The sequence below is a fragment of the Actinomadura montaniterrae genome, assembly GCF_008923365.1.
Classification (GTDB): Bacteria; Actinomycetota; Actinomycetes; order Streptosporangiales; family Streptosporangiaceae; genus Spirillospora; species Spirillospora montaniterrae.
This window is the reverse complement of record NZ_WBMR01000067.1, coordinates 1-44,740: the sequence shown is the minus strand read 5'-3', so window position 1 is coordinate 44,740 and position 44,740 is coordinate 1. Positions and strand designations below refer to the sequence as shown.

The window sequence follows — 44,740 nt, the reverse complement described above, 5'->3', positions numbered from 1 at the left end:
CGGAGGGCCGAAGGCCGCGGCGGTCGCGGGACGCGCCGCCGACGGCGTCATCTGCGGCGCCGGCCGCGACCCGCTGACGCTGCGCGCCCTGGCCGGCGCCGCCGCGGCGGAGGCGAGGCACCGGCCCGCGGCCTGGGCATCGGTGCGGCTCGCCGTCGCTGAGACGCCCGATCAAGTGGCGGAGCTGCGGCGCCGGATGCTGCCGCGCGCGATCAGCGCCGCCCGGTTCAACTTCGGCCGCAGCCTCGCGGGCAAGAACGTCCCGGACGCCTTCCACGGCGTGCTCACCGAACGCTTCGCCTCCTACGACTTCGCCTGGCACGGGCGTTCCGGCGCGACGCCCACGGCCGGGATGTTCGCCGACCGCCCCGACATCGAGGACTACCTGCTCGACCGGTTCGCGGTCGTCGGCACCCCGGCGCACTGTCGCGAACGGCTCATCGAGCTGCATCGCGAGGTGGACGGGATCTTCCTCTCCCTCCTCTTCGAGGACGTCCTGCACCAGGCCGGCCTGGTCGCGGACCTCTTCGGCACGGACGAACTGGAACCCCAGGGCCCCTGGGCGAGGAGTGAGGCGGGCGCCCGATGATGCTGAACCCCACCGACGAGCAGCTCGCCTACAAGGCCGAGGTGCGACGCTATCTGGAACGGTCCTGCCCGCTGTCGCGCACCCGCGCGCGCCTGGAGGGGCCGCCGGACCACGACCCGGACGCCTGGGCCGGCCTCGCCCGTCTCGGCGCGCCGGGCCTGCTCGTCCCCGCCGAGTTCGGCGGCGCGGGAGCCGGGATCACCGAGGCCGCCTTCGTGAGCGAGGAACTGGGCCGCGTCCTGCTGCCCTCGCCCTACCTGTCCAGCGCCGTGCTCGCGGCGCGCCTGCTCGTCCTGCTCGGTGACAAGGAGGCGAACGCCGCGCACCTGCCCGGCATCGCCTCGGGCGACACCGTCGCCACCGTGGCGTTCCTGGACGAGCACGGCCGCTGGGACCCGTCGCACGTGCCGGTGCGGGCGCGACGCACCGGTGACGGCTGGCGGCTGGACGGCACGGTCCCGTTCGTCACCGACGCCACCGCGGCGCTCCTCCTCGTCCCGGCGGTGACCGCTGACGGGCTCGGTGTCTTCGCCGTCGACGGCGCGCACGCGCACACCGAACCGCTCGACAACCTGGACCTGACGCAGCCGCTCGCCCGCGTCGGGCTGCGGGACGCCCCCGGCAAGGAGATCCGCGCGGCCGGCGACCCGCGGGACGCCATGGCGGAAACGGTGCGGGCCGCGCTCGCCTGCGTGACGGCGGCCCAGCTCGGGGGCGCCGAACGCTGCCTGGAGATGACGGTCGAGTACGCCAAGACCCGGGTGCAGTTCGGCAGGCCGATCGGCGCGTACCAGGCCATCAAGCACAAGTGCGCCGAGATGTACACCCGGGTCCAGTCCGCCCGGTCGGCGGTCCACCACCTCCTCGACGCCCTGGAGACCGGGTCGCCCGAGGCAGCCGAGGCCGCGCACCTGGCCAAGGCGTACTGCTCGCAGGCCTGCTTCGCCTGCGCGTCCGACACCATCCAGGTTCACGGCGGCATCGGCTTCACCTGGGAGCACGACGCCCACCTCTACTTCAAGCGGGCCAAGGCGTCGGCCCACCTGCTCGGCGACTCCACCCACCACCGCGCGCAGCTGGCACGCCGCCTGGCCCTCTGAGGCGCTGTCTCCGGACGGGAGATCGACATGAGAAGCTTCACCGGCTACGCGCGCAGCGCGCCCTCGCGGATCGCGGTCGTCGACAGGGACGGCCGGCGGATCGGCTACGGCGAACTGTCGGAGCGGGCGAACCGGCTGGCACGCGCCGTCGCCGCATCCGTCGACCGCGAAGGGGCGACCGTCGCGGCGCTGCTGCCCAACTCCGGGCTGGTGCTGCTGGCCGAGCGAGCGGTCACGCAACTCCCGCTCTACTTCACCCCGATCAACTGGCATCTCACCGCGGCTGAGGCCGGCTACATCCTCGCGGACTCGGGTGCGCGGCTCCTGCTGACCGCGGTTGAGTTCGCCGGGACGGCGCTGGAGGCGGCGGACCGCGCCGGGATGCCGCGCGAGCGGGTCATCGTGATGGACGGCGACGGCCGGGACGGCTGCACCGCCCTGGCCGACTTCATCGCCGATCAGCCCGCCGACCCGCCCGAGGGACGGGCGGCCGGTCAGCGCATGCTCTACACGTCCGGGACCACCGGACGTCCCAAGGGCGTGCGGCGCCCACTCACCGGCCTGTCGCCGGAGCGCGCGGCCGCAGCGGTCCTGAAACGGGCCGAGCTCTACGGCGCCGACCATGAGGAGGGGCGCTACCTGTCGGTGGCGCCTCTGTATCACGCCGCGCCGCTCGCCTACGCGGTGCAAGCGCTCGAAGCGGGCCACACCGTGGTCATCCTGCCTCGCTGGGAGCCCGTCGCGGCGCTGCGGGCGATCGAAGAGCACACCATCACCTGGACCTACATGGTGCCGATGATGTTCGCGGACCTGCTGGGCCTTCCTCCGGAGGTCCGCGCGGGCCATGAGACCGGTTCGCTGCGCTCGGTCGTCCACACCGCCGCGCCGTGCCCGGTGCACGTGAAGAAGGCGGTGATCGACTGGCTGGGGCCGATCCTCGCCGAGATCTACGGCGGCACGGAGGGCGGCGTCACCTTCATCGACTCCGCGCAGTGGCTGGCGCACCCCGGCAGCGTCGGCCGCGCCCGGGCGGGGGTCCGCATCCGGATACTGGACGAGTCGGGCCGCGAAGTCGGGCCCGGGGAGGTCGGCCGCGTCCACTTCTCCGGCACCGGGACGTTCGAGTACTGGAACGACCCCGCCAAGACCGCGGCGAGCCGGGTCGGCGGCATGACGACCCTGGGGGACGTCGGCCGCCTCGACCAGGACGGCTACCTGTACCTCAGCGACCGGGCCGCCGACCTCATCATCTCCGGCGGCGTCAACATCTACCCCGCCGAGATCGAGAGCGCCCTCCTGGAGCACCCCGGCGTCCGGGACGCCGGCGTGGTGGGCGTTCCGGACGACCGGTGGGGGGAACGGGTCGTCGCGGTCGTCGTCCCTGCCGCCGGAACGGCCCCGTCGGACGCCCTGGCCGCGTCGATCCGGGACTTCGCCCGGGAACGGATCGCGGGGTTCAAAGTGCCGAAGGACATCGAGTTCCGGGCCGAGGTGCCCCGCTCCGATGTCGGCAAGCTGCTGCGCCGCGAGCTGCGCGCCTCCCTGCGGGCGGCGACGGGGACCGGCCGTGAGCACTGAACGCCTGGAACTCGCCGCCAACGTCCCGCTGACCGCGCCCGGCGCCGAGCTCCGGACCTACCTGCGCGACATCGAGTCCGCCGGGGCGGACATGCTCTGGGTGCCCGAGGCCTACGGTAGGGACGCGGCTACCGTGCTCGGCTACTGCGCCGCCCTGACCGGGATGCGCCTGGCCAGCGGGGTGATGAACGTCTTCAGCCGGTCACCCGCGCTGCTGGCGCAGACGGCCGCGGCGCTCGACGAGCTGACCGGCGGCCGCTTCGAGCTTGGGCTCGGCGCGTCCGGCCCGCAGGTGGTCGAGGGCTGGCACGGCACACCGTTCGACCGGCCGCTGCGCCGCACGCGCGAGGTGGTGGAGATGTGCCGGATGATCTGGCGCCGGGAGCACCTCCGCTACGCGGGGGAGACCGTCAGCGCACCCCTCGACGGCTCGACCGGTGCCGGGCTCGGCAAGGCACTGAAGCTCATGACCCGCCCGCCGCGGCCGGACATCCCCGTCTGGCTCGCTGGCATGGGGCCCCGCAACGTCCGCCTCGCCGCCGAGATCGCGCACGGCTGGCTGCCCTCGCTGTACATCCCCGAACGCGCGGCCCGGATCTGGGGCACCTGCCTGGACGAGGGCCGGGCCGTCCGGGACGCTGGGCTGCCGCCGCTGCGCATCTGCGCCGGCGCGGCCGTCGAGGTGACCGGCGGCGGCGCGGCGGCGGCGACCGCCGCGCGCGACAAGGCCCGTCCAGCCCTCGCGCACTACATCGGCGGCATGGGGGCGTCGACGGCGAACTATTACAACGACCTCGTCCGCCGCTACGGGTTCGCCGCCGACGCCGACCTCGTCCAGCGCCTCTACCTCGCGGGCCGGCGAACGGAGGCCGCGGCGGCGCTCTCCGAAGAACTGGTCGAGGCGCTCACCCTCTGCGGACCGCCCTCCTACGTCCGCGACCGGCTGGCCGCCTACCGCGAGGCGGGCGTCACCGTCTTCCGGGTCAACGTCAACGCGGGCTGCGACGCGGTCCGCGCCGTCGAGCGCCTCCGGGACCTGACCGCCTGACGCGGGACCGGCACCGCCGTACCGACCTACGAACAAAGGACCGAGCAATGGAACGCGGCATCTACGCGCCCGAGCACATCGACCTCGCCGACACGCTGCGGGCATTCCTCGCCGAGAACGTCGTGCCCAACATGGAGGACTGGGAGGAGGACGGGCTCGTCCCGAGGGACCTGTACCGCCGGGTCGCTGACCTCGGCGTCCTCGGCATCCAGGTGCCCGCCGAGTACGGCGGCGCCGGGGAGTCCTCCTTCCTGTTCAACTGCGTGGTGACCGAGCAGATCGCCTACAGCCGCGCGACGCTCGGCTCGCTGCGCGTGCACACCGACGTCGTCATGCCTTACGTGATGAAGTACGCGACGGAGGAGCAGCGCCGACGCTGGCTGCCGGGCATGGCGAGCGCGGACGTCATGACGGCGATCGCGATGACCGAGCCGGGCACCGGCTCCGATCTCGCCGGGATGGCGACGGCGGCCCGCCGCACGGACGGCGGCTGGCTGCTGAACGGCGCGAAGACCTTCATCACCGGCGGGGCCCAGGCCGACCTGGTCATCGTCGTCGCCCGCACCTCCAGGCCGGAGAACAGGCGCGGCGGGCTGTCGCTGCTGGCCGTCGAGGACGGCGCGCCCGGCTTCACCCGCGGGCGCATGCTGAAGAAGCTCGGACTGCTCACCCAGGACACGTCCGAGCTGTTCTTCGACGACGTTTTCGTGCCCGACGCGAACCTGCTGGGGGAGGAGGGGCGCGCCTTCGAGTACCTGGCGGGCAACCTCGCGCAGGAACGGCTGTCGATCGCCGTCAACGCGCAGGCCCAGGCGGTGGCCGCGCTCGAGGTCACGACGCGGTACGTCCGCGAGCGGGAGGTGTTCGGCAAGAGCCTGTCGTCGTTCCAGAACACCAAGTTCGTGCTGGCCGACCTGGAGACGCAGATCTCCGCAGGCCAGGTCTTCGTGGACCGCGCGATCGCCGAGCACGAGCGGGACGCGCTGTCGGCCGCCGATGCCGCGAAGGCCAAGCTGTTCTGCACCGAGCTGCAGGGCCGGGTCGTCGACGCCTGCCTCCAACTGCACGGCGGCTACGGCTACACCCGCGAGTTCGACATCTGCCGACTGTACGCCGACGCGCGGGTGAGCCGGATCTACGGCGGGACGAGCGAGGTCATGAAGTCGATCATCGCCAAGTCGATGGGCCTGTAGCCGCTCACCGCTTCCCGGGCGCGGGGACCGTCCCGCCGAGCTGCTGGGTGAACCGGCGCGCGGCCTGCAGCACCGAGGCCGAGACGGCCCCCGCCCGCTCCGGCTCCCCCCGGCCCGGGATGGAGACGCCGACCGCGCCGATCGGCACGCCGCGATGGTCGAACACGGCCGACGCTGCGCCCCACACCCCGGGCCACCGGTCGCCGGACCCGCTGGCGACGCCGCGCTGGGCGACCTCGGCCAGCTCCCGGTACAGCTCCCGCCGGGCGCGCGCGTCGAACTCCGGCCTGGCCTGCGTCCGCACGATCGCGTCGATCTCCGCCTTGGGCAGCCACGCCATCACGGCGTGCCCGGTCGTGGTGTCGAGCGCGGCGTAGTGCCCGCCGAGCGGGACGTGCGCCCGGACGGGCTTGTCCGGTTCCACCTGCGCGAGGTAGGTCAGCCAGCCGTTCTCGAACGCGGCGAAGACCACGGTCTCCTCAATCTCGGCGACCAGCTCGCCGAGCGTCCGCCCGGCCAGCTCGTTGAGCCCGGTCGAGTCCTTAACGGCGCAGCCGAGCCGCCACATCTGCATCGTGGCCCGCCACTTGCGGTCCTCGTCCTGGGTCACGTAGCCCTCGTCGCGCATCAACCGCAGCGTGCGCAGGAGCGTGGGCGGAGTCAGCCCCGTCTTTGCGGACAGGACCGTGAGCGTCTGCGGCCCCGCCTCGCACACCGTGGCCAGCACGCGCAACGTCCGGTTGATCGCCCCGTCGCTCATGGTCCTCTGATTCCACTCAATGAAATACGATTCCACTGAGTATACAGCGAGGTGAAAACGAGGGTACGACGAACCGAACCACACTTCATCGGCGTTCGCGATCGCGTGCTTTACGAGGCATGGTCGAGGATCGAGCGGAGGGCTTTCACGATCGGTCCGATCAGAGGGGCGGCGGCCATCCGGTTGGTGACGTAGCCGAACCCGATGCCGTAGTCGGGATCCGCGAAACCCGCCTGGCCGCCGGCGCCGTCGTGCCCGAAGGAAGAGGGGCTCAACCAGGTCAGCGCCTCGGACGAGAGCTGCACGCCGGCGCCCCAGCGGTGGAACGGGCCGTCGGTCTCCGTGTCGGTGGCATTGGGGCCCGTGCTGCGCGGGACGGCGAGTCGCCGGACGGCATCGTCGGACAGGATGCGCACGCCGCGCGTCGGCGTGATCGTGGCGGACCAGATCCTCGCGAGGCCTGATGCCGTGCCGACTCCGGCGGCGCTGAGCAGGCCCGCTTTCAGTAGGCGCGGGTCGTTCAGGCCGGTGCCGTCCCCGACCAGGGTGAGCGGCAGGGCGCCACCGGCGGTCAGCATTCGGTGGGCCAGTTCACCCATCTGCGGGATGGTCTGTGAGGTCAGAAGTTCCGTTTCCGGTGCCGCGGTCGTGTACGCCAGGTGCCGGAGGTCGCGGTCGTCGGCCCGCAGGGTGACCGCGGCGTCCAGGGGAGCGGCGATCTCCCGGGCGAAGACGTCCGGTGCCTCCCGGCTCGTCGCGCGGCGGACGATCTCGCTGACCAGCGGTCCCCAGGTGAGTGCGTGGTAGAGGTGCGAGCAGGCGTCCGGCCACATCGGCCGCTGTGCCGCGAGGCGGTCGGCGAAGCCGCGCACGTCGGCGAGGTCGTCCGGGCTCATCGTGGTGTCGGGGGCGACGAGGCCGGCGCGGTGGGCGAGCACGTCGGTGATGGTGATGCGCTCCTTGCCGTGGGCGGCGAATTCCGGCCAGACGGAGGCGACGGGGGCGTCAAGGTCCAGCTTCAGCTCGTCGGCGAGCCGGGCGACAGCGACAGCACCGAGTCCCTTCGTCGCAGAGAAGAGCACCGCTCGGGTGGCGGCGTCCCACGGGCGTCCGGTCCTCGTGTCGGCGATCCCGGCATGCACGTCGACGACCTCCTCGCCGTCGTGCCAGATCGAGAGGGCGGCGCCTCCAGCGGCGGGATCCCCGATGCTCGATGCGAACGCTTCGACGACCGGTGCCATGCCCGGCGCGAACCGGCCTTTGACGGAGTCGGGGCGATGGTCGGCGAAAAGCACTCTGGGTCTCCCTGGGGGCCGGGGGTGGGACGGGCTGGGCCTGGCCCTCTCCAGGCCCAGCCCGCGCGGTGATCGGATCAGCCGGTGGCGGAGGTGAGTGCGGGCAGGTAGCCGAGGCGGTAGCCGTCGGCGTTGGGGTGGAGCGGTGCGGGGAGGGCTAGGGTGGCGTTGATCCAGGGGGTGCCGGAGCAGACGGCGTGCCCGGCGAAGTACGGCTGGGCGTCGACGAACCGGAAACCGGCCTTCGCGGCGCTCTGGGCGATGCCCTGGTCGAGCGCCCTGCCGAAGCGGTTGATCTCCTTGCGCTGGTACTGGTCGGGGGCGGGCCAGCTGCTGCAGCCGGCGGTCTCCTCGTAGAGGAGCGGGTAGCCGAGGACGTAGACGTCGGCGTGCGGGGCGGCCTGGCGGATCGCGGTGTAGGTGGTGTCGACCTTGGCCGTGACGGCGGGCAGCCCGGCGACGGCCTTGTCGATCGCGGTGGTGCAGGCGCTGTCGCCGGAGAGCAGGCAGGTCGACACCTGGTCTCCCCAGGCGGCGTCGTTCCCGCCGATGGTGATGGTGACGACGTCGGTCTGGGCGTTGAGCCCCGAGATCTGCTTGGCCAGCACGTCGTCGGTCACCGCGCCGCCGCAGGTGACGTCGGTGAACGTGCTGATGCCGTGGGCCTTGGCCCACAGCGTGGGGTAGCCCTGCGGGCTGCGGCCGCAGTCGAGGCTGGCGTTCGGCGCGCCGAGTCCGGAGGAGAAGGAGTCTCCCATCGCCACGTAGTGGGTGGACGAGTCGTAGGCGGGGGACGTGGCGCGAGCCGGGGTGGCGACCAGGCCGAGGGCGGCGGACAGGAGGAGGGGCGCGGCGAGGGCGCGGGCGCGTGGTCGGTGCACGGGAGTGCCTCCAGGGGTGGGACGGCTCGTCGGAGCCGGGCCGCAGCCGCGCGGTGCGGCCGGGGCGACAGAGGTTGACGCCGGGTAAAACTAATTCGACCTTTACCTCAAGTCAAGGTTTCCGGGGACGGGCGTCAGTCGTGATCCTCGATCCGCCATTCGTCGTGCCAGTCGAGGATCGGCATGTCGCCCTCGAACCGCACGGGCAGCCAGACGTAGTCGGCGATGGACGTGTCGACCTCGACCGCCGCCAGGTCCGTGCCGGGCTCGCCAGGCTCCCCGGCGAACATCCGCCGGAACGCATCGGGCGCCTGCTGGGCCAGCTCGGCGGGAACGTTCGGCAGCCATCGGTCGGCCAGGGCGATGTACAGGTCCTTCTTGGCCGGATGCTTGAAGACCGAGCTGATCTGCGACCGGAACGAGGTGCCCGTCGGGTCGGCGGGGTGCGGGTCGCCGAGGACGGTCCATGGTCCGTGGTAGGTCTCCGCCACCGCGACCTCCGAGCGGTTGGGGAAGTAGGCGGTGGTGCCGGACGTGAACAGGTAGTGCAGCCCGTCGCGGGTGAAGTGGGCGGGCGCCTCGCGGACGTCGGGCGGCCGGCGTCGCGGGAAATGGGTGGAGTAGTAGCCCGTCACGCCGGTGTAGTCCTCGGTGAGGTCCGCGCAGACCAGCTCGCTGTGGACCCGCTCGAAGTAGTAGTAGCCCTTGCCGTCGTCGGGTGCGACCACCAGGTCGAAGTCCCCGGCGTTCATTCCGAGCGGCCGCAGTCCGGTGCGCACGATCTCGTAGGGGCCGAGCAGATGGTCCGCGACGAGGACCGTCGAGGTCTGGACGTTTCCGGTGCCCATGATCTTCAGCCAGCACACGTACCTGCCCGCGCGCTCGTCGCGGACGATGTGCGGCCGGTCCATGAGCTGGGCGGGGTGGAGGGGCGACTCCGGGTCGTCCTCCACGGGCGCGATGATGAGGCCCTCGTCGGTCCAGTTGTAGAGGTCCGTGGAGGAGTAGCAGCGGACACCCCAGTGCCAGATCCCGCTACCCGGTTTCGATCTCTCCTTGTTCTCGCCGTACCAGTAGAACGTGCCGTCCACATGCAAGAGCGAGCCGCCGTGGGCCTGGATGCGTTCGCCGCCGGTGTCCAGCCACTCCTGTCCGGGGCGGATCGAGGTGTAGGTCATCGGTCACTTCCGGATGGCGCGGTCGTCCCGCGGACGACCAGGGACGGGGCGATCGCGTAGGTGACCGGGTTGAGGCGGCCGTCGATGCGTTCGCGCAGCAGCCGGGCGCTCGTCGAGCCGTTCAGCTTCCCGGCCGGGTCGATCGTGGTGAGGGAGATCTGCGGTAGGGCGCTGACCGGGATGTTGTCGGCGCCGACGACGGACAGGTCCTGCGGGACGCGCAGCCCGAGCTCGTGCGCCGCGCGCAGGACGCCCAGGGCGACCGTGTCGGTGCCCGCGAAGATCGCGGTCGCCGGCTCCCGGCGCCGCAGCGCGGTCAGGGCTCCGGCGTAGCCGCCCTCCTCGGTGAAATCGGTGGTGATGACGTCGGGTTCGAGGGCGTGGTCGCGCATCGCCGCGACGTACCCGTCCTCTCGGGCCGTCTGCGGCAGGACCGAGGGCCTGCGGAGCCTCCCCGTCGGCATGGTGATGTGGGAGATCCTCCTGTGCCCCAGTCCGGCCAGGTGCTCGACGGCCAGCCCGGCTCCGGCCGCGTCGTCGTCCATGACGCTGTCGAAGTGGCGCCCGCCGCCGTGGCGGCCGATGAGGACCGTCGGAATCGACTGCCCGAGGGTGTTGAGCGCGGTGTAGGGGAGGGTCGGCGCGATCAGGATCAGCCCTTCGACGTTCCGGTTGATCATGGTGTCGATGCTGGCGCGCTGGCGTTCGGGGGCGTCTCCGACCGGTGCGAGCAGGACGTCGAGGGAGGAGTCCCGCAGCCCTTCCTGGACGCCCTCGACGACCTGGGCCACGATCGGCGCGCGGATGTCGGCCACGACGCCGACGGTGTGCGACCGCCCGCGCATGGCGCGGGCGGTGACGTTCGGCCGGTACCCCAGCTCGGCGATCGCGTGCATGACCTTCTCGCGCATCGCCGCGCTGACGCCGTAACCGTCGTTGAGCACCTTGGACACGGCGGCCGGTGAGACGCCGGCCGCGCGCGCGACGTCCCGGATCGTGACGCGAGGGTCGTTCACGTGGTCTTCCTGTCGTGTCGGCGGGCGGTGGACGGCCGTAGCGCGCGGCGCGCGGTCGTGCCGTCATGGGCGGGGAGAGCTGTGGACCGTTTTACATTCTGCCTCCCCGTGGCGGCAAATGCCGCCGACGGCTGCGGGTCCCCCCGTTGTCAGGGATCGGTCAGGGGGAGGTTTCGGCAAGAAGATGCTTGACATGGCGCCAAGTCATGTATCTAAACTTCAGGTAAAGCTCATAAACCGTTCTACAACTCTCCGCGAAGCGTCGCCGATGTCGCCGGTCGACTTCGCCGAGGGACCGGTCGTGCGGCGCCACCCCCACCCCCGAGTCACCGATGCCCCCGTGCGGGGCCGGTCGCGGGACCCGATCGTGTCGAGGAGATCAGATGGCAACCAGAGGACGTCGCGGCCTCACCCGCGTCGCCGGCTGCGGCCTGCTGCTGGCGGCGCTCGCCGTCGGCGGCTGCACCAGCGGCGGCACGGACGGCGGAGCCGCGACCCGCAAGGACGACCTGGTGCTCGGGCTGGAGGCCGACATCCCCGGCTGGGACCCAGGCAAGATCCTTCCCGGCTCCGTGGCATGGGCGTCGTCCGCCGTCTACGACACGATCTTCAACTGCGACGAGTTCGGCAACGTCTCGCCGAACATCGCCCAGAGCTACCAGTTCACCGACGGCAACACGAAGCTGACCCTGCACCTGCGGCCAGGCATGAAGTTCAGCGACGGCACCCCGGTGGACGGTCCGGCCGTCAAGGCGGCGCTGGACTACCAGGTGAACGCGCCTGGCGGGAAGAGCTTCCTGCCCGGCGTCAAGGTGTCGTCCCCGGACGCCTCGACCGTGGTCATGACCACACCGAAGCCGAAGTCCTACCTCACCACCGTGATGTGCCTCGGCGCCGGGGCCATCGCCAGCCCCAAGTACCTCGCGTCGGGGAAGCTGGATCAGGCGCCGGTGGGCTCCGGTCCCTACCTCTACGACCGGGCCGCCTCGACGCCGGGCTCGGTGTACGTGCTCACCAAGAATCCGGCCAATTGGGACGCGGCCCGCTACCCCTACAAGAAGATCACCTTGAAGGTGCTCACCGACCGGACGGCGCGGGTGAACGCCCTCAAGACCGGGCAGATCTCCGGCGCGATCACCGACGCGTCGGCGCTCGGCCAGCTGAAGACCTCCGGGCTGACCGCGCTGGTGCAGCACGGCCAGTGGGCCGGCCTGCTCATCGAGGACCGCAAGGGCAAGGTCGTCCCGGCGCTGGGCGACGTCAGGGTCCGCCGCGCCATCAACATGGTCTTCGACAAGAACGCCATCGCCCAGAAGCTCTACCAGGGGCAGGCCGAGCCCACCGCGCAGATCTTCCGGAAGAACAGCCCGGCGTGGATCCCGGGCTTCCAGGACCCCTACCCCTACAACGTCGCGGCGGCCAGGAAGCTCATGGCCGACGCCGGCTACGCCAAGGGCTTCTCGGTGCAGATCCCCTACATCGCCGGCTTCGGTCTGGACGCCGCGATGCCGATCGTCATCCAGGGGCTGAAGGAACTCGGCATCAACGCCAAGCAGGTCACGCTGTCCGGGTCGAACGCCCTTCTCGACACGCTCAGCGGAAAGTACCCCATCATCTTCTGGCCGCTCGGCAACCACGGCGACTCGCGGCTCACCATCGACGGCGCGATCATCCCCACCGCGGTGTGGAACACCGAGAAGATCACCGATCCCACCATCGACCGGCTCTGGAGCACCGTCCTGTCCGGCCAGGGCAAGGAGGCGGCGACGGCGCAGCAGGAGCTGAACCGGCACGTCATCGACCAGGCGTGGTTCGCGCCGTGGGTGTACATGAACAGCTTCTTCGGCTACGACCCGAAGGCGGTCCGGCTGGAGAAGTCCACCGACCTCAACGCGCTCGCCCCCAAGCTGAGCGACTTCCGGTAGCCCACGGCCCCGAGGGATACCGATCATGCTCAAAGTCATCGCCGTCCGGCTGATCAGGACGGCCGCGGTCTTCTTCGTCGTCACGTTCGCGACCTTCGCGATCGTGTACGCCAAGCCGGCCGCCATCGCCCGCAACGTCGTCGGGATCAGCGCGAGCGACCAAGCGGTCCAGGCCGAGGTCGTCAAGCTCGGCCTGGACCGGCCGCTGCTGGAGCAGTACCGGCACTGGCTCGCCGGCCTGTTCCAGGGCGACCTCGGCCAGTCGTTCTTCACCGGTCAGCCGGTTCTCTCCACGCTCGGCATCCGGTTTCCCGTCACTCTCGCGCTGATGGTCCTCAGCCTCGTCCTCACCGTCGGCCTCAGCGTCCTGATCGGCGTCGTGTCCGCCGTCCGCGGCGGCTGGCCGGACCGGGTGCTCCAGATCCTGTCGGTGGTCGGCGGGGCCGTCCCGTCCTTCATCGTGGCGATCGGCCTGGTGTTCGCCTTCGCGATCGCGTTGCCGGTCTTCCCGGCCACGGGATATGTCTCCCCGGACGTCAGCCTCGGGCGCTGGGCGGCCTCGGTCGTGCTTCCGGTGGCGGCGATCCTCGTCGGGTCGGTCGCGAGCGCGGCGGCCCAGTTCCGCGGGGCCGTCAAGGAGGTGTTGGAGCGGGACTTCGTGCGGACGCTGCGCGCCAGGGGCATGTCCGAGCGAGCGGTCGTCTACCGGCACGTCCTGCGGAACGCGGGCGGGCCGGGGCTGACCGTGCTGTCGCTGCTGACCATCGGCCTGCTCGGCGGCGTCGTGATCATCGAGCAGGTGTTCGCGCTGCCCGGGATGGGGGTGCTCGTCGCGGGCGCGGCCTCGAAGGGCGATGTTCCTGTCGTCATGGGGTGCGTGGCCGTCACCGTGCTGCTCGTGTCGCTCGTGAACCTGGTGACCGACCTGCTCACCGCCGCGCTCGACCCGAAAGCGAGGGTGTCATGACAGCGCATCCAGTTGTGGCGCCCGAGGACGCGGTGGCGGCGCCCGCGGCCGGGCGCGGCCGGCGCGGCTGGGCGGGGCGCCTGCTCCGCAACCCGATGGCGGTCGCCTGCATCGTATTCCTCGGCGCCACGATCCTGTTCGGCCTGTCCAGCCCCTGGCTCGCACCGCACGCGCCGGGCGCGACCCAGCTCAACGCCGTGAACGCGCCGCCCTTCACTGCCGGGCACCTGCTCGGCGGCGACGGGTCGGGGCGCGACATCCTGTCCCGGCTGATGTGGGGCACGCAGCGGACGCTGTTCGCGTGCGTGGTCATCCTGGTCAGCGCTCTGCTCGCGGGCGTCCCGGCCGGCCTCGTTGCGGGGTACCGCCGCGGCGCGGCCGACCCGGTGCTCAACTGGGTCTCCGACGTGATCATGACGCTGCCCGGCATCGTCCTGCTGATCGCGCTGTACACGCTCATCGGCCCGAATCTGGTCGCGGCCATGGGGGTGTTCGGGGTCCTGGTGGCGCCGTCGTACTTCCGCCTCGTCCGCGGCGTGGTCCTCGGCGTGCGCAACGAGCTCTACGTCGACGCCGCCAAGGTCGCCGGCCTGTCGGAGGCCCGCATCATCGGACGGCACATCCTGTGGGCGGTACGGGCACCGGTCATCATCCAGAGCTCGTTCGTGCTCGGCGGCGGCATCGCCATCCAGGCGGCGGTGGACTTCCTCGGCCTCGGCGACCCGTCCAAGGCGTCCTGGGGAGGCATGCTGCAGGAGGCCTTCGCGAACATCTACAGCAACGGCTGGGCCGTGGTCTGGCCTGCGTCGCTGATCAGCCTGACAGGGCTGGCCACGGTCCTGCTCGGCAACGCGCTGCGCGACGCGCTCCAGGTCGGGGCGGCCCGGCGCTCACTGCCACGGCGCCGGCAGGAACTGATCTCTCGGGCCTTCGCCGCGAAGGCGGAGAACGACCTGCCGGACCGCTCAGCCACCGAGGAAGCGCTGCTGTCGGTCCGCGGCCTGAAGGTCGCCTACCCCCGCGAGGACGGTGGCGTCTCGCAGGTCGTGCGGGGCGTCGACCTCGCCGTCCGCAAGGGCGAGATCAGGGGGCTGGTCGGCGAGTCCGGGTCCGGGAAGACGCAGACCGCGTTCTCGGTGCTCGGCATCCTCAACACCGAGGCGCTGGTCGGCGGATCGGTCGTCTTCGACGGCGAGGACCTGATCGCGCATCCGGCATCGCGGGCCCATGCGCGAGGTCGCCGCATCGGCTACATCCCGCAGGAGCCGATGACGAACCTCGACCCCTGCTTCACCGTCGGCGCGCAGCTCGTGCACGGCCTGCGCGCCGTCCGGCGGACGAGCAGGCGCGCGGCCAGGCACGAGGTGCTGGCGTTGCTAGCGAGGGTCGGGATCAAGGACCCCGAGCACGTCTTCGGCCTCTACCCGCACCAGATCTCCGGCGGGATGGCGCAGCGCGTCCTCATCTGCGGCGCGGTCGCGGCCGACCCGGACCTGATCATCGCCGACGAGCCGACCACCGCCCTGGACGTGACGGTCCAGGCGGAGGTCCTGGACCTGCTGCGGGAACTGCGCGACGAGCGCGACCTCGGAATGGTCCTGGTGACCCACGACTTCGGCGTCGTCGCGGACCTGTGCGACACCGTCAGCGTGATGAAGGACGGGCGCATCGTCGACTCCGGGGACGTCCGGACGATCTTCCGCGAGCCGGGCCACGCCTACACCGAGGAACTGCTGTCCGCGGCTCGCGCCGTGGACTTGGACGAGGTGGGCACCGATGGATGAGTCCGGTTCCGCGAGCACGGCCGAGGCCGGGCTGGAGGTCAGGGACCTGCGCGTGGCCTACGGCAGGCGCCGGGGACGCGCCGAGGTCGTCAAGGGGGTCTCGTTCGGGATCGCGCCGGGCGAGACGCTGGGCCTGGTAGGCGAGTCAGGATCGGGGAAGACCACGATCGGTCGGGCGCTGCTGGGATTGGTGCCCGTGACCGGCGGCTCGATCACCTTCCGGGGGCACGACATCACCCGGCTGCCGCGCTCGCGGCGCCGCGCGGTCGCCCGCGACATCCAGGTGGTCTTCCAGGACCCGTACTCCTCGCTCAATCCGTCGATGACGATCGAGGACATCCTGGTCGAGCCGCTGCGGGTCGCTGGCGTGGCCGACGGCCGCTCCCGGGTCCGCGAGCTGCTGCGGCAGGTCGGCCTGCCCGACGACGCCGGGACGCGGTATCCCAGCGAGTTCTCCGGCGGGCAGCGGCAGCGGATCGCCATCGCCCGCGCCGTGGCCCAGCGTCCGGGCCTGGTCATCTGCGACGAGCCCACCAGCGCGCTGGACCTGACCACCCAGGCCCGGGCGCTCGGCCTGCTGCGCCGCATCCAGCGGGAGACCGGCGCCGCATACCTGTTCATCAGCCACGACCTCGGCGTGGTGCGGGAGGTCAGCGACCGCATCGCCGTGCTGCACGAGGGCGCGATCGTCGAGATGGGCGACAGCGAGCAGGTCTCGCTGCGCCCCTCCCACCCCTACACCCGGAGGCTGCAGTTGGCCACGCCCGTGCCCGACCCCGACGTCCAGGCGCGGCGCCGCCAGAGGCGCCGCGAGCTACTGAAGGCGGACGCATGACCGGCACCCCGCCGGGATCGGGCGAGGACGAGCGCTGGCTGGGGCACTGGATCGGAGCCGAGCCGGCGCCCGTCCCCGGGCTCGACGACGCGGTCACCGGGACGGCTTCGGGACGAGGGTTCTCCCGAGTGATGTTCCGCAAATCCTTCGACCTCGACGCGGTGCCGGAGACCGCGCCGCTGCGGCTGACGGCCGACGGCCGGTTCGTCGTCTGGGTGAACGGGCGGGAGGTCGGACGCGGACCGGTCCGGGCGCAGCCGCGCCGGTGGCGGTACGAGTCGTTCGACATAGCCCCGTTCCTGGAGCGCGGCACGAACGTCGTCGGCGTGCTGGTGACCTACTACGGCAGGGCCACCTCATGGTGGCATCCGGCGCCGCCGGAAGGCGGGATCAACGGGGACGCCTGCCTCGTGCTGGAGGCACGCCTGAGCGGGAGCGTCGTCGCCACCGACGCCTCCTGGCGCGTACACCGCTCCACCGCCTGGACCTCAATCGGCGCCTCCGGTGTCCCGTGCGAGGTGCTGGACGCCCGCGAGCTGCCCGTGGGATGGACGCGTCCCGGCTTCGACGACGCGCACTGGCCGACGGCGACGATCCTGACGGCTCGCCATTGGGGCGGGCTCGGACGCAGCCGTCCGCCGGTCAGCCCGTTCGGGAAGCTGCTGCCCCGGCCGGTGGCCGTGCTCGGGGGCGCCACCGTCCGGCCTGCGGCCGTACTGGACGCCCGGATCAGAGCGAGGCCCGCGTGGGCCAGTGACCACCCGGCGGCCCGAGCGGTGCAACAGCTGGAGTCCTCAGGGGAACCGGTCGATGGCGGGCTGCCGCTGTCGGTCACGGTCGGCGCCGACCGGACGCTCGACACCGTCCTCGACTTCGGCGCCGTGACCGCAGGCTTCGTGGAGCTGACCGTCGATGCTCCGGCGGGCACCGTCCTCGAGCTCGGTTACCGGGAGAAGCCGAAACGCGTCGGGATCGTCGAGACCACATCCGACTACGAGAGCGGTGCGCGGTACATCTGCCCCGGCGGCCGGGCGGACTACTCCGCTCTGGAGCCCGCGGGGCTGCGCTACCTGTACCTCAGGGCGCACGCGCCCGAGGCGGCCGAGGTGACGATCGTGGACGTCGCCGTCCGCGAGAACGTCTACCCGCACACCGGAGAGGCCTACTTCAGCAGCGACGACGAGGAGCTCGACCGGCTCTACCGCGCCGGTATCCGGACGGTGCAGCTCAACTCGTTTGACGCCTACACCGACTGCCCGACGCGCGAGCAGCGCTCCTGGGTCGGCGACGGGGTCGTCCACCAGATGGTGCACCTGGCCACCAACGAGGACTGGCGGCTGGCGGAGCACTATGTCGAGCTGGCGAACTCGCCGCGTTCCGACGGCATCCTTCCGCTCAGTGTGGCCGGCGACTTCGAGCAGTACGAGGGGTTCACGATTCCCGACTGGTCGCTGCACTGGGTCCACGGCGTGCACAACCTCTACCGCTACGTCGGTGACCGCGCCCGTCTGGCCGGCTACCTGCCCACCATCGAGCGGGTGCTGCGCTGGTACGAGCCCTACGTCGACGAACACGGGACGCTGAGCGACCTGCCCGAATGGAACCTGATCGATTGGTCGAGCGTCTTCACCACCGGCCGCACCTCGATCGTGTCGGCGCTGTGGGCCCGTGGCCTCGCCGAGTACGCCGAACTGTCCGACTGGGTGGGCAATGCCGGGTCCGCGGCCTGGGCACGGGAGCGTCACGCGGGTGTGGCGTCCTCGTTCGAGGACTTCTGGGACCCGCGGCGTGGCCTCTATGTCGACCACATCGTCGACGGGGAGCGCAGGCCGGCCGCCTCGCAGGCGGCGAACGCCGCCGCGATCGTCTCGGGCCTCGCACCGCCCGGAAGGTGGGAGGCGATCGCCGCGGCGATGATCGACCGCTCCACCGTCGTCACCCGGTCCTGGATCGGCGGCGACGGAGGCTACGACACCCGCAAGGAAGAGGAGCAGCGACGCGGCGTCCAGCGGATCGACTGGGACGCCGAGTGGGAGATCGTACGGGCGCAGCCGTTCTTCAGCTACGTCGTGCACGACGCCTTGGCCCGCGCCGGGCTCGCCGACCGGATCATCGACCTCCTGCGGGACTGGTCGGCGTTCCTGCACGACGGCTACGACACCTTCGGCGAGTGTTGGGGCTGGGGCACACCGGTGCACGGCTGGTCCAGCACCCCGGCCCGCGACCTGATCGTACACGTGCTGGGCATCTCTCCGGACCTGCCGGGGTCCGCGCGGGCGCGGATCGCCCCCCGGCCTGGCTTGCTGCGGAACGTCGCGGGCGCGGCCCCGACACCGCACGGGCTGGTCGAGGTCAGGATCGCGGGCGAGAACGTCCAGGTGGACAGCCCGGTGCCCGTCCGCTTCGTCGAGCCGGACGGCGCGAGCAGGGAGTTTCCCGCCGGGAGCCACCGGCTGACGATACGGCGCCCTGCGCTCACGACCGACGCGACCTCCGGGAGCCGGCGTGCTCGACTCCAGTGACATGATCACCGGGGACGCGGGCCCGTCGGCGGCCATCGTCCTCGTCCACTCTTTCCGGCTCGACCGCCCAGCGGACCAGGTGCGTTCCGCGCGATTTCGGGCGACCGCGCACGGCGTCTACGAAGCGCGCGTCAACGGTCGGCCTGTCTCGGACGCGGTCCTCTCCCCGGGATGGTCGGCCTACGAGTGGCGGCTGCCGGTGAGCGACGACCCCGTCGAGCACCTGCTAGCGGAGGAGAACATCATCGAGGTGCTCCTCGGCAACGGATGGTGGCGCGGCGGCCTCGGCTTCGAGGGCATGGACCTCGACTACGGCTCCGAACTCGGATTCATCGGCGAACTCGAAGTGGTGTACGCCGACGGCCGCGTCCAGCTGGTGACGACAGGCGACGGGTGGAGCGGGCGGATCAGCGACACCGTAGAGAACAGCCTCTACGACGGGCAATGCATCGACGCGCGGCAGCGTGGAACGCCGGACGCGGTGCCGGTGCGGCGGCTCGACGTCGACCGCGGCAGGTTCGTACCGCAGACCGGGTCCGCCGTGACCCGCCACGAGATCCTCAAACCGAGCCGCATCACCTCCTCGCCCTCGGGCGCGACGCTCGTCGACTTCGGGCAGAACCTGGTCGGCTGGGTGCGGATTCGTGCGCGCGGGCCGGCCGGCACGCGGATCGTCCTGCGGCACGCTGAGGCGCTGTCGGGCGGGACCTTGGCGACGCGGCCGCTCCGGTCGGCGAGGGCAACCGACACGTTCGTCCTGTCAGGCGGGGACGACGAGTTCGAGCCGACCCTCACCTTTCACGGCTTCCGCTTCGTCGAGGTGACGGGCTATCCGGGCGAGCTGACGGCGGACGACCTGGAGGCCGTCGTCGTGCACTCCGACCTCCGCCGTACCGGCCGCTTCTCCTGCTCCTCCGAACTCGTCAACCGGCTGGTCGAGAACTCCGTCTGGTCGCAGAAGGGCAACTTCCTCTCCCTGCCCACCGACTGCCCACAGCGCGACGAGCGGCTCGGATGGACCGGCGACATCGCGGTGTACGCACCCACCGCATGCTTCCAGTTCGACGTCGCGGACTTCCTGCACGGCTGGCTGCTCGACCTGAACGCCGAGACGCGGCACAACGAAGCCGGGGCCGTGCCCGCCGTCGTCCCCGACATCCTGAAGTACGCGCCCACATCGGAACCGGCTTCGCCGGTGCAGGGCATGGGCCCGACCGCGGTCTGGGGCGACGCGGCCGTCTGGGTCCCGCAAGCGCTCTGGCAGGCCTACGGCGACCGTGACCGGCTCGCCGAGCACTACCCGGGAATGGTCCTCCACCTCGAGTCGGTCGTTGCCAAGCTCTCTGGCACCGGACTGTGGGACCAGGGCTTCCAGTGGGGCGACTGGCTTGACCCGGACGCGCCGCCGGACCGGCCCGGGGCCGCGAAAGCCGATCCCGGCGTCGTCGCCACCGCATGCCTCGTCCGATCCGCGGCGTTCACCGCGGAGGCAGCGGAGGCGCTCGGGCACGCCGAGGACGCCCGCCGCTGGGCGGACCTCGCCGAACGCACCAAGGCGGCGTTTCTCCGGCATTACGTGGACCCGGACGGGCGGGTGCGGTCCGACTGCGCGACCGTGTACGCCCTGGCCATCTGCTTCGGGCTCCTGGACGGTCACCGCCGCCGCGCCGCGGGGGAGCGGCTGGCCGAGATCGTGCGCGCGCACGATCACCGCGTCACCACGGGCTTCGCCGGCACCCCCTACGTCACCTGGGCGCTGTCGGAAACGGGCCACGTCGAGGACGCGTACCGGCTGCTCCTGCAGACCAGGTGCCCGTCCTGGCTCTACCCGGTCACCATGGGCGCGACCACGATCTGGGAGCGCTGGGACTCGATGCTGCCCGACGGCACCGTCAATCCCGGCGAGATGACCAGCTTCAACCATTACGCCCTCGGTGCGGTCGCCGACTGGCTGTACCAGGTCGTCGCCGGCATCCGCCCGGCCGAGCCGGGCTATGCCCGAGTCAGGCTCGCCCCCACCCCAGGGCCGGGCCTGGAGTGGGCCGACGCGGCCCTGGACACACCGCGCGGAACCGTCGAGTGCCGATGGGAGCGCCGGGACACCCGGATCCACGTCACGGCGGTGGTCCCGGACGGGACGGAGGCCGAGGTGATCCTCATGGACGGTTCCGTACACCTCGTCAGCGGCGGCTCGCACGAATTCACCTACCTGGAGGAACGACGGTGACCACCGATCCGTACTTCCGGCGGCTCCTCGCCATGTCGGCCGCCCAGGAAGACCAGGACGTCGCGGGCGACCCCGAACGGGCCGCGGGCCTGGCACCTCAAAGGACCGACGGCTTCATCCCTCCCGACGTCCTCGTCACCGACGAGCACTCGCCAGGCCCGCACGGCCCGGTTCCGGTGCGCGTCTACCGGCCGCACAACGCCGAGGCCGAAGGGCCGGTCCTTGTGTGGTGCCACGGCGGCGCCTTCGCGTTCGGTGACATCGACATGCCCGAGGCCGACGTCACCGCGCGCGTCGTCGCCGCGCAGGCGGGCGCCGTCGTTGTATCGGTCGACTACCGGAGGGCGGCCGACGGCGTGCACTACCCGGTCCCGCTCGACGACGTGGTCGCCGCGTACGAATGGGCGATCCACCTGGCGGACGACTCCGGTACGGCCGGCCCCCGCGTGCACCTGGGCGGCGCAAGCGCGGGCGCCACCCTCGCCGCCGGGGCCTGCCTCCGGATCCGCGACACCGGCGGCCACCTGCCGTCCTCCCTGCTCCTGCTCTATCCGTGCATGCATCCGGTGCTGCCCGCCGCGTCGGCCGAACTGACCGCGAAGCTCACCGGATTCCCACCACAGATGAGATACGAGCCCGAAATGTTCGAAGCCCTCATCGAGAACTACCTGGGAGCGCCCGCCGCCACGGCCACGAGCTATGCGATGCCCGCCCTGGCGGACCTGCGCGGGCTGCCCCGCACCCTGCTGGTCAACTGCGAGCACGACGCGTTGAGAGCCTCCGGAGAGGCGTTCGCGGACTCCTTGCGGGAGGCCGGGGTGGACACCTGCTTGCGAACGGCGCCCGGCGTCGCGCACGGCCACCTCAACAGGCCGCACCTGGCCGAGGCCCAGCGGACCCTGGCCGACATGTCGCACTGGATCAAGGGGGAACCGACGTGCCGGTGACCGACGCGACCTGGGCGGAGCGCTTCATGGCGGGCGCGTTCACCGACCCCGCCGGCCGGATCTCCGGCCTCGGATACGAGAACCGGTCGGTAGGCGGCGAGCACGTCAGCGTCGTCACGCTCCGCTTCACCGCCGAGGACATGCGCGGCGAGGCGTACGAGGCGACCGCAGAGATCTTCCTCCCCGCCGTCCTCGCCGAGCGGCCGTCCGAGCGCGCACCCGTCTGGTTCAACTGCGGCTACGAACTCGCCGACGAGGCGGCCGCCGAGCGCGCCCGGCAGGGCTGGATCGTGGTGACGCCCTGCGAACCCGCCCCCGGCGAGGTGTTCCCCGGAGCGAACCCGCTCGTCCGGGGGCCGAACACCGAGTTCGTCCTCGCCCATCTCGTGCGCGGGCTCGCGTTCGCCGACCCGGCCGCGATCGTCTACTCCGGCGGCAGCGCCGGAGGATCCAGTGCGCTCCTGGTCGCCGCGGAGGCGTTCCCGGCGGCCGCCGCGGTGCCCGCCGTCCCGGTCGTCAACCTCGCCTACCAGGGCGCCTACCTCTTCGCGACCCTGCCGCTGCTCACGTCCGACCCGCCGCCGGACCACCCGGCGGTCCCCGCGCTGCTGCAAGTGACGGTCTCGATCGCCGAGGGGTGGCGGCTGGCCTACGGCGAGGACCTCTCGGGGCCCGGCTGGTGGGAGCACTCGCCGGTCGCCCACGTTCCTCGCATAACCTGCCGCGTTGCCGCGGTCTTCAGTTCGGCCGACTTCCTGATCCCGCTCGAACAGGTGGGCGCCGGCCTCGTGCCTGACGCACCCGCCGGGCTTGAGTTCGGCGCCGCCAGGGCCGCAGCCGACCTGACCGACGCCGAGCACGCCAGAATCCGCCTGCTGGATGTCCTCGGCGACGGGGCCGACGTCCAGGTGCTGCCCGTGCCGGCCGGGGCACCAGCCATGGAGGATCTCGACCTCACCCGTCCCGTGACGGAGACGCCGGTCCCGGTGCCCGACGTCCCGACCGGCGGCAAGCGCTGGCTGGTGGCCGTCGTCGATGAGGGACCGGCGCTTCTGGGCGGTCACTGGCGGCATGCGCTGGCGCCCGACTTCGAGCCGTTCGCAGCGCGGGCGATCGCGGACGGCATCGGTGTCGTCCAGCTGACGCGCGCGAAACTCGACCAGCTCCTCGACCGGTACCGCGGCGTGGAGTGGCTCGCGCCCGGGTTCCGCCATCTGGACCGGCCGCCGGCCGAGCAACTCGACGTCGAGCGTGGCCTGCGCGCCTACTGCGCGCTCTCGCCCGCCCACGCCCGGCGGTTCGCCGACCTCTATCCCGAAAGCGACGCGGAGAGGCGCGTCCTACCCGACGGCCTCGTACGCGACCTTCTCGGCCTCCTGCACTAGCCGGTCTTCGCGGCCCCAGCGCACCACGGGCGGCGCGCTGTCCCGTCCCCACCCCAAAGGAGAGTGTTCCATGTCGCTATCGATTCATCGCCGGACCTCGGCACGCGTCGGAGGCATAGGCGTATCGCTGCTGCTGGTGGCGCTGGCGTCGGCGATTCCCGCGCAGGCGTCCTTCGAGCACGCGCCGTCGCAGCCCGCGAGGCCGGGGACGGTCCCGGGTGCGCCGACGTGGGAGACCGTGCGCCTACAGAAGATCGCCCTGCCGGCGACGGTGAAGAACGCGGCCGCTCCGGCCTACAGCAAGGACGGCAGTCATCTGCTGTTCTTCGGCAACGTCGTCGCGGACCCCGCGCAGAACCCCGATCCGAACCGCGGGCCGCTGCACCTGTGGATCGTGGGCACCGACGGCAAAGGCGCGCACTGCATCTCCTGCGGGACCTCGGAACCGCTGGTCGGTGAGACCGAGCAGCCGGGCCTCATCGCGCCGTTCCCTGACGGCAAGCGGGTGTTCTACGGCCCGTACGGCGACCCGCGCGTGCTGCACTGCACGCCCAGCGTGCTGAACTGCAAGACCGCCACGACGTACAAGATCGACCAGTCGGGGGCCCGGCCCGCAGGCGGCCTGGTCCCGCCAGGAGGAACGGTGCCGACACCCTCGATCAACGCCGGAGGGGCCGCGTCGCCCAAGCTCTCGCCCGACGGCAACTACGTCGCCTGGTCGGACTACCGAACCGACAGCCTCGAAGCGATGGTGATCGCGAAGCTGTCGTTCGCCGGAGACAAGTACGTGGTCACCGAGCCGCGGGTGCTCAACCCGGCCGGCCCCGCGTCGCCGTCCGACCCCGATCCACGACCCTGGTCCGACAGCGCCGGACTGTTCGAGTTCAAATCGTTCGTGGACGGCGGGCGAGCGGTGACCTACGTCCAGGTCGGCGGCACCGCGTCCGGCAACCCGGACCTGTGGAAGCTCGACCTCAGGACCGGCAAGCGCACCCGCCTCACCAGCTACCCCGAGTGGGAGGAGGACATGGCGACCTCGCCGGACGGCAGGTCGATGTACCTCGGAATCAACTCGCAGGGACGGCACTACTTCGACTGGGCGGCCCTGATGCCCTTCCGCGGATTCTTCGACGCCGCATGGGTCGGAGCCGCCGCCATCACCCAGGTGTCCTCGGCCAAGCTGCGCTCGTGCGCCCAGTTCGCCTCGAGCCTGCTGCCCGCCGACGGCGACCGCGGCGGCCGCCTCGTGGGCCAGATCCTGGCCCCCTACGACGGCGGCGACGTACGCGAGACCGGGCAGCTCCACGGCTGGCCGATCTGGAGCCCCGACAGCACCTCGGTGGCGCTGAGCACGCAGAGCTTCACCACGCTGGGCGCCGCCCCGTACCTGCTCATCGCGCACTTCGACCGCGCGCCGAGCAGGCCGATGCCCGCCGTGAGCTCCGCGCCGGGCACATGGGCACCGACACCCGAGCAGTACCACGGCGCGCTCGGAGCCAAGACCACGGTGACGCTCAAGGGCCTGTCCTCGGGCACGGTGACCGTGAAGTACACCGCTCCGATCAGCGCCACATCACCGACCGAGTCGACGGCCACGTACAACGACTACTCCGACGACGGCAGGTCGTTCGTCAAGGGCACCCAGGTGATCAAGCGCGGCGGCACGACGGTCGAACTCATCAACGACCTCACGCTCCGCGGCGCGCACACCGGCTCGCTCAAGGGCGATATCACCATGGACCTGCAGGCCAGGCCCTTCAAGGTCACCGGAACGCAGACCGCGTCCTACGACGGCACCACCGTGACGGGCCCCAAGCCCGTCGACGAGCGGTGCGCGGACATTCGCAAGGAGCTGCCGCGTCCGACGGCACTCGACGTGAGCGCGAAGCGGTCCGGCAAGAACATCATCGTCAAGGTCACCTCCTCCTACGACGGGGCCGGAGCCAACGAGAGGGGCGTCGACCGCCGGCCCGTGCGCGGCGCGACGGTCAAGGTCGGCGGCGCCACGGCGACCACGAACAAGAACGGCGCGGCCGTCCTTCGGCCCAAGGGCAAGGCGGGCACCGTGACCGTCGACGCCGGCGCCTCGTTCCTGTCGGCCCGAGTCACGCTCTCCTGATCGCGTTTTCAGAACTGCCGTAGCAGTCGGCCTGAGGGCTCGGGCCAGTACCGCCGGTCCGAGCCCTCCGGTCCTATTTCTTCGTAGACTCATACGGTGTCCGAACGCGCAACTCGCAGCCTCAGCGGCCGCCGCTTCGAAGAGGGCCACCTTCTCGACGCGGCACGCGCCGTCTTCTATGCCGAGGGGTACGCCTCTGCGCAAGTCGCGGACATCGCCCGTCGCGCCGGGACGACCAAACCGACCCTCTACGCCCGGCTCGGCAACAAGGAGCAGATCTATCTGCACGTCGTCCAGCGCGAAGCAGAGGTCTTCTGGGAATGGGTCGCCGACGCCTACGAGAAAGGAAGCCTCCTGCCTCTCGCGGAACTGGCCGAGATCGGCATGGAGCCGCTGTTCCGCTTCGCGGCGGAACGCGCCGAAGGCTTCAACCTCCTCTTCCGGGGCGACAAGACCGGCGACCGTCCGGCGACGCTGCGGCGCGAGGTCGTCAACGGTGTGACCGACCAGCTCACCGCCCTCATCGAACGCCGTCAGAAGACCTTCGGGCCTGACCTCGGAATCAACGCCGACGCACTCGCTGCCGCCTGCGTCGGCGTCGCCCTCCAGGTCTGCGAGCACACCCTCGACCGCGGCGGCGACCTGAACGCCGCCCGGCACCTCGCGGCCCGCTTCGTCGAGAACGCCTTCCACAACCTCGACTTCGCCAACCTCACTCCCTGATCCGCCGCCCGCGCCGCAACGACCCCGGTGATGTCCCACGGAACGGGTGCGGCCGATCCGCCGAATTAAAGTCCACAAACTGTTGACGGCACTCAAAGAAGATGTATAACTTCACGGCCAGGCGCTCCAGGCGGCCACTCCCCTCGGTCGCCCCTGGTCATCGCCGTTCGCCCGGCGGCACTCGCGAGCGCACTCGTGCTCCGCGTGACTGACTGACGACGGACGGAGGTCCGTGATGGAACTGTTCGGCACGCCCGACACACGGGCGGAGCACCGCCCCGGCGGTTCGATCATCCTGACTTCCGGAACGCCGCTCGGTCCGGTCCCCGAGAACATGGCCGTGCCCTTCCGTGAAGGCGCGCGCGCTCACCCCGACCGGTTGCTGGTCGCCGAGCGTGGCGGCGACGCGTGGCGGCGCGTCACCTGGGGAGAAGCCCTCCGCCTTGTGGACGGGCTCGCGCAGGCGCTGATCGACCGGAATGCCGCGGGCCGCCCAGTGATGATCCTTTCGGGCAATTCGGTGGAGCATCTCCTGCTGACCCTGGCCTGCTTCACCGTGGGGTCGCCCGCGGTGCCGGTCAGCACCGCCTACTCGTTGCTCGACCCGGCCTTCGGCAAGCTGCGCGCCATGACCGCCCTGGTGAAACCGGCCGTGGTGTTCGCCGACGACCCCACGGCGTACGCGGATGCGCTGGACGTGGTCGGCGCGGAGGCGCTCACTGGCCGGGAGGAACTGCACGGGTGGGCCTCTACGACGCCCACCTCCGCAGTAGCGGAACGCACCGCTTCGGTCAGCTCCGACACCATAGCCAAGATTCTTTTCACTTCTGGGTCGACCGGCCTGCCCAAAGGCGTCGTGAACACGCATCGGATGCTGTGCTCGAACCAGACCATGCTGCGGCAGATCTGGCCGTTCCTCGCCGAGGAACCACCGGTGATGCTCGACTGGCTGCCCTGGAGCCACACCTTCGGCGGCAACCACAACCTCGGGCTGGTGCTCGCCAACGGCGGCAGCCTCTACATCGACGACGGCAGGCCGGGCCCGGACCCGGTGAAGCGCACCGTTCGCAACCTCGCCGAGGTCCGCCCGACCGTGTACTTCAACGTTCCGGCCGGGTACGCCTCACTGCTGCCCCACCTGGAATCTGATCGGGAGTTCGCCAAGGCGTTCTTCTCTCGCATGAGGTTCGTGTTCTTCGCCGCCGCCGCACTGCCCCAACGGGTATGGGACGGCACTGGAAAGGTCGCGGCCTCGGTCGGGGCGCAGGCCACGATGACCACGTCGTGGGGAGCGACCGAGACCGCGCCCGCAGCGACCTCGGCGTACTACCCGTCGGGACGCAGCGACTGCATCGGCGTACCGCTCCCCGGCGTCTCGATCAACCTCGCCCCGGTCGGGCCCAAGCTCGAGATCCGGGTGAAGGGCCCGTCCGTCACACCGGGCTACTTCGACAACCCTGACAAGACCCGCGAAGCATTCGACGACGACGGCTACTACCGCACCGGCGACGCCGTCCGGCTGGTCGACGAGAACGACCCCGGCAAGGGACTGGTGTTCGACGGCCGGATCAACGAGGACTTCAAGCTGTCCAGCGGCACCTGGGTGAGCGTGGGAACCCTTCGCTCAGCACTGCTGAGCGCCTGCGACGGACTCCTCGCCGACGCCGTCCTCACCGGACACGACAGGGACTGCATCGGCGCCCTCGTCTGGCTGAACCAAGCCAAGGCGCAGACCCTCGCCGGCGGTGGGACACCGGCCGAAACCGCGGCGGTCCGTAACGCACTCGCCGGTGCCCTCCGCCAACTGAACGGCGACGGCGTGGGCAGCTCGCGCCGCATCGCCCGCATCCTGATCCTGGAGGAAGCTGCCTCCTTGGCCCATGGAGAAATCACCGACAAGGGCTACATCAACCAGCGCGCCGTCCTCGACCGCCGAGCGAAGCTCGTGGAACTGCTGCACGCCGACCCGACGGCCCCGGCAGTAATCGTCCCGGCATCCAGCTGAGGTCTAAGCCAGGGAGGCCGCACTCGGCAGCTCGCGACGGCGGCAGAACTGTTCAGCCCATTTGTCGTCCAGAGTGGCAGATGGCCACGGATCCGGCTCCTGTGCACGACGTCGTCACCGATCCGCTGGCGACACAGGTCTGACATCCGAACGAACATGGAGCTAACACGGGCGCGTATCGGGCGTGGATCTCGGGTTGTAAGCGTGTGTTTATGCAGGTGAGGAGTGGCGCGCCCGGCAGGATTCGAACCCGTGACCGTCGGTTTAGAAGACCCCTGAACGACCACGCTCTCCGTGCCGCCGCCTGGCGACCCGTGTGGTTTTGTGTCGCTCTTTCTGCTGTACGACCATCACTGGTGAAGCTCCGTGCTGGCACCTGCCACGTTGTTCCGCGACATACGAGCAAACAACGAGCGAACACGGTCCGCTGCCACGCCGACTGAGACGACGCCCGGACGGCGCCGCTGGGTCGGGAAGGCCGCTCACCAGCTCTGCGTCGAAGGCCACCGTTCGCCATCGGCGATACTGCACACCCGGGGTGACCGGTTGAGGCAACGGCCCGGCCACCACATCAAACAGCGCCTCCAGCGGCGCCGACCCCAGACGGCGACGCAGATCATGCAGCGCCGTCTCCGACGCGACCGGAAGCGGCAGGCCCGCCAGGCCCGCCACCAGCTTGCCCCATCCCCGGGCATAGCCCATGCGCGGGAACAGTGCCAGCGCCAGCGCGGAGTACATCCGACCCGCGAGGGCAGTAGTTCCGCCCGGATTCGACAAGGTCCAGGGCCTTGCGGCGGAACTCGGGCGGATACGGCTTGGGCATGAGGTGGGGGTCCCTTCGCTGTCGCCAAGCCCTCAATCTCTCAACAATCGAGTCCGGAAAACCGAGGGAACGTCAGTGTCCGTGGAACCGGGGAGGCTTACGGGCCGGTCACGTGCAAAGTCTGGGCGCGGTCGAGTTCGAACTGGTCGTGGGCGCAGAAGATGTCCGCTTCGTCGTTGAGTGCCAGTTCCTTGAGCCGGTCCAGGTTGTGCACGCGGGTGGTCCGGTCTGCTTGCAGCAGCGACTGGAACGCCGTGAGGAACGGGGGGCTGGAGGGTTCAGGCTCCAGTTGGCCGTGGTTGAAGTAGGCGTCGCCGGCGTGGACGAGCCAGCGTGGTGATCTGCCGTTGCCCTCGTCGCCGGTGTCGATGACGACGCCGAGGTGCCCGCGGGTGTGTCCGGCCAGCGGGATGAGCAGGATCGAGGGCGGGAGCCCGGGCAGGTCCCGGACGGCCGAGAACCCGAACCAGGTGTCTCCGGCCGTGGAGTGCGGGACCCAGTCCGGGCCGTGCGACCATTGCGCGGCGTGGTAGCGGAAGCGTTCCTGTGCGGTGAGCGGACGGCGTGCGGCGTCGAGTTCGGCGGCCGACAGGTGGACCTTGGCGTCCGGGAAATCCCCGAGCCCCCCGGCGTGGTCGACGTCCAGGTGGGTGAGCACGATGTGGCGCACGTCGCCGACCGCGTAGCCGAGCCGTACGACTTGACGGGCCGCGGTCTCGTCGGGGTCCAGCACCGGCCGGGCGTAGAGGCGGAATCTGCGGCTCAGCCTTTCGGGATGAGCGGTGTCGCCGAGCCCGAATCCCGTGTCGACAAGAACGAGGCCGTCGCCGGTCTCGATCAGCAGGCAGTGGCACACCTGCCGAGCGAACATCAGTGGCCGAGCGGCCCCGGTGACGAAACGGCCACCCAGTGGCCTGGTGGTCCCGCAGTTCAGATGATGGATGCGCATCTCCCTGAATATACAGACTGGTCTACTGAGATATCTAGACCAGTCTGTAGATAATATGGAAGGCCGGGTATCCCCTGGAGCCGTGAGGCGGAGTGCGGACGCAGGCGCGCGGTGGTGAACTCCCGGCAGCGCGATTCCACCGTCTGCCTCATCGCGGTAGGTTCCGGGATTGCGTCAGATCCGGTAGATCCTTCTAATGGCGGGGATCAGCACGCGGTGGGGTGTGTTGCGGCTGAAGAACGACGCGGTGCGGATGGCCGGGTTGGGAACGACGACGCGTTTGTTCTTTTTCAGCCCGCGGATCGCCTCGGCCGCGCATCGATCAGCGGAGACGACCGCGAACCCCGGTGCTTGCGCGAACAGGTTCCGAAGTGCCGGGGAGCCGTCCGCGATCTCGGTGCTGACCGGGCCGGGGCACAGCGCGGTGACGCTGGTGCCGGCCGGGCGTAGTTCGAAATGGAGAGCTTCGGCGAGAGACAGTGCGAAGGCTTTGGTGGCGGCGTAGGTCGCCTGCCGCGGAATGGGGGCGAACCCCGAGGCGGAGGCGACGATGAGGATGGCGCCGGGCTCCTTCTCGAAGCCGGGTGCGTACGCGGCGGTGAGCGCGAGCAGGGTCTCGCAGTTGAGGCGGACCATGTCGATCTCGTGACCCGGGTCCTGACCGGTGAAGTCGCCGCCGCTGGCGACTCCGGCGTTGTTGACGAGCACGCTGACGCGTAATCCGAGATCGTCGACGCGGCCGGGGAGCTCATCACGTGCGATGGAATCGAGCAGGTCGCAGGGCAGCGCTTCGGCTCGCACTCCGTACCGCTCCGACAGCCGGCGGGCGAGTTCGATGATGCGCTCTCGGCGACGGGCCACGAGGGTGACGCCGTGGCCGTGCCTGGCGAGTTGGCGGGCGAGCGCGGCTCCGATTCCTGAGGACGCGCCGGTGATGAGCGCAGTGGTGTCGGGTTGGGGAGGCGGCAATGCCATGTCCGAGCTGCCTTTCTGACGCGGCAAGTAGATCGGCGAGCGGGTAGGGCGAGTCGACCGCGGACCGGTCGACCGGTCGTCATGGTGGCCACTATGAATGAACATCATTCATTAGGTCAAGGTGTTGGAGCCGTGAACGACTTTCATTCATACTTGTCGAGTGATGGCGAACGCACCGCGGCGGCGCCGCACCAGCAAGCCGGCCGAGCAGGTGAAGGCCGACCTTCTCGCGGCGGCGGCCCGGCTCTTCGCGACCCGCGGCTTCTCCGACGTGGGCATCGCCGACATCGCCCGCGCGGCCGAGGTGGCCACGGGGACCTTCTACAGCTACTTCACGAGCAAGGACGACGTCCTGTTCCAGATCCGATGCTCGGTGCTCGACGGTCTCCTCGAACGGGCCGCTTCGGAACCGGCCGGACCGGGCGCGGACGCTTGGTGGCAGGCGGCGGATGCCGTCATCGACTCGACCGTCCGGTTCTGGTTCGAAGACCGGGACCGTTCAAGGGTGGTGCTGCGCGGCAGCGTCGCCGACGACGCCGCCCAGGTCGCCCCTGTACTTGCCGTTACGTTCGCCGAGGCGCTTCGGCAGGGCCGGCGGTCCGGTGCCGTCAGGCACGACATCGACGTGGAGATGGCCGCCGGACTGTTGATCCACGGCGTCTTCGGACTCGTGTACCAGGCCATCGTTCACGACGACGTGAAGGACCCGGCGCCGCTGATCGCGGGCATCATCGCGCTCGCCCGGCACCTTCTGGAGCCTCCCGGAATCCGAGAGCGTCCGGCCGCTGAGCGGGCTGCGGACCCCTGCTCACTGCACGTTCCGACCGACGGTTCATCTCGAATCCGCTGACGTGCTGTCGAAGCCGACCTGACCAGGATCGTCGCCCCGCCCGCACCGCGGCGGCCGCGTGAAGCGTGGCACGCCGACACGCTCACGGATCGGAGAAAAGAACGTCGACGAAAGAAGGAATCACACGACAAGACGCAGCGGGCGGCGCGGCAGGTGTTCGCGTCCGGCGCCGCCTCCACCACCCGGCGCGGCTCTTACCGCCATCGCCGGTACCCGCTCCTCGTAACTGGCTGAGCAAGCCGCCGGCCGCCGCCGGACACGTTCCCGATGCCGCGTCCGCGTTCGTCATCATCGTGGCATCCTCCGAGCTTCCCCCCGGCGCATTGGCCCGCCAGAACCGGACACGGTCCTCACGCCACGCGACCGTCGGCCGCCCCGGCGAAGGAATCTGCCCGCGATGCAGACGGACAGCCTCCTGACGTTTCCCCAAACCCATAGCACCACCTCCGGCTGCGAGGCGTTACGACGACAAGTTGAATCCGCCTTAGGCGCCATGGCCTGAGTGCAGGATCGTAGCATCCTTTGTGGGCTTTCTGTGGGCGACTGCGGCGGTCATCGCATCGACTACGAGTTTGGTGGTGGCGGATGTCGATGGAATGGCCGATGATGCGGCGGGAGAAGAAGTCCAGCACGGCCGCGCAGTACAGCTTCTCCTCTCTTGTCGAATGCTTGGTGATGTCGGTGACCCACAACACCTCGGACGCCTGGACGTCGAAGACCCGCTTGACCAAGTCCTCCTCGGTCGGCTCGGTGACCAGGTTCCGGCGCGCCCTGCGCCGGTAGATCCGCTGGATCCCGGCTTCGAGCATCAGCCGCTCGCCCCGTTTGCGACTCACCCGCTCGCCCCGTCCGAGCCTCAGTTCGGCGCGCACCCGCCGCGAGCCGTAACTCTGGCGTGACCCCTCATAGATTTCCCTGATCATTTTCACTGGCTCGGTGTTGCGTTGCTCCCGGATGGAGGCGGACCTGCCGAGCCAGTCGCTATGACCGGACCGGGAAACGCCTGACATTCGTCAGGCCATCGCGACGGGGATGTCGTTTACAGCTAGCTCACCGACCAGCGAGTACCTTATTTTTGAAAGCACCTTCTCGCGAGCGAAGTAGGTCGCCTCCCGCTTGGATCTCGTTCTCCAACTCCAATTGCCGGGCTTTGCGGCGCAGTTCGATCAGCTCGTTGTGCTCGTCGGCGTTCAGGCCGTCGAGGCGGCCTTCTTCGATGTCGACCTGGCGGATCCAGTTGAGCAGGCACGACGACTGGCTGATGCCCAGGCTCTTGGCCAGCGCGGTGACCGACTCGTCGCCGGTTCGGGCCGCGATCGCCGGGCGTCACAACCACCACGGTCGTTCCCTTGTCCGGCACGGCAGTCTTCGAGGCCGCCTGCCGTGACGTCGTGCGAGTGGGGATTTCGGCGCCGCGGCTCACGGTGTGAGATCGGGTTCGCGGTTCCTGGCATCGAGGTAGGCGGCCTCGATCCGGCCGGGGTCCCTGCGCAGTTCGGCGGCCGTTCCGTGCAGGACGAGGCGGCCGCGGTTGAGCACGTAGGCGCGGTCCGCGATGTCGAGGGCGGTGTGCACGTGCTGCTCGACGAGCAGCACGGCCATGCCGGTGTCGGCGGCCGCCGTGCGCAGGGCGGGGAGCAGCCGTTCGACCACGACCGGGGCCAGCCCGTGGCTCATCTCGTCGATCATGAGGAGCCGCGGGGACGAGGCGAGCGCGCCGGCGAGGGCGAGCATCTGCTGCTCGCCGCCGGACAGCAGCCCGGCGCGGCGTTTGAGCACGGGGCCGAGCGCGGGGAAGCGTTCCAGCGCGGAGGCGAGGTGGCGGCCGCCGCGGGAGTGCTGGTGCAGACGCAGGTTCTGCTCGACGGTGAGGCCGTGGAAGACTCCGCGCTGCTCCGGGACCAGAGCGAGGCCCAGCCGGGCGATCCGGTCGGGACGCCGACCGGTCAGCGGCGCGCCGAACAGGCCGATGTCCCCGCCGAGCCGGGGGAGCAGCCCGGCGATCGTGTGCAGGGTGGTGGTCTTCCCGGCGCCGTTGGGGCCGAGGAGCGCGACGATCTCGCCGTCGCCGACGGTGAGGTCGAGCTGGTGGACGGCGGGCACCGAGTCGTATCCGGCGGCGAGGCCGCGGAGTTCGAGGGCTGTGGTCATCGGAGGTGTTCCTCTCGCTGGGGCGGGCTGTCGCCGGTCACGCGTGCGCCGAGGTAGGCGGAAAGCACCGCGGTGTCCGTGCGGATGTCCGCCGGCGGTCCTGCGGCGATGACCCGGCCGAAGTCCAGGACGTGGACGACGTCGCAGATTTCGAGGATCCAGGCGATGTCGTGCTCGACGAGCAGGATGCCGATCGACTGGTCGGCGAGCGTGCGCAGCACGCGGCCGAGTGCCCGGGTGTCGGCGGCGGACAGACCCGAGGCGGGTTCGTCGAGGAGGAGCATCCGGGGTTCGGCGGCGAGTGCGCGGGCGACGTTGACGAGCTTGCGCCGGCCGAGCGAGAGGGCGGCGGGGTGGGCGTCGGCGACGGCGCGGAGTCCGAGCAGGTCCAGGAGCGCGTCGGAAGTTCGGTCGGCGTGGCCGCGTGCGGGGTGGACGATGTCGGCCAGGGCGCTTACGGGCGTCGGCCGTTCGGCGGCGAGCAGGAGGTTCTCGCGGACGGTGAGGTCGGAGAACAGTTCCATGGTCTGCCAGGTGCGGGCCAGGCCCGATCGGGCGCGCCGGTGCGGCGGCTGCGCGTCCAGGTCGGCGCCATCGAGGACGATGCCGCCGGTGCAGGGCGTGAAGCCGCTGAGGGCGTCGATGAAGGACGTCTTCCCCGCGCCGTTGGCGCCGATGAGACCGACGATCTGCCCGCTGCGGATGGTGAGCGAGACGTCGTCGACCGCGGTGACGCCGGCGTATCGGACGGTGAGGTGTTCGACCGAGAGGATCGATTCGCCGCGCACCGGTAGCGGCGGCGGGGTTTCTGCCGCGGCGGCCGATTTCGGCGTGAGGGCGGGAGCGGCCGCATCGGCGGTGTCCGCGTGCCGGGGCCCGGCGCGGAGCCTGCGGCGGAGAGCCGCGAGGTCCTGCCGGGTCTTGCCCGCGATCCCCTCGGGGTTGAAGACGGCGGTGGCGATGAGGGCGACCGCGGCGAAGAGCTGGTAACCGTTGCTCGACGTCCCAACGATGCCGTCGGCGACCACGAAGGCGATGCCGAGCGGCGCGAACGTACCGGCCACGAGGGCGCCGCCAACGCTGGTGATGCCGCCGAGGTAGGCGAACAGCAGAAGCGAGACGCCGAGCAGGGTGCTGAACGACTCGGCCGACAGCGATCCCTTGCTGTAGCCGAGCAGGCAGCCGCTGATCCCGGCGAGGAAGGAGGAGAAGGCGATGCCGAGCAGCTTGGTCCGTGCCACGTCGATGCCGATCGCGGCGCTTGCGCGTTCGTTCGACCGCACCGCCAGGAAGCGCCGGCCGGTCGCGCTCCGGGTGAGGTTGCCGACGCCCGCCGCCGCCAGCACCAGGACGGCCAGGCAGAGCAGGCCGAACGGGAGCCGCGCGGTGTCGGTGCCGGAGCGGACCCCGAGGTCCAGCCCGAGGAGGTGCGGGGCCGGCACGAGGTTCATGACGCCGACGAGGCCGGCGTTGCGGAAGACGAGCTGCTCGATCGCCACGGCCGCCGCCAGCGTCACGACGGCGAGCTGCGCTCCCCGGATGCGCAGCGCCGGGATCCCGGCGAGCACGCCGAGCCCGGTCGCGGCGCAAGCGGCCAGGAGCGGAGCGACCGGGAACCCGAGGCCGGCGCTCACCGCCAGTCTGGACAGCACGAAGCCGGCGGCGCCGGCGAGCACGGCCTGGGCGAAGGAGACCTGGCCGAGCAGCCCGGTGAGGACGACGAAGGACAGCGCCATGACGGCGAAGATCATGCTGGTGATCACGCCGAAGCGGATCCGGTCGGCGGTGACCAGCAGCAGCACGACGCCGGCCGCGGACATGAGGGCCGCGTAACCGGGCTTGAACCGGGGCCGCGGCACCGCGGGCAGGCCCGCTCCGTCGAGCTTCTCCCGGGTCGGCAGCGACTTGCCGAGCAGGGCGAGCATGGCGACGATCCCGAAGAGCGGGAGGGCGTAGCCGGCGCCGTTGGCCGCCCACGACGGCCACCAGGACCGTCCGGACAGGTAGGTGATCTCGGAGTTGACCGCGCCGAGGGCGAGGCCGGCCGCGACCGTCCAGCCGACGGCGGTGAGGCGGCCGGCCAGCGCGCAGGCGAGGGCCGGCACGATCAGCAGCGTGTTGTCGGCGGCGTTGAGCCCGACCACGGGCGCGGCCAGGACGCTGATGACGCCGACGACGGCGGACGAGAGGGCCCACGCGACGGCGGCGAGCCGGTGGGCCGAGAAGCGGGCCAGCGCGACGAACAACTCGTTCTCGGCCGCCGCCCGCATGGCCAGGCCGGTGATGCTGTGCCGGAACCAGAGGGCGGTGACGACGGAGATCCCGATGGCGGTGGCCGCCAGCCACAGCCGGTCCTCGGGCACCGCGATCCCGCCGATCGCGATCGAGCGGCGGGGGAGGACCGGCGCGGCCACGCGCTCGGCGACGCCGAACCGCAGCGCGATGAGCGACTGGATCGCGAGCATGACGCCCGCCGAGGCGACGACCTTCGCCAGCGCGGGTGCTCCGCGCAGGCTCCGGAACACCAGCAGGTGGATCGCCAGGCCGAGGACGACTACCGCCGCGGTGGCGATCGCCGCGGCGGGGGCGGCGGCGACCCGGTCGGTGAGGTGGACGCGGTCGGGCACGAACACGACCGGCAGCACCAGATCACCGGTCGAGCGCAGTTCCGCGTAGGTGTAGGCGCCCCAGGCGCCCATGGCCGCGGCGGCGAAGTTGATGACGCCGGTCGCCTTGAAGGTCACGACGAGCCCGAGTCCGAGGCCGGCGTAGACGGCGCCCATGCCGAGGCCGACGAGTGCGAAGGTCAGCAGTTCGGTCATCGAATGCCTCTCCTTCGTCAGCTCGCGAGGGCGCTGAGGTCGGTGAACCCCTTGCTCATCGGCTCGCGCCGAAGGCCTGTGGGACCGGGGACGATGCGCAGGAGCATCTCCTGCGCGCTGCACACCGAGGGCTGGGAGGGCCAGACCTTCCGCCCGCAGTGCAGGTCGGGGCCGAGGTAGCCGGGGACGTCGGCGGCGCCCTGCAGGGCCTTCTTGACCGACGCCGCGTCGACCGGGCCGTGGATGCCGCGGAGGATCTCGGCGAGCTGCATCCATCCGGAGAACGTCCGGCTGGCCCCCGCCGTGTCGGCGAGGTCGGCGTGCCCGATCGCCTTCATCGCGCTCTGGTAGACGTCCAGCCGGGGCATTACCTCCGCGGGCGCGTAGCGGCGCAGGTCCGGTGTCCACGCCTGGACGCCGGCGAGTGTCCGCGGGGCGTCCTTGCCGAGGGTCTTGAGGTACTCGGTGCACCCGACGGCCGCGGTCACACCCTTGTACTTGGCGGCCTTCAACGCGCGCAGCATGTTCGTGCAGTCGTTCTCGCGCGTCGCCAGCAGGAAGCCGTCAGGCCGGCTCGTCAGCGCCGATGCCACGCTCGCCGTCCAGTCGGCGTTGCTGGCGGGGACCTCGAGTGTCGCGACCTGCAGGCCGGCGCGTGCTCCCATGGACTTCACGGTGGCGGCCGTCGCCTTCTGCGCGGGCAGCCCGGCGTAGATGACGATGGTGACCCGCTTGGCGCCGGAGTCCTTCAGCGCCTGGACGAGGGAGGCGGCGTCCGGCCCGAGTCCGCCGAACATGAACGAGTCCGGATCCGACAGCTGGACCGTTCCGGCGGCGACGGTCGCCACGAAGGGGATGCCGGCGCTCTTGAGGATCGGCAGGGCGGCGTCGCTGCCGACGTCCAGTCCCATGAACTCGAGGGCGACGCCCTTGTCGACGAACTGGTTGGCGCAGTTGATCGACGCCTCCGGGGACGCGTCGGTGAGGCAGACGATGGGTTTGATCTTGACGCCCCCGATGCCTCCGTGGGCGTTGATGTAGTCGATCGCGGCGAGCCCGCCGTAGCGCCATTCCGGCAGGCCGCCGGAGGCCGATTCGCGGTTGACGTAGCCGACGGCGATCGTCGTGGCCGTGTCACCGGAGCTCTCGCCGATCGGCTTGCAGCCGGCGACGAGCGCGAGCAGGAGGGCCACGCAGGCGGCGGCGGCCGCTCCGGCGCGCCGGCCGGACGACGATGATGGGGACACGGGGCCTCCTGGGCTCTGCGGTGAGTTCGGTTCACGGTGAGGCGGGCGCGGGGTGGGGGGTGGGCGTCTCACGAGGTCACCTCGTCGAGGGGGCGGTGGGGTGCCGGGTCGGGGCGGGGCCGCGGTCGGATTCCGGTGCGCTCATCGGCCCGCGCCGGGCGCGAGCAGTCCGGCGAACGGCGGAGGGTCGCCGATCGCGCAGGCGAGGGATTCATGGGCCATGCCGAGGGCCAGCTCCCTGGTGAACAGCTCCCGCCAGGGCTGGATGAGAAGCGCCCGGGTGAGCCGCCGCTGGGCGCGGCTCTTGGTCATGAACACCTCCCGGGCGAGCTCCCAAGCGCGGGGGAGCAGGCGGTCGGCTGGGAGCACCTCGCCGACCAGGCCCAGCCGCAGGGCCTCGGCGGCGTCGATCGACTCGCCGGTGTAGAGGAGGTAGCGGCCCCGGTTCGGGCCGAGCAGTTCGCGGAAGACGGTGTGCACGCCGTCGCCGGGAACGATGTCGACCCGCTTCCAGTGACCGTCGGAGACGGTGGTGGTCTCGCTGCAGATGACGATGTCGTTGAGGAGCGCGAGCTCGGTGTGGACCGACACCGGGCCGTTGATCGCACAGATCACCGGGACGTTCAGGGACAGCAGGGCGAGCGGTTCCCGGGTCTGGTCCAGATAGGAGAGGTCGTATCCGGTCCGCTCGGTGTCCCAGCGCTTCCCGGCCGCCCCGTACCGCTGATAGTTGTCCAGGTCGGTGTGGGCGTTGAAGCTCGAACCGGTTCCGGTGAGGATGACGACCTCGTTGTCCTCATCGTGGTCGATGTGCTGGAACAGCGGGATCAGCAGGCGGTGCGCCTCGATCCCCCAGCGGAGCGGCCCGCCGCCGGTGTGCATGCGGATCTCGAGGATGCCTTCCTCGCGGCGCAGCGCGAAGAACTCCTCGAACGAGGGTGCGTAGTCCTCGAGACGGGTCCGATACGGTTTCTGGTCATCGGGCATCCGGATCGCCTCCTCGTCGGCCTTTCGATCGTTCAGCCAACGGTGGCGGGGCGATCGGGCGGCGAACAGGAGAGTTCACCCGCGAGCTAACGCGAGCGGGGGACGGCCTGGAGCCGCGCTGACGAGGGTCGACCGGTCAGGACGGCAGCAGCCCCGCGTCCAGCGCGCGTGTGAGGGCGAGCCGGTTCGCGCATCCGGTCTTGTGGTAGATGCGGCTCAGGTGTCCCTCGACCGTCTTGACGCTGAGGAAGACCGTCGCGGCGATCTCCCGGTTGCTGTGGCCGAGCTGCACCAGGCGGGCGATCTGCATCTCGGTGTCGGTCAGCGACGTACCGGTCTGGCCGCGCTCACGGGGGATCTTGAAGCCGCGGCGGCGGAGTTCGGCGACGGCGCGCCGCCGCCAGGGGGTGGCGCCGAGCTGCTTGAAGGTGCGGGCGGCCGCCGTGAGGTCGGACTCCGCGTCATCGCCGTGCGTGCCGAGGAGCAGGCGGGCGCGGCCCGACAGGAAGGCCAGCCGATGCTCGTCGGCCACCGCACGGCCGGCGAGCAGGACGCCAGTGTCCCGGGTCGCAGCCCCGTACGCCAGCTGCACGGCGACATACGTGGGGTGGCCGATCAGGTCGGCCCGCCGCCCGGCCAGGCCGGCGAGCAGCTCGGCGGCCCGCCGCGGCCGGCCTGCCTCGATCTCGGCCTCGGCCAGCCGGCTCACCAGCCTCGGCCGCAGCCAGTCGGGCAGGTCGGGACGGTCGAGGTGCCGCTCCAGCCGCGTGCGGGCCGCGTCCAGGTCGCCGACGAGGATCTCCAGGCCGGCGTGGGACCAGGTCTGCACGGCCGCGCCGTGCGGGTTCTGTGAGATCGGATGGGCCGCCGCCTGCCGCGCGGCCGCCCATTCGCCGCGGTTGGCCAGCACGTCGACCTTGATGGCCCGCAGCGTGTCGCGGTGCATGAAGGAACCGGCGGCGTCCAGGTCGGGCGCGATCGAGTCGATGATGTCGACCGCGGCCGCCCAGTCGCCGAGGTTCACCGCGTTGTGCGTCTGGGCGACGGCGAGGTCGTCGCGGTAGAGCGTCCAGCCGATCTGGGCGTGCAGCCGCTGCGCGCGGCTGATCGAGTCGGACGCCGCGCGGGTCTCGCCGAAGGCCGCCTGGGTGTAGGACGTCACCGCGTAGGCAGCGAGTCGCGATGTCGCCGGCGCCTGCTCCGCGAGGTCGGACAGCCGGCCCCACAGGGCCCGCAGCTCGTCGGCGTTGCACTGCAGCGTGCGCATGAGGGCCAGGTTCCCGAGTGCGTGGATGCGCTCGGTGAGGGGGGCGGAGTCGAGCTCCCGCTCGACCCCGGCCACGTCGTCGAGCGCGTCGCCGGGCCGGTTGGCGGCCATGTGCACGTGCGCCGCCTTGGACAGCAGCCGTAGCCCGGTGCCGGGACGGCCCAGCTCCGCGTCGGCCAGTGCCGCCGCCTCGTCGATCGCCCCGACCAGGAAGAGCGCGCCGACCACGAGCGTGGCGAGCTGGGCTCGGGCATCGCCGTCGGCCAGCGCCGGCAGGGCCCGCCTCCCGGCGTCGATGGCGTCGCGGGGGCGGCCGGCCAGCAGCAGCGCCCGGGCCAGCCGGGCGGCGATCGCCGCCCGGCGCGGGTGGCCCTCCGGAGTGATCTCCAGGACCTGCTCGAACCAGGGCACGGCCGAGCGCGGCGCGGCGGCGCAGGCCAGTTCCGCGGCCCTGGCCAGGACGGCGATCGCGCGCTCGTCGCCGAACTCCGCGACCTGCCGCAGGTGGGCCGCGATCTCCAGGCCGAGGCCGGGGGAGCCGGGCAGCTCGCTGAGCCGCTCGGCGGCCATCCGGTGCCACCGGGCCCGTTCGGCCGGTCCGATCTCCCGGTACAGCGCGTCGCGGACGAGCTGGTGGCACAGGCGGAACCCGCCGTCGTCCCCGACCAGCAGGATGCCCCGGCCGACGAGCGCGTCGAACGCCGCCGCGGCGCGGGCCGCCGGCAGGTCGGCGAGGTCGGCGGCGAGCGGGACGCGGTCGATGCCGACCACACCGAGCAGGGCGGCCGCCCGTCCGATGCGCCGGGCCTCCGGCTCCACCCTCAGGACCCGGTCGAGGAAGGCGCGCCCGCGGTCCACGGGGAAGGCGGGCAGCGGTGCGCTCGCACCGGATGACTCGGTCTCGAGGGCGCCCAGCAGCGACTGCACGGCGAAGAACGGGTTGCCGCCGCTTTGCCGCAGCACGGTCGCGACGATCTCGTCGTGCGCGCCGTCGCGCTTGAGGTCCGCCAGCAGCAGCTCGGCCAGCCGCCGGACCGCGTCGTCGTCCAGCGGCCCGATTTCGACCTGGTCCAGCAGGCCGTCGCCGCCGACGCGGCTCAGGAGGGCGGCGAGCGCCGCGTGCCCGCTCGGGTCCGGCCGGCGCATGCCGGCCGCGACGGCGAGCGGATGGCGTCCGCGCTGGCGCAGCACGCTGGCGACGAGGACGAGGGTGTCGGCGTCGACGAGTTCGAGATCGTCCACGACGAGGACCGTCGGCGCCCGGTCGGCCAGCGCCGCGAAGAACCGCAGGGCGGTGGCGTGGACCGCGGCGAGGGGGTGGTCGGTCGCGACGTCGAGCGCGGCGATGAGGCGGCGGGCGAGTTCGGCCTGCACCGTGGACTCGTCGCGGCGGGCGTACTCGTCGACGGCGTGGCGGAGCTCGGCGTACGGCACGAGCGCGCCGATCTCGTCGCTGCGGACCTCCAGGACCGTCCACCCTCGCCCGGCGAGGTCGTGCGCGGCGGCGGAGAGCAGGCGCGACTTGCCGATGCCGGCCTCGCCGCGGACCAGCACCGCCCGCGTCACCGCCCCCTGCAGGGCGGTGAGCCGGGAAAGGAGGCGCTCGTATTCCCGCGCGCGCCCGATCAGGGGCGGCTGCGCGGCACCGCGCACGGCGTCACCGTTGAGGGTCATCGGAGGCGCTCCTTTCGCGCCCGCCGTTACACGGGCGTGGCCGCAGGTTATCTCCGGGGTCGTCCCGCCTGTTGCTCCCGCCTCGCCGGCGCGAGGCTTGGCCTGTGGACGGATAACGGCAGATGACAGGCGATGCGACGTGATCCAGCGGACCAGAGGATGACACAAGTGACCAAGCCGACGACGATCGATCCGGTTGCCGAGACGGTGTACGGCCGGGTGCGCGGCGGCGTCGAGGGCGGCGTTTCGGTGTTCCGCGGCGTGCCCTACGCCGCGGCCCCGACGGGCGCTCTGCGCTACCGCCCGCCCGAGCCGCCCGAGGCGTGGGGCGGCGTGCGCGACGCCACGGCGTTCGGGCCGTCCGCTCCCCAGCTGTCCGGGGGCGAGTTGTTCGACGCCGGCGTGCCGTGGGGAGAGGACTGCCTCACCCTCAACGTGTGGACTCCCGCGGCGGGCGGCGCCGCACGGCCGGTGATCGTGTGGATCCACGGCGGCGGGTTCCTGTTCGGGACCGGAGCCGACCCGATCGTCGGCACGGGAGCGTTCGCGCGCGACGGCGTCGTGTTCGTCTCCATCAACTACCGCCTCGGCGGCGACGGCTTCCTCTACGTGCCGGACGATCCGGACGGCGGCAACTACGGCGTCCTGGACCAGGTCGCGGCGCTGCGGTGGGTGCGGGACAACATCGCCGCCTTCGGAGGCGACCCCGCGCGGGTCACGCTCGCCGGTCAGTCCGCCGGCGCGACGGCGGTCGGGGCGCTGCTCGCGGTCCCGGCCGCGCGCGGCCTGTTCGCCCGGGCGATCGTGCAGAGCGGGTATCCGGACCCGCTGCTGTCGTCGGAGTCCGCCGAGATCACCACGCGGGAGATCTATGCCCGGCTGGACCTGCCGTACGGGGACCTCGACGCCCTTCGCGCGCTGCGCGAGCGGGAGCCCGAACGCGTGCTGCGCGCCCAGATGGCGCTGTTCGGGGAGGTCCTGGCGACACGCGACGTCCGCCGGTTCGGCGCGGAGATCGCGATCCCCGGGAACCCGTTCCAGCCGGTGGTCGGCGGACGGGTCCTGCCGGAACGTCCGGTCCAGGCGCTGGAGGCGGCGGAACCGGCACCGTTCGACCTGCTCATCGGCTACAACGCCGACGAGTTCGGGCTGATGTACGGCATCGGCATGCTCGCCGCGGACGACGCCCCCGGCCCGGTGGCCGCCGCCTTCGACCGCGCCTTCGCCGGGGGCGGCGCCGAGGCGCTGCGGGCCTACCGGTCGGCCCGCCCGGACGCGTCCGGGCTCGACCTGCTCACCGCGTTGGACACCGACCGGGGCTACCGGCTGCCCTTGGCGCGGATCGCCGACGCGCACGCGGCGACGGGCGCGGCCACGTACGCCTACCGGTTCGCCTGGCGGTCGCGGGCGTTCGGGGGCGCGATCGGAGCCGGCCACTCGGTCGAGAAGCCGTTCGTTTTCGACGCGCTCGACCTGCCGCAGTCGCGGCGCTTCACCGGGGACGATCCGCCGCAGCGGCTGGCCGACGCCATGCACCGCGCATGGGTCGCGTTCGCCGCCACCGGCGACCCCGGCCATACGGGCATCCCCGAGTGGCCGAGGTACGACCCGGCCGCGCCGACGACGCTGGCGTTCGGCGAGCGCGACCAAGTCGTCCACGACCCGGAGCCCGCCGAACGGAAGCTCTGGAACGGGCTGGCCGCGGTGGAACGGAGTGGTTGACGTGGCATCGTCCCCGCCGCCGCTGGGCGATGTGCTGACGGCGCTCGCCGCCGAGGGCCCCGACCTGCCCGCGGTCACCTGCGCGGACCGGACGCTCACCCGACGGCAGCTGGAGTCGCGGGCCAACCGGCTGGCCCGCGCGTACGAGGCACTGGGCGTCGGGCAGGGGGACTTCGTCACGGTCGCGCTGCCCAACGGGACCGAGTTCTTCGAGGCTTGCTACGCGATCTGGAAGCTCGGCGCCGTGCCGCAGCCGGTGTCGCACCGCCTGCCCGTCCCCGAGCTGTCCAGGATCATCGGGCTGGCGGACCCGTCGCTCGTGATCGGCGTGCCGGTGGACGGCCGGGCCTGGGTGCCGGCCGGTTTCGAGCCGGACCCGGGGCTGGACGAGGCCCCGCCTCCGTCCCGGACGTCGCCGGCCTGGAAGGCGCCGACCTCGGGCGGCAGCACGGGCTCGCCGAAGCTGATCGTCTCCGGATCGACCGGGAGGCTCGACACGGCCGCCATCGCCGCGCGCTACCACCTGCGTCCCGGGCAGGTCCAGCTCGTGCCCGGCCCGCTGTACCACAACGCTCCGCTGCTGCTGTCCATGGTCGGCACCTTCCTCGGCCAGCACGTGATCGTGCTGCCGAGGTTCGACGCGCGGACGGCGCTCGCGGAGATCGGGAGGCACCGCGTGAACGTCGTGAACCTGGTGCCCACCATGATGGCGCGGATGCTGCGCGTGCTGGACGCGGAGCCCGGGTCCCACGACCTGCGCTCGCTGGAGGTCGTCTGGCACATGGGTGCTCCCTGCCCGCAGTGGCTGAAGCGGCGCTGGATCGGCCTGCTCGGCGCCGAGCGGCTCCACGAGATGTACGGCGCCACCGAGGCCATCGCCCTCGCCTCGATCGGCGGGCGGGAATGGCTGGCCCGCCCGGGCTCGGTGGGCCGTCCGGTCGTCGGGGAGATCCGGGTCGTCGGTCCCGACGGGGAACCGGTCCCGCCGGGGGATGTCGGGGACGTCGTAATGCGTCGGCCCGCGGGGTCGCCGCCGACCTACCGCTACATCGGCGCTCAGGCCCGTACTTACGAGGGCGGCTGGGAGTCGCTGGGCGACATGGGGTGGCTGGACGAGGACGGCTACCTGTATCTGGCCGATCGCGACACCGACATGCTGTTGGTGGGTGGAGCGAACGTGTATCCGGCCGAGGTCG

33 protein-coding genes and 1 pseudogene are annotated in these 44,740 nt (G+C 71.4%); 19 read left to right on the top strand and 15 right to left on the bottom strand.

Features of this window, described 5'->3' with window-relative positions:
• From F9B16_RS22880 to F9B16_RS22860, 5 genes are all read left to right on the top strand, one after another.
• Positions 1-589, top strand: a 589-nt coding sequence (locus F9B16_RS22880; RefSeq protein WP_151542155.1) for an LLM class flavin-dependent oxidoreductase, incomplete at its 5' end; no start/stop codon positions are given.
• The gene (locus F9B16_RS22875) at positions 586-1,689 is read left to right on the top strand and encodes an acyl-CoA dehydrogenase family protein (RefSeq protein WP_151542154.1); all 1,104 of its coding nucleotides are present in this window, start codon (positions 586-588) and stop codon (positions 1,687-1,689) included. The genes F9B16_RS22880 and F9B16_RS22875, both read left to right, overlap by 4 nt.
• Positions 1,690-1,716: 27 nt before the next feature.
• Positions 1,717-3,267: an AMP-binding protein gene (locus tag F9B16_RS22870; protein WP_151542153.1), complete on the top strand. Its 1,551-nt coding sequence runs from the start codon at positions 1,717-1,719 to the stop codon at positions 3,265-3,267.
• Positions 3,257-4,315, top strand: coding sequence for an LLM class F420-dependent oxidoreductase (locus tag F9B16_RS22865; protein ID WP_225991869.1), 1,059 nt, complete (start codon positions 3,257-3,259; stop codon positions 4,313-4,315). The genes F9B16_RS22870 and F9B16_RS22865 overlap by 11 nt, the downstream gene beginning before the upstream one ends.
• 47 nt (positions 4,316-4,362) lie before the next feature.
• A complete protein-coding gene (locus tag F9B16_RS22860) occupies positions 4,363-5,508 on the top strand; it encodes an acyl-CoA dehydrogenase family protein (RefSeq protein WP_151542151.1) in 1,146 nt (381 codons plus the stop codon).
• Positions 5,509-5,512: 4 nt separating this feature from the next.
• Here the strand turns inward: F9B16_RS22860 and F9B16_RS22855 are convergent, their stop codons facing one another.
• From F9B16_RS22855 to F9B16_RS22835, 5 genes are all read right to left on the bottom strand, one after another.
• Positions 5,513-6,268, bottom strand: coding sequence for an IclR family transcriptional regulator (locus tag F9B16_RS22855; protein WP_151542150.1), 756 nt, complete (start codon positions 6,266-6,268; stop codon positions 5,513-5,515).
• 110 nt (positions 6,269-6,378) lie between these two features.
• Entirely contained in the window at positions 6,379-7,563 is a 1,185-nt protein-coding gene (locus F9B16_RS22850; RefSeq protein WP_151542149.1) for a serine hydrolase domain-containing protein, read from the bottom strand.
• Between the two features lie 77 nt (positions 7,564-7,640).
• Positions 7,641-8,444, bottom strand: coding sequence for an SGNH/GDSL hydrolase family protein (locus F9B16_RS22845; RefSeq protein WP_151542148.1), 804 nt, complete (start codon positions 8,442-8,444; stop codon positions 7,641-7,643).
• Positions 8,445-8,578: 134 nt separating this feature from the next.
• A complete protein-coding gene (locus F9B16_RS22840; RefSeq protein ID WP_151542147.1) occupies positions 8,579-9,622 on the bottom strand; it encodes a family 43 glycosylhydrolase in 1,044 nt (347 codons plus the stop codon).
• Positions 9,619-10,638 carry a LacI family DNA-binding transcriptional regulator gene (locus F9B16_RS22835; RefSeq protein WP_151542146.1) on the bottom strand — a complete coding sequence of 340 codons (1,020 nt, stop codon included), beginning with the start codon at positions 10,636-10,638 and terminating at the stop codon, positions 9,619-9,621. The genes F9B16_RS22840 and F9B16_RS22835 overlap by 4 nt, the downstream gene beginning before the upstream one ends.
• 383 nt (positions 10,639-11,021) lie before the next feature.
• Between F9B16_RS22835 and F9B16_RS22830 the strand changes: the two genes are divergently transcribed.
• The 11 genes from F9B16_RS22830 (at position 11,022) to F9B16_RS22780 (ending at position 28,077) form a co-directional block, all read left to right on the top strand.
• Entirely contained in the window at positions 11,022-12,563 is a 1,542-nt protein-coding gene (locus F9B16_RS22830) for an ABC transporter substrate-binding protein (protein ID WP_192808947.1), read from the top strand.
• Positions 12,564-12,588: 25 nt separating this feature from the next.
• A complete protein-coding gene (locus F9B16_RS22825; protein WP_151542144.1) occupies positions 12,589-13,530 on the top strand; it encodes an ABC transporter permease in 942 nt (313 codons plus the stop codon).
• Positions 13,527-15,314: a dipeptide/oligopeptide/nickel ABC transporter permease/ATP-binding protein gene (locus F9B16_RS22820; protein ID WP_151542143.1), complete on the top strand. Its 1,788-nt coding sequence runs from the start codon at positions 13,527-13,529 to the stop codon at positions 15,312-15,314. The genes F9B16_RS22825 and F9B16_RS22820 overlap by 4 nt, the downstream gene beginning before the upstream one ends.
• Positions 15,307-16,149, top strand: a complete 843-nt coding sequence (locus F9B16_RS22815) for an ATP-binding cassette domain-containing protein (RefSeq protein WP_151542142.1) — start codon at positions 15,307-15,309, stop codon at positions 16,147-16,149. Before F9B16_RS22820 ends, F9B16_RS22815 begins: the two co-directional genes overlap by 8 nt.
• Positions 16,146-18,671 (top strand): family 78 glycoside hydrolase catalytic domain, encoded by a 2,526-nt coding sequence (locus F9B16_RS22810; protein WP_151542141.1) that lies wholly within the window; start codon positions 16,146-16,148, stop codon positions 18,669-18,671. Before F9B16_RS22815 ends, F9B16_RS22810 begins: the two co-directional genes overlap by 4 nt.
• Positions 18,655-20,898, top strand: a complete 2,244-nt coding sequence (locus tag F9B16_RS22805) for an alpha-L-rhamnosidase (protein WP_225991868.1) — start codon at positions 18,655-18,657, stop codon at positions 20,896-20,898. Before F9B16_RS22810 ends, F9B16_RS22805 begins: the two co-directional genes overlap by 17 nt.
• The gene (locus F9B16_RS22800; protein WP_225991867.1) at positions 20,895-21,845 is read left to right on the top strand and encodes an alpha/beta hydrolase; all 951 of its coding nucleotides are present in this window, start codon (positions 20,895-20,897) and stop codon (positions 21,843-21,845) included. The genes F9B16_RS22805 and F9B16_RS22800 overlap by 4 nt, the downstream gene beginning before the upstream one ends.
• Complete coding sequence (locus F9B16_RS22795; RefSeq protein WP_151542140.1) at positions 21,836-23,230, top strand: hypothetical protein; 1,395 nt, start codon at positions 21,836-21,838, stop codon at positions 23,228-23,230. The genes F9B16_RS22800 and F9B16_RS22795 overlap by 10 nt, the downstream gene beginning before the upstream one ends.
• 70 nt (positions 23,231-23,300) lie before the next feature.
• Positions 23,301-25,349 carry a TolB-like translocation protein gene (locus F9B16_RS22790; protein ID WP_151542139.1) on the top strand — a complete coding sequence of 683 codons (2,049 nt, stop codon included), beginning with the start codon at positions 23,301-23,303 and terminating at the stop codon, positions 25,347-25,349.
• A gap of 96 nt (positions 25,350-25,445) precedes the next feature.
• Positions 25,446-26,072 (top strand): TetR/AcrR family transcriptional regulator, encoded by a 627-nt coding sequence (locus tag F9B16_RS22785; protein ID WP_151542138.1) that lies wholly within the window; start codon positions 25,446-25,448, stop codon positions 26,070-26,072.
• A gap of 235 nt (positions 26,073-26,307) precedes the next feature.
• Positions 26,308-28,077 carry a feruloyl-CoA synthase gene (locus F9B16_RS22780; protein WP_151542137.1) on the top strand — a complete coding sequence of 590 codons (1,770 nt, stop codon included), beginning with the start codon at positions 26,308-26,310 and terminating at the stop codon, positions 28,075-28,077.
• 264 nt (positions 28,078-28,341) lie between these two features.
• On the opposite strand, the gene F9B16_RS54170 is transcribed toward F9B16_RS22780, so the two are convergent.
• The 3 genes from F9B16_RS54170 to F9B16_RS22765 form a co-directional block, all read right to left on the bottom strand.
• Positions 28,342-28,815 carry a transposase domain-containing protein gene (locus F9B16_RS54170; RefSeq protein WP_404800514.1) on the bottom strand — a complete coding sequence of 158 codons (474 nt, stop codon included), beginning with the start codon at positions 28,813-28,815 and terminating at the stop codon, positions 28,342-28,344.
• 182 nt (positions 28,816-28,997) lie between these two features.
• The gene (locus tag F9B16_RS22770) at positions 28,998-29,771 is read right to left on the bottom strand and encodes an MBL fold metallo-hydrolase (protein WP_225991866.1); all 774 of its coding nucleotides are present in this window, start codon (positions 29,769-29,771) and stop codon (positions 28,998-29,000) included.
• A gap of 252 nt (positions 29,772-30,023) precedes the next feature.
• A complete protein-coding gene (locus F9B16_RS22765; protein ID WP_192808946.1) occupies positions 30,024-30,824 on the bottom strand; it encodes an SDR family NAD(P)-dependent oxidoreductase in 801 nt (266 codons plus the stop codon).
• Between the two features lie 163 nt (positions 30,825-30,987).
• Here F9B16_RS22765 and F9B16_RS22760 point away from each other — a divergent pair, with 163 nt between their 5' ends.
• Positions 30,988-31,674: a TetR/AcrR family transcriptional regulator gene (locus tag F9B16_RS22760; protein ID WP_192808945.1), complete on the top strand. Its 687-nt coding sequence runs from the start codon at positions 30,988-30,990 to the stop codon at positions 31,672-31,674.
• A 262-nt stretch (positions 31,675-31,936) separates the two neighbouring features.
• On the opposite strand, the pseudogene F9B16_RS54165 reads toward F9B16_RS22760, so the two are convergent.
• The 7 genes and pseudogenes from F9B16_RS54165 to F9B16_RS22725 all read right to left on the bottom strand — a co-directional run.
• A pseudogene (locus F9B16_RS54165) lies at positions 31,937-32,110 on the bottom strand (IS30 family transposase); the annotation flags it as partial.
• A complete protein-coding gene (locus tag F9B16_RS52815; protein WP_225991865.1) occupies positions 32,025-32,597 on the bottom strand; it encodes an IS3 family transposase in 573 nt (190 codons plus the stop codon). The gene F9B16_RS52815 and the pseudogene F9B16_RS54165, both read right to left, overlap by 86 nt.
• 496 nt (positions 32,598-33,093) lie before the next feature.
• Entirely contained in the window at positions 33,094-33,825 is a 732-nt protein-coding gene (locus tag F9B16_RS22745; protein WP_151542132.1) for an ABC transporter ATP-binding protein, read from the bottom strand.
• Positions 33,822-36,647 (bottom strand): branched-chain amino acid ABC transporter permease/ATP-binding protein, encoded by a 2,826-nt coding sequence (locus F9B16_RS22740; protein ID WP_151542131.1) that lies wholly within the window; start codon positions 36,645-36,647, stop codon positions 33,822-33,824. The genes F9B16_RS22745 and F9B16_RS22740 overlap by 4 nt, the downstream gene beginning before the upstream one ends.
• Positions 36,648-36,664: 17 nt before the next feature.
• Entirely contained in the window at positions 36,665-37,894 is a 1,230-nt protein-coding gene (locus tag F9B16_RS22735) for an ABC transporter substrate-binding protein (RefSeq protein WP_192808944.1), read from the bottom strand.
• Between the two features lie 141 nt (positions 37,895-38,035).
• On the bottom strand, positions 38,036-38,881 hold the full coding sequence (locus tag F9B16_RS22730) for an enoyl-CoA hydratase/isomerase family protein (protein ID WP_151542129.1): 846 nt from the start codon (positions 38,879-38,881) through the stop codon (positions 38,036-38,038).
• 136 nt (positions 38,882-39,017) lie between these two features.
• Entirely contained in the window at positions 39,018-41,822 is a 2,805-nt protein-coding gene (locus tag F9B16_RS22725; protein WP_151542128.1) for a helix-turn-helix transcriptional regulator, read from the bottom strand.
• A 168-nt stretch (positions 41,823-41,990) separates the two neighbouring features.
• On the opposite strand from F9B16_RS22725, the gene F9B16_RS22720 reads away from it, so the two are divergent.
• Positions 41,991-43,544 (top strand): carboxylesterase/lipase family protein, encoded by a 1,554-nt coding sequence (locus F9B16_RS22720; protein WP_225991864.1) that lies wholly within the window; start codon positions 41,991-41,993, stop codon positions 43,542-43,544.
• Position 43,545: 1 nt separating this feature from the next.
• A partial coding sequence (locus F9B16_RS22715) for an AMP-binding protein (RefSeq protein ID WP_192808943.1) occupies positions 43,546-44,740 on the top strand: 1,195 nt, incomplete at its 3' end.

Coding starts and splice junctions, on each gene's coding strand:
- F9B16_RS22820 (WP_151542143.1), top strand. CDS start 13,527: ATGACAGCGCATCCAGTTGTGGCGCCCGAGGACGCGGTGGCGGCGCCC.
- F9B16_RS22875 (WP_151542154.1), top strand. CDS start 586: ATGATGCTGAACCCCACCGACGAGCAGCTCGCCTACAAGGCCGAGGTG.
- F9B16_RS22760 (WP_192808945.1), top strand. CDS start 30,988: ATGGCGAACGCACCGCGGCGGCGCCGCACCAGCAAGCCGGCCGAGCAG.
- F9B16_RS52815 (WP_225991865.1), bottom strand. CDS start 32,597: ATGATCAGGGAAATCTATGAGGGGTCACGCCAGAGTTACGGCTCGCGG.
- F9B16_RS54170 (WP_404800514.1), bottom strand. CDS start 28,815: ATGTACTCCGCGCTGGCGCTGGCACTGTTCCCGCGCATGGGCTATGCC.
- F9B16_RS22840 (WP_151542147.1), bottom strand. CDS start 9,622: ATGACCTACACCTCGATCCGCCCCGGACAGGAGTGGCTGGACACCGGC.
- F9B16_RS22740 (WP_151542131.1), bottom strand. CDS start 36,647: ATGACCGAACTGCTGACCTTCGCACTCGTCGGCCTCGGCATGGGCGCC.
- F9B16_RS22790 (WP_151542139.1), top strand. CDS start 23,301: ATGTCGCTATCGATTCATCGCCGGACCTCGGCACGCGTCGGAGGCATA.
- F9B16_RS22855 (WP_151542150.1), bottom strand. CDS start 6,268: ATGAGCGACGGGGCGATCAACCGGACGTTGCGCGTGCTGGCCACGGTG.
- F9B16_RS22780 (WP_151542137.1), top strand. CDS start 26,308: ATGGAACTGTTCGGCACGCCCGACACACGGGCGGAGCACCGCCCCGGC.
- F9B16_RS22770 (WP_225991866.1), bottom strand. CDS start 29,771: ATGTTCGCTCGGCAGGTGTGCCACTGCCTGCTGATCGAGACCGGCGAC.
- F9B16_RS22860 (WP_151542151.1), top strand. CDS start 4,363: ATGGAACGCGGCATCTACGCGCCCGAGCACATCGACCTCGCCGACACG.
- F9B16_RS22870 (WP_151542153.1), top strand. CDS start 1,717: ATGAGAAGCTTCACCGGCTACGCGCGCAGCGCGCCCTCGCGGATCGCG.
- F9B16_RS22810 (WP_151542141.1), top strand. CDS start 16,146: ATGACCGGCACCCCGCCGGGATCGGGCGAGGACGAGCGCTGGCTGGGG.
- F9B16_RS22745 (WP_151542132.1), bottom strand. CDS start 33,825: ATGACCACAGCCCTCGAACTCCGCGGCCTCGCCGCCGGATACGACTCG.
- F9B16_RS22730 (WP_151542129.1), bottom strand. CDS start 38,881: ATGCCCGATGACCAGAAACCGTATCGGACCCGTCTCGAGGACTACGCA.
- F9B16_RS22830 (WP_192808947.1), top strand. CDS start 11,022: ATGGCAACCAGAGGACGTCGCGGCCTCACCCGCGTCGCCGGCTGCGGC.
- F9B16_RS22815 (WP_151542142.1), top strand. CDS start 15,307: ATGGATGAGTCCGGTTCCGCGAGCACGGCCGAGGCCGGGCTGGAGGTC.
- F9B16_RS22765 (WP_192808946.1), bottom strand. CDS start 30,824: ATGGCATTGCCGCCTCCCCAACCCGACACCACTGCGCTCATCACCGGC.
- F9B16_RS22725 (WP_151542128.1), bottom strand. CDS start 41,822: ATGACCCTCAACGGTGACGCCGTGCGCGGTGCCGCGCAGCCGCCCCTG.
- F9B16_RS22825 (WP_151542144.1), top strand. CDS start 12,589: ATGCTCAAAGTCATCGCCGTCCGGCTGATCAGGACGGCCGCGGTCTTC.